The sequence below is a fragment of the Streptomyces sp. NPDC036813 genome, assembly GCF_055609245.1.
In genome coordinates, this window is sequence record NZ_JBVJPV010000005.1 from 350,934 (window position 1) to 408,604 (window position 57,671).

The 57,671-nt window shown below is 71.2% G+C and carries 47 protein-coding genes (2 of these 47 cut by a window edge); 10 read left to right on the forward strand and 37 right to left on the reverse strand.

From position 1 onward, the window contains the following. A protein-coding gene (locus ACZ67Q_RS14120; protein WP_471180915.1) for a serine/threonine-protein kinase crosses the window boundary here: on the forward strand, positions 1-894 show its 3' portion. The gene continues 489 nt to the left of window position 1, outside the view; only the last 894 of its 1,383 coding nucleotides appear in the window; its start codon lies off the left edge, out of view; its stop codon occupies positions 892-894. A 141-nt stretch (positions 895-1,035) separates the two neighbouring features. Here the strand turns inward: ACZ67Q_RS14120 and ACZ67Q_RS14125 are convergent, their stop codons facing one another. Genes ACZ67Q_RS14125 through ACZ67Q_RS14150 form a run of 6 tightly spaced genes read right to left on the reverse strand, consistent with a single transcriptional unit; the run spans position 1,036 to position 10,526 of the window. Further along, a complete protein-coding gene (locus ACZ67Q_RS14125; RefSeq protein ID WP_471180917.1) occupies positions 1,036-4,050 on the reverse strand; it encodes an alpha-mannosidase in 3,015 nt (1,004 codons plus the stop codon). A gap of 29 nt (positions 4,051-4,079) precedes the next feature. After that, positions 4,080-6,131 (reverse strand): endo-beta-N-acetylglucosaminidase, encoded by a 2,052-nt coding sequence (locus tag ACZ67Q_RS14130; protein WP_471180920.1) that lies wholly within the window; start codon positions 6,129-6,131, stop codon positions 4,080-4,082. Continuing rightward, positions 6,128-7,384, reverse strand: coding sequence for a glycoside hydrolase 5 family protein (locus tag ACZ67Q_RS14135; RefSeq protein ID WP_471180922.1), 1,257 nt, complete (start codon positions 7,382-7,384; stop codon positions 6,128-6,130). The genes ACZ67Q_RS14130 and ACZ67Q_RS14135 overlap by 4 nt, the downstream gene beginning before the upstream one ends. A 47-nt stretch (positions 7,385-7,431) precedes the next feature. Then, entirely contained in the window at positions 7,432-8,337 is a 906-nt protein-coding gene (locus tag ACZ67Q_RS14140) for a carbohydrate ABC transporter permease (RefSeq protein WP_471180925.1), read from the reverse strand. Then, positions 8,334-9,227 (reverse strand): carbohydrate ABC transporter permease, encoded by an 894-nt coding sequence (locus ACZ67Q_RS14145; protein WP_471180927.1) that lies wholly within the window; start codon positions 9,225-9,227, stop codon positions 8,334-8,336. The genes ACZ67Q_RS14140 and ACZ67Q_RS14145 overlap by 4 nt, the downstream gene beginning before the upstream one ends. A gap of 6 nt (positions 9,228-9,233) precedes the next feature. Next, a complete protein-coding gene (locus ACZ67Q_RS14150) occupies positions 9,234-10,526 on the reverse strand; it encodes an ABC transporter substrate-binding protein (protein WP_471180930.1) in 1,293 nt (430 codons plus the stop codon). A 281-nt stretch (positions 10,527-10,807) separates the two neighbouring features. Here ACZ67Q_RS14150 and ACZ67Q_RS14155 point away from each other — a divergent pair, with 281 nt between their 5' ends. Beyond that, complete coding sequence (locus ACZ67Q_RS14155; protein ID WP_471181098.1) at positions 10,808-11,818, forward strand: LacI family DNA-binding transcriptional regulator; 1,011 nt, start codon at positions 10,808-10,810, stop codon at positions 11,816-11,818. Between the two features lie 94 nt (positions 11,819-11,912). Continuing rightward, positions 11,913-13,268, forward strand: coding sequence for an amidase (locus ACZ67Q_RS14160; RefSeq protein WP_471180932.1), 1,356 nt, complete (start codon positions 11,913-11,915; stop codon positions 13,266-13,268). Positions 13,269-13,284: 16 nt separating this feature from the next. Here the strand turns inward: ACZ67Q_RS14160 and ACZ67Q_RS14165 are convergent, their stop codons facing one another. Beyond that, positions 13,285-14,271, reverse strand: a complete 987-nt coding sequence (locus tag ACZ67Q_RS14165) for a helix-turn-helix domain-containing protein (RefSeq protein ID WP_471180935.1) — start codon at positions 14,269-14,271, stop codon at positions 13,285-13,287. Between the two features lie 57 nt (positions 14,272-14,328). Here ACZ67Q_RS14165 and ACZ67Q_RS14170 point away from each other — a divergent pair, with 57 nt between their 5' ends. Continuing rightward, entirely contained in the window at positions 14,329-15,618 is a 1,290-nt protein-coding gene (locus tag ACZ67Q_RS14170; protein WP_471180938.1) for an MFS transporter, read from the forward strand. A 32-nt stretch (positions 15,619-15,650) separates the two neighbouring features. Here ACZ67Q_RS14170 and ACZ67Q_RS14175 read toward each other — a convergent pair whose 3' ends face one another. Both ACZ67Q_RS14175 and ACZ67Q_RS14180 read right to left on the reverse strand, forming a co-directional pair. Continuing rightward, positions 15,651-16,133: a GNAT family N-acetyltransferase gene (locus ACZ67Q_RS14175; RefSeq protein WP_471180940.1), complete on the reverse strand. Its 483-nt coding sequence runs from the start codon at positions 16,131-16,133 to the stop codon at positions 15,651-15,653. A 60-nt stretch (positions 16,134-16,193) separates the two neighbouring features. Further along, positions 16,194-16,367, reverse strand: coding sequence for a hypothetical protein (locus ACZ67Q_RS14180; protein WP_107082809.1), 174 nt, complete (start codon positions 16,365-16,367; stop codon positions 16,194-16,196). Between the two features lie 458 nt (positions 16,368-16,825). Between ACZ67Q_RS14180 and ACZ67Q_RS14185 the strand changes: the two genes are divergently transcribed. After that, complete coding sequence (locus ACZ67Q_RS14185; RefSeq protein ID WP_471180943.1) at positions 16,826-17,275, forward strand: hypothetical protein; 450 nt, start codon at positions 16,826-16,828, stop codon at positions 17,273-17,275. A 267-nt stretch (positions 17,276-17,542) separates the two neighbouring features. On the opposite strand, the gene ACZ67Q_RS14190 is transcribed toward ACZ67Q_RS14185, so the two are convergent. Both ACZ67Q_RS14190 and ACZ67Q_RS14195 read right to left on the reverse strand, forming a co-directional pair. Further along, positions 17,543-19,036 carry an SDR family NAD(P)-dependent oxidoreductase gene (locus ACZ67Q_RS14190; RefSeq protein ID WP_471180946.1) on the reverse strand — a complete coding sequence of 498 codons (1,494 nt, stop codon included), beginning with the start codon at positions 19,034-19,036 and terminating at the stop codon, positions 17,543-17,545. 104 nt (positions 19,037-19,140) lie between these two features. Next, entirely contained in the window at positions 19,141-20,490 is a 1,350-nt protein-coding gene (locus ACZ67Q_RS14195; protein ID WP_471180948.1) for a wax ester/triacylglycerol synthase family O-acyltransferase, read from the reverse strand. A 462-nt stretch (positions 20,491-20,952) separates the two neighbouring features. On the opposite strand from ACZ67Q_RS14195, the gene ACZ67Q_RS14200 reads away from it, so the two are divergent. Next, positions 20,953-21,339: a cupin domain-containing protein gene (locus tag ACZ67Q_RS14200; protein ID WP_471180951.1), complete on the forward strand. Its 387-nt coding sequence runs from the start codon at positions 20,953-20,955 to the stop codon at positions 21,337-21,339. A gap of 12 nt (positions 21,340-21,351) precedes the next feature. Here ACZ67Q_RS14200 and glgC read toward each other — a convergent pair whose 3' ends face one another. Genes glgC through ACZ67Q_RS14215 form a run of 3 tightly spaced genes read right to left on the reverse strand, consistent with a single transcriptional unit; the run spans position 21,352 to position 24,644 of the window. After that, a complete protein-coding gene (gene glgC / locus ACZ67Q_RS14205) occupies positions 21,352-22,572 on the reverse strand; it encodes a glucose-1-phosphate adenylyltransferase (RefSeq protein WP_361633540.1) in 1,221 nt (406 codons plus the stop codon). A gap of 50 nt (positions 22,573-22,622) precedes the next feature. Further along, positions 22,623-23,795, reverse strand: a complete 1,173-nt coding sequence (gene glgA / locus ACZ67Q_RS14210; protein WP_471180955.1) for a glycogen synthase — start codon at positions 23,793-23,795, stop codon at positions 22,623-22,625. 51 nt (positions 23,796-23,846) lie between these two features. After that, entirely contained in the window at positions 23,847-24,644 is a 798-nt protein-coding gene (locus ACZ67Q_RS14215; protein ID WP_471180958.1) for a (2Fe-2S)-binding protein, read from the reverse strand. Between the two features lie 227 nt (positions 24,645-24,871). Between ACZ67Q_RS14215 and ACZ67Q_RS14220 the strand changes: the two genes are divergently transcribed. After that, positions 24,872-26,158: a DMT family transporter gene (locus ACZ67Q_RS14220; protein WP_471180960.1), complete on the forward strand. Its 1,287-nt coding sequence runs from the start codon at positions 24,872-24,874 to the stop codon at positions 26,156-26,158. Here ACZ67Q_RS14220 and ACZ67Q_RS14225 read toward each other — a convergent pair. Continuing rightward, positions 26,148-27,368 (reverse strand): transglycosylase family protein, encoded by a 1,221-nt coding sequence (locus ACZ67Q_RS14225; protein ID WP_471180963.1) that lies wholly within the window; start codon positions 27,366-27,368, stop codon positions 26,148-26,150. The two genes, ACZ67Q_RS14220 and ACZ67Q_RS14225, sit on opposite strands and share 11 nt — an antisense overlap. A gap of 316 nt (positions 27,369-27,684) precedes the next feature. On the opposite strand from ACZ67Q_RS14225, the gene gndA reads away from it, so the two are divergent. After that, entirely contained in the window at positions 27,685-29,124 is a 1,440-nt protein-coding gene (gene gndA, locus ACZ67Q_RS14230; RefSeq protein WP_471180966.1) for an NADP-dependent phosphogluconate dehydrogenase, read from the forward strand. Between the two features lie 831 nt (positions 29,125-29,955). On the opposite strand, the gene ACZ67Q_RS14235 is transcribed toward gndA, so the two are convergent. The 18 genes from ACZ67Q_RS14235 to ACZ67Q_RS14320 form a co-directional block, all read right to left on the reverse strand. After that, complete coding sequence (locus ACZ67Q_RS14235) at positions 29,956-30,429, reverse strand: carboxymuconolactone decarboxylase family protein (RefSeq protein WP_471180969.1); 474 nt, start codon at positions 30,427-30,429, stop codon at positions 29,956-29,958. A gap of 133 nt (positions 30,430-30,562) precedes the next feature. Then, entirely contained in the window at positions 30,563-30,907 is a 345-nt protein-coding gene (locus ACZ67Q_RS14240; RefSeq protein ID WP_471180971.1) for a GNAT family N-acetyltransferase, read from the reverse strand. A gap of 34 nt (positions 30,908-30,941) precedes the next feature. Then, positions 30,942-31,361 (reverse strand): aspartate 1-decarboxylase, encoded by a 420-nt coding sequence (gene panD, locus ACZ67Q_RS14245; protein ID WP_471180974.1) that lies wholly within the window; start codon positions 31,359-31,361, stop codon positions 30,942-30,944. A 605-nt stretch (positions 31,362-31,966) separates the two neighbouring features. After that, positions 31,967-32,209 carry a hypothetical protein gene (locus ACZ67Q_RS14250; RefSeq protein ID WP_471180977.1) on the reverse strand — a complete coding sequence of 81 codons (243 nt, stop codon included), beginning with the start codon at positions 32,207-32,209 and terminating at the stop codon, positions 31,967-31,969. A gap of 339 nt (positions 32,210-32,548) precedes the next feature. Next, entirely contained in the window at positions 32,549-33,664 is a 1,116-nt protein-coding gene (locus ACZ67Q_RS14255; RefSeq protein WP_471180980.1) for a phosphotransferase family protein, read from the reverse strand. Further along, positions 33,664-34,902 (reverse strand): acyl-CoA dehydrogenase family protein, encoded by a 1,239-nt coding sequence (locus tag ACZ67Q_RS14260; RefSeq protein ID WP_471180983.1) that lies wholly within the window; start codon positions 34,900-34,902, stop codon positions 33,664-33,666. The genes ACZ67Q_RS14255 and ACZ67Q_RS14260 overlap by 1 nt, the downstream gene beginning before the upstream one ends. A 29-nt stretch (positions 34,903-34,931) precedes the next feature. Continuing rightward, positions 34,932-35,714 (reverse strand): SDR family oxidoreductase, encoded by a 783-nt coding sequence (locus ACZ67Q_RS14265; RefSeq protein WP_471180986.1) that lies wholly within the window; start codon positions 35,712-35,714, stop codon positions 34,932-34,934. A gap of 130 nt (positions 35,715-35,844) precedes the next feature. Beyond that, positions 35,845-37,521 carry a sodium:solute symporter family transporter gene (locus ACZ67Q_RS14270; protein WP_471180989.1) on the reverse strand — a complete coding sequence of 559 codons (1,677 nt, stop codon included), beginning with the start codon at positions 37,519-37,521 and terminating at the stop codon, positions 35,845-35,847. Continuing rightward, positions 37,521-37,742, reverse strand: coding sequence for a hypothetical protein (locus ACZ67Q_RS14275; RefSeq protein ID WP_471180991.1), 222 nt, complete (start codon positions 37,740-37,742; stop codon positions 37,521-37,523). Before ACZ67Q_RS14275 ends, ACZ67Q_RS14270 begins: the two co-directional genes overlap by 1 nt. A 370-nt stretch (positions 37,743-38,112) precedes the next feature. Beyond that, positions 38,113-39,399 carry an aspartate aminotransferase family protein gene (locus ACZ67Q_RS14280; protein ID WP_471180994.1) on the reverse strand — a complete coding sequence of 429 codons (1,287 nt, stop codon included), beginning with the start codon at positions 39,397-39,399 and terminating at the stop codon, positions 38,113-38,115. 107 nt (positions 39,400-39,506) lie between these two features. Next, on the reverse strand, positions 39,507-40,535 hold the full coding sequence (locus ACZ67Q_RS14285; RefSeq protein ID WP_471180997.1) for a dihydrodipicolinate reductase: 1,029 nt from the start codon (positions 40,533-40,535) through the stop codon (positions 39,507-39,509). Between the two features lie 182 nt (positions 40,536-40,717). Then, positions 40,718-41,584: a phytanoyl-CoA dioxygenase family protein gene (locus ACZ67Q_RS14290; protein WP_471180999.1), complete on the reverse strand. Its 867-nt coding sequence runs from the start codon at positions 41,582-41,584 to the stop codon at positions 40,718-40,720. 99 nt (positions 41,585-41,683) lie between these two features. Continuing rightward, positions 41,684-43,111 (reverse strand): aldehyde dehydrogenase family protein, encoded by a 1,428-nt coding sequence (locus tag ACZ67Q_RS14295; protein ID WP_471181101.1) that lies wholly within the window; start codon positions 43,109-43,111, stop codon positions 41,684-41,686. Between the two features lie 77 nt (positions 43,112-43,188). After that, a complete protein-coding gene (locus ACZ67Q_RS14300) occupies positions 43,189-43,965 on the reverse strand; it encodes a gamma-glutamyl-gamma-aminobutyrate hydrolase family protein (protein ID WP_471181002.1) in 777 nt (258 codons plus the stop codon). Between the two features lie 2 nt (positions 43,966-43,967). Next, positions 43,968-45,074: a zinc-binding dehydrogenase gene (locus ACZ67Q_RS14305; RefSeq protein ID WP_471181005.1), complete on the reverse strand. Its 1,107-nt coding sequence runs from the start codon at positions 45,072-45,074 to the stop codon at positions 43,968-43,970. Further along, the gene (locus ACZ67Q_RS14310) at positions 45,071-46,426 is read right to left on the reverse strand and encodes a glutamine synthetase family protein (RefSeq protein ID WP_471181006.1); all 1,356 of its coding nucleotides are present in this window, start codon (positions 46,424-46,426) and stop codon (positions 45,071-45,073) included. The genes ACZ67Q_RS14305 and ACZ67Q_RS14310 overlap by 4 nt, the downstream gene beginning before the upstream one ends. A gap of 1 nt (position 46,427) precedes the next feature. Continuing rightward, complete coding sequence (locus ACZ67Q_RS14315) at positions 46,428-47,033, reverse strand: hypothetical protein (protein WP_471181008.1); 606 nt, start codon at positions 47,031-47,033, stop codon at positions 46,428-46,430. 168 nt (positions 47,034-47,201) lie between these two features. Continuing rightward, on the reverse strand, positions 47,202-48,656 hold the full coding sequence (locus ACZ67Q_RS14320; protein ID WP_471181009.1) for a flavin-containing monooxygenase: 1,455 nt from the start codon (positions 48,654-48,656) through the stop codon (positions 47,202-47,204). 297 nt (positions 48,657-48,953) lie between these two features. On the opposite strand from ACZ67Q_RS14320, the gene ACZ67Q_RS14325 reads away from it, so the two are divergent. Next, entirely contained in the window at positions 48,954-50,597 is a 1,644-nt protein-coding gene (locus ACZ67Q_RS14325; protein WP_471181011.1) for a long-chain fatty acid--CoA ligase, read from the forward strand. A 99-nt stretch (positions 50,598-50,696) separates the two neighbouring features. Here the strand turns inward: ACZ67Q_RS14325 and ACZ67Q_RS14330 are convergent, their stop codons facing one another. The 4 genes from ACZ67Q_RS14330 to ACZ67Q_RS14345 form a co-directional block, all read right to left on the reverse strand. Beyond that, positions 50,697-51,317, reverse strand: a complete 621-nt coding sequence (locus ACZ67Q_RS14330; protein WP_471181013.1) for a TetR/AcrR family transcriptional regulator — start codon at positions 51,315-51,317, stop codon at positions 50,697-50,699. A 161-nt stretch (positions 51,318-51,478) separates the two neighbouring features. Beyond that, positions 51,479-52,174, reverse strand: a complete 696-nt coding sequence (locus ACZ67Q_RS14335) for a transporter (protein ID WP_471181015.1) — start codon at positions 52,172-52,174, stop codon at positions 51,479-51,481. 46 nt (positions 52,175-52,220) lie between these two features. Continuing rightward, positions 52,221-53,687 carry an MFS transporter gene (locus ACZ67Q_RS14340; RefSeq protein ID WP_471181018.1) on the reverse strand — a complete coding sequence of 489 codons (1,467 nt, stop codon included), beginning with the start codon at positions 53,685-53,687 and terminating at the stop codon, positions 52,221-52,223. Between the two features lie 462 nt (positions 53,688-54,149). Then, positions 54,150-56,639 (reverse strand): SpoIIE family protein phosphatase, encoded by a 2,490-nt coding sequence (locus tag ACZ67Q_RS14345; RefSeq protein ID WP_471181020.1) that lies wholly within the window; start codon positions 56,637-56,639, stop codon positions 54,150-54,152. A gap of 372 nt (positions 56,640-57,011) precedes the next feature. Between ACZ67Q_RS14345 and ACZ67Q_RS14350 the strand changes: the two genes are divergently transcribed. Beyond that, positions 57,012-57,671 carry the 5' portion of an alpha/beta hydrolase gene (locus ACZ67Q_RS14350; RefSeq protein WP_471181023.1) on the forward strand. 117 nt of this gene lie beyond the right edge of the window, so 660 of the gene's 777 nt are visible here — the first part of the coding sequence; it begins with the start codon at positions 57,012-57,014; the stop codon falls past the right edge of the window.

Here is a 57,671-nt window from a genome sequence, read left to right on the forward strand (position 1 = left end):
TCCCGGCTGCTCGACGCCACCACCCGCACCGCGCCCGGCTCACTCATCGGCACCGCCGCCTATCTGGCCCCCGAGCAGGTCCTCGGCCAGAACGTCGGCCCGGCCGCTGACGTCTACGCCCTCGGACTGGTGCTCCTCGAATGCCTCACGACCAGGCTGGAGTACGACGGCGCTCCGCTGGAGGCAGCGATCGCGCGACTGCACCGCGCTCCCGTGCTGCCCAAGTCCGTTCCGGAGGAACTCGCCGGGCTGCTGCGGGAGATGACCGCCCTGGACTCGGACGACCGCCCGTCGGCGCACGAGTGCGCCCGGACGCTGACCGCTCTGGCCGGCACCGACGGCCCCGGGTCCGCCCCGTCTCACACGGCCGTGACGAGCGTGGTGGCGGTGGCCGGCGGAGCAGCGGTCCGGGACCCCGACCCCACACGTCCCGGCCCGTCGCCGGCCGCGGGCGCGGCGAAGGGCCCGCGCGGACGCCGCCTGGTGGCCGGCGGAGCCGTCGCCCTCGCCACCGCCATGGCCGCCACCCTCGCGGTCGCCGACGGCACATCGCACGGGGGCAGCGGGGAGACGGCGACACGAGCCGTCAGCCGCCCCTCCCCGAAGGCGGCGAACACGTCCCACGCACGGCCCGAGGCGGCCCCCGCCGCTCCGGCCTCCCCCACCGGCGACGGAGCCCCGCGGCTCCGCGACGCCGCCCTGGAGGTGAGTTCCCGTCCCGCCCCGGCCGGTCCGAGCCGGGAGCCGGTCACGGCCGGTCCGGGCCGGGAACAGGGCAGCAGTGGCAGGACCGGCCACGGCAGCGCGGCCTCACCGCCGCGCTCCGGCCACGGCGAGACACCGAAGAAGGCCAAGCTGCCCCAGCACAAGGCCCGCAAGAAGGGCAAGCACTGACCGGCCACGCCCTCGAGGTCATCCGGCGCCGGACAGGGCGTGCCACGTAACCGCAGTGACCGCCTCGGCGGGACGGGGCGCACCACCCGGACAGGCGCCCCGCCCCCGCTCACGCCGCGGGGAAGCCCCCCGCCCCCCCACTCACCCCCTGCGCAGCCGCAGCGTGACCAGTTCGAACGGCCGCAGGCGTACGGCGATGCGGCCGCCGTCGACGGCAGGTGCCGGGGCGTCCGGCAGCGGGCGCTCCAGCAGGTCGGTGACCGTGACCTCGGCGAGCGGGAAGCCGGCGGTCAGGGTGGCGCGGGTGCGGCCGCCGTGGGCCTCGTGGAAGCGGACGACCACATCGCCGCTGCCGTCGTCGGCGAGCTTCACCGCCGTGATCACGACCGCGTCCCGGTCGGCGGTCACCAGCGGGGCGACCTCGCCCGCGCCCGTCAGCCGCCGCTCGGGCAGATTGATCCGCCAGCCCTCGCGCACCGCGTCGCCGATCCCGGCGCCGGGCACCAGCGCGTGCCGGAAGCGGTGCACGCCCTGGTCGGTCTCCGGGTCGGGGAAGCGCGGGGCGCGCAGCAGCGAGACGCGCACCGTCGTGGTCGTACCGCCGTCGGCGCGGACCGTGCGGGTGACGTCGTGGCCGTAGGTGGAGTCGTTGACGATCGCGGCGCCCCAGCCGGGCTCCTCCAGGTGGACGAAGCGGTGGTTGCACGCCTCGAACTTGGCCGCCTCCCAGGAGGTGTTGGTGTGGGTCGGGCGGTGGAAGTGCCCGAACTGCGTCTCGGACGCGTACCGTTCGGCATGCACGTCGAGCGGGAAGGCCAGCTTCAGGAACTTCTCCGTCTCGTGCCAGTCGACCTCCGTGTCGATCAGCAGCCGCCGCTCGCCCGGCGCCAGGGACAGCACCTGGGTGACCTTCGAGGAGCCGAAGGAGCGTGTCACCCGCACCGACCGCCCGTCCTCGCCCGCCGTGACCGCGTCGGCTTCGGTCAGGTCGGTGACCGTGTTGCGGTAGAACCTGTCGACGTCCCAGGCGTCCCACATGTTCGGGAAGTCCGGGTGCAGCTGGAGAAGGCCCGCCGCCTGCCCCGGCGCGAGGGCCTCCCGGTCGGCGTCGACGTCGTACACGGAGACGACCAGACCGCGTCCGTCGATCTCCACCCGCAGATGTCCGTTGCTCAGCACATGCCCGCCGCCGGTGCGGTCCTCCCGGGTTGTCTGGCCCTCGGTCGCCGGGGTCCCGGCCCCGCCGGCCGGGACACCCGAGCGGGTGTGCGGGGCCGCGTTGAAGACCAGTGGCACCTGCCCCTCACCGGCCAGGGCGCGCTGGGCGGCCTCGATGATGCCCGTCAGTTCGGCGGCGACGCGTTCGTAGGTGGCGCGGGCCTCGCGGTGCACCCAGGCGATCGACGAACCGGGCAGGATGTCGTGGAACTGGTGCAGCAGGACCGTCTTCCAGACCCGGTCCAACTCCTCGTACGGATACGGGAACCCGGTACGCACCGCCGCCGTCGCCGCCCACAGCTCGGCCTCCCGCAGCAGGTGCTCGCTGCGCCGGTTGCCCTGCTTGGTCTGGGCCTGGCTGGTCAGGGTCGCCCGGTGCAGTTCCAGATACAGCTCGCCGACCCAGACCGGGGGCTCGGGGTACTCGGCCTCGGCCTTGGTGAAGAAGTCGTGCGGCGCCTCCCACACCACCGACGGCGAGCCCTCGAGGTTCTTCAGCCGGGCCGCCTTCGCGATCATCTCGCGGGTGGTGCCGCCACCCCCGTCGCCCCAGCCGGTCGGGGCGAGGGAGTGCCGGGCGACGCCCTTGTCCTTGAAGTTGCGCTCGGCGTGGGCGAGTTCGCTGCCCTTCATGGAGCAGTTGTAGGTGTCGACGGGCGGGAAGTGGGTGAAGATCCGGGTGCCGTCGATGCCCTCCCAGCGGAAGGTGTGGTGCGGGAACCGGTTCGTCTGCGACCAGGAGATCTTCTGCGTCAGCAGGTACTTCGAGCCGGCCGCCTTGATGATCTGCGGCAGTCCGGCCGCGAAACCGAAGGTGTCCGGCAGCCACGCCTCGTCGTTCTCGATGCCGAACTCGTCGAGGAAGAACCGCTTTCCGTGCACGAACTGCCGGGCCATGGCCTCCGAACCGGGCATGTTGGTGTCCGACTCCACCCACATGCCGCCGGCCGGCACGAACCGCCCCTGAGCCACCGCCTTCTTCACCCGCGCCCACACCTCGGGCCGGTGCTCCTTCACCCACGCCCACTGCTGGGCCTGCGACATGGCGAAGACGAACTCCGGCTCGTCCTCGATCAGGGCGGTCATGTTGGAGGTGGTGCGGGCGACCTTGCGGACGGTCTCGCGCAGCGGCCACAGCCACGCCGAGTCGATGTGCGCGTGCCCCACCGCGCTGATCCGGTGCGCGGAGGGGACGGCCGGGGCGGCGAGGACGTCCGCCAGCTCGGCGCGGGCGCGGGCCGCGGTGCCGTTCACGTCCTGCAGGTCGACGGCGTCCAGGGCCCGCTCCACCGCGCGCAGCACGTCCCAGCGGCGCTGCGCGTCCACCGGCAGCTCGGCCATCAGCTCGCCGAGCACTTCCAGATCGAGCACCAGCTGCCACACCTCCTCGTCGAAGACGGCGAGGTCCATCCGGGTCAGCGTGTACTGCGGCTCGCTGCCGGCGGTCTCCTTGTCGCCGAGCTGGGTGGGCACGAAGGGGTGGTAGTCGAGGATGACGGGGTTGGAGGCGGCCTCGATGTGCAGCCGCACCTCCTCACCGCCCTCGACGGGCGCCCCGATGCGCACCCACTGGTTGCGCGGGTTGAGGCCCTTCACCGGGGTGCCGTCGGGCCGGTAGACCAGGCCCTCGCACTGGAAGCCGGGCATGTTCTCGTCGAAGCCGAGGTCGAGCAGGGCTTCCACGGTCCTCCCGGCCCACGCCTGCGGGACGGTGCCGGTGACCCGGAACCAGCTGGTGCCCCACGGAGCACCCCAACGGGCGCCGACCGCGATCGGCTCGGGCGTCGCGGCCAGGCCCTCCGCGACCGGTACCGGCTCGCCGGGCGCGTGCCACACCGCCACGTCCAGCGGCACGGACTCGGGGTGAACGGCGGGGCGGATGCGCTCGTCGAGGACGCGCTTGAGGCGGGCTTCGACCAGGTTGCGGTCGTCATGCATGCGGGTGCTCCGTAATCGTCCGCGGGTGGTTACCAGGGGTGGGTCAACGTCGCGGGGGCCGACGAGGTGTACAGCTCCCCCACCGCGCGCACTTCGAACCGTGCGGCGCGCTCGCCCTGCTCGGGCCGCAGGCCGGCGGCGTGGAAGGCGCACTGTCCGGTGGCGCCGAGGAAGCGGCGGGTGCCGTCGGGCAGGACGCGGCGCAGGGTGTACTGGCGTACGTCGCCGCCCGGCCGGTTCCACGCGAGGCGCACGTCGCCGCCGGCTGCCGCGGTGACACGGAAACCGGTGGGAGCGGCCGGTGTGGAGCGGGCGGTGCGGACGGCGAGCCGGCCGATCCGCCAGCGGACGGGTCCGCCGCCGGCGGGGGTGAGCCGGATCCCGAGGCCGCGCAGGGTCCCGCCGGTCAGTCCCGTGAGCGGCACGGTCACGGTCCGCCAGCCGTTGACCACCCTGCCACCGGAAGCCCTGTTGACGCCGCTCACAGACACAAAGGTGTACGGCGGTGGCGTGCCCGGCGTGCCCGGCTCCGCGGTGGCCACACCCAGCTCCACGTCCACCGCCCCGGCGTCGACCCGATGGGTCACCTCGACAACCGAGTTCACAGCCAGCGGCAGCCGTGTCGCGTACAGCTCGATCACCACCGCCTCGTCCAGTTCACCGCCCTCGCTGTCGACGAGAACGCTGCTCCCGCCCAGCCAGGCGTCCGTGAAGTCGAAGGAGACGGCGGGCCGCCGCCCCGCCGTGTGCACGGCCCACCGCCGCGACGGCAACCGGTCCTGGAGCCCGAGATGGTTCCAGGGTGCGTCGGCGGCGACCACCCCGTCCTCGTACCAGCGCAGCCCGTGCCCGGTGTTGAAGACGCTGGCGAACGGCAGGGACGTCACTGCCGAGCGGTCGGCCACAAAGGTCGCGGGCGCCCGCCACGGGTCGGCCGGATCGGGCCGCGTCGGGTCCAGCGCCCGCCCGGTCCAGAACCGGTCGTCGGCCGCGTGGAAGTCGCCGGGGCCGCGCCGGTCGCCGGGGAGGTGGTTGCGGGTCCACTCCGGCCGGTAGAAGCCGATCGAGGTGACGTGGTCCGGCCCGCTCGGCACGACCGCGTCCCAGTTCACGGGCGTGTTCCAGCCGTTCGCCTCCACGTCCACGCCCGCCCACAGGTCGTAGCGGCTGCGGCCGAGCCGCTCCGCGGTGGCCCCGGAGGAGGCGAGACCGGCCGTGCTCCAGCCGAAGTTGACGAACATGTCGTCGGCGGCCATGAAGAAGGGCTGGTTACGGCTGGTGAGCGCGTTCTGCCAGTCGACGCCGCCGTCGACGGTCATCGCGTCGTACCAGGTGACCCGCTGTCCGCGCGCCGCGCTCAGCGTCCTCAGTTCGCGCACGAAGCCGAGCATGTCCGCCCCGAGCCCGCTGTCGCCGCCGCCCGTCTCGGCGTTCAGGAACCACCCGTCGAAGCCGTACGCGGCGGCGACCGCGACGAGTCGCTCGGCGAGCGGGTAGTGGCCGGCGGGGTCCTTCTGCACCAGGTCGCGGGTCCAGCGCAGCTGTCCGCCGTAGGCGGCGGGCGGCAGGAAGACGTTGCCGAGGACGGGCACGCCGTGGCGGTGGGCGGCGTCCACGATCGGCGCGTTGGGCGCGAGGATGAGGCCCTCTCCCGCCGAGCCGCCCCAGAAGACCAGCTCGTCGATGTACGCCCAGTGGGTGAGGGCGTAGTAGTCGGCGGTGGCGGAGCCCTGGGAGGGGTTGCCCGACGTCGGCCCGAAGGAGACCAGCGCCTGGACGCGGGCCTGCCCGGGGCGGGCGGTGGTGTTGGCCGGTGCCGGGGTGAAGCGGGGTGCGAGCGGGACGGAGGCCGCGTTGAAGGCGAGGTCGGGATCGGTGGCCGGGCGCCAGGACTTCAGGCTGCGCCAGGTGATGCCGGGACCGGGGCTGCCGGCGGGCAGGGAGTCCGGATACCAGTAGGAGGCGTACGGCTGGAGCGACGCCGCGGCCCCGGGAGTGGCCCGGGCGGGCAGCGGCGGCAGGAGCGCGCCGGCGCCGGCGGCCCCGGCGGCGAGCAGGACGGTTCGTCTGGTGGGGTTCACGAGCGGGTGCCTCCTTGTGGGGTGGGGAGTACCTGTTCGGGAGCGACGACCTCGGTGATGCCCCGCGCGGCCAGATGGGCGGTGTCCTGGGTGCGGGTGTCGAGGACGGTGGTGGGGCGGGCGCCGTCGGCGACGAGCCGGAAGAAGGCGTCGAAGACGTGTCCGCCGGGAGCGCAGCGGGAGCGCAGTGCGGGGTCGGCCGGGACGACGAGGGCCGTGGTGCGCGGTGCGGGCGTGTCCCGGGGTGTGCGGGCGGCCCGGGCGAGGACGCGTGCGGTGTCCTTGGGCCGGCGGTCGTTGGTGAGCAGCCCGAGACCGTACTCGAGGTCGGGGAAGTCGGCGAGGGAGCGGGAGACGTCATGGGAGCACCACCAGGTGACGCCCCACAGGTCGGGGCAGTCCAGGGCGGCGGCGATGGTGGCCTCGGTGAACGCGGCGGCGTGCTCGGGCGGGATCAGGGGGGCGGGGGCGCCGACCTCCTGGAGCCACACCGGCCGCGCCGGATCGTCGGCCCAGGCCTTGCTCAGCTCGATCAGATAGGCGGCGTGGTGTTCGGTGGGGATGCCGGTGCGGCCGTGCCGCTGGGCGGTGCCGTTGAAGACCCAGGAGTGGACGGCGGTGACGGCGCCGTGGCGGGCGGCCTGGGCCGGGGTGAAGGGCTGGTCGTCCTGGTACCAGGTGGCGTCGTACTCGGCGTGCAGGTGCAGCCGACCGGGGGCGCCCTTCTCGCAGGCCGCGAGCATGCGCTCCAGCCAGGCGTCGATCTGGTCGGCACCGGCCCGGTCGGGGTCGGGGTGGGGGCCGGCGGAGAACTGGTTGACCTCGTTGCCGAGCGTCATGCCGAGGAAGGCGGGGCGGTCGGCGAGCGCGGAGGACAGGGCGTGCAGGTAGGCGGCCTGGCCGTCGAGCACCTCGGGGTCGGTGAAGAGGTTGCGCCGGTGCCAGGTGCGGGTCCAGGCGGGCAGGAAGTCGAAGCTGCTCAAGTGGCCCTGCAGACCGTCCACGTTGACGCCGAGGCCGCGTTCGGCGGCCGCGTCGACCAGGTCGAGGAGCTGCTCGATCGCACGGGGGCGGATCAGGGCGCGGTCGGGCTGGAAGTAGGGCCACAGCGGGAAGACGCGGACGTGGTCGACGCCGAGGGCGGCGATGGAGTCGAGGTCGGCGCGGACGGCGCCGGGGTCGTAGTCGAGCCAGTGGTGGAACCACCCTTCGCTGGGGGTGTAGTTGACGCCGAAGCGCGGGGCAGCGGGCATGTGCGAGGTCCTTGAGGGGGTCCTGGACGGCGGGCTTCGAGAAGGGTTCAGCCCTTCACCGCGCCCTCGCCGACCCCGCGGAAGAAGTACCGCTGGAGGCAGGCGAAGAGGACGATGAGCGGGGCGACGGCGATGACGGTGCCGGCGGCGACGAGACGCTCGTCGTTCGCGAACGTGCCGTGCAGGTAGTTCAGGCCGATGGTGAGGGTGAAGCGGGACGGGTCGCTGAGCACGATCAGCGGCCACAGGAAGTCGTCCCAGGCGCCCATGAAGGCGAAGATCGCGACGACGGCGAGGGTGCCCTTGACCGCGGGCAGCGCGATGCGGGTGAAGCGCTGCCAGACGTTGGCGCCGTCGACGAACGCGGCCTCCTCGATCTCGTACGGCAGGTTCAGGAAGGCGTTGCGCATCAGCAGCACGTTCATCGCACCGATCGAGCCGGGCAGGACGACGCCGACGAGGGTGTTGTTCAGACCGAGTTCGCGCATGGTCGTGAACTGGGCGATGACGATGCCCTCGACCGGGACCAGCATGGCCAGGATGAAGGCGAGGGTGGCGGCGCGCCGGCCCCGGTAGCGCAGCCGGGCGAGCGCGTAGCCCGCGAGGGCGGAGCCGACGCAGTTGGTGACGACGTTGGCGGTGGCGACCTTCAGCGAGTTCAGGGCGTAGTCCCAGACGGGGATGGTGTCCGCGACCCGCTCGTAGTTGTGCAGGGTGGGGTGCTCGGGCAGGAAACGGGGCGGGGAGCTGAAGATGTCCTCGGTCGGTCCCTTGAGGGAGGTCGACAGCTGCCACAGGAACGGGCCGACGGTCAGCGCCAGCACGGCGAGCAGCAGGACGTAACGCCAGGCCAGCTCCCACACCCGGATCCGGCGGCCGTGTTCGTCGGTGAGGCGGGGTTCGCGGGCCGCCTCGGCGGGCGGCGCGGGGGGTGCCTTGTCGAGGACGCTCACCGGTCCTCCTTCCGGTCGGCCCGCAGCACGAGCAGCATCAGGGCGACGGTGACGACGAAGACGACCAGGGAGATCGCGGAGGCGTAACCGACGCGGCCGGCCAGGCCGGTGCCGGTGCGCTGGACCAGCATGACGAGGGTGGTGTCCTCGCCGGCCGGGCCGCCGCTGGGGCCGGCCATCAGATACACCTCGGAGAACACCTTGAACGCGGCGACCGAGGACAGCGCGCCGACCAGCACCATCGTGGACCGCACGGCGGGCACGGTGACCGTGAAGAAGCGACGGACCGCGCCAGCCCCGTCCACGGCGGCGGCCTCGTGCAGCTCGCGCGGCACGTTCGCGAGCGCCGCCAGATAGATGATCATGTAGTAGCCGAGGCCCTTCCACACGGTGACGGCCATGGCGCTCAGCAACAGCAGCCACTGGTCGCTGAGGAAGCCGATCCGGCCGATGCCGACCGTCTCCAGCAGGGAGTTCGCCAGGCCGCGCTCGTCGAGCAGCCACACCCAGATCAGGCCGACGACGACGATCGAGGCGACCACCGGGGTGTAGAAGGCGGACCGGAAGAAGGCGATGCCGGGAATGTTCTTCTGCACCAGCAGGGCCAGCAGCAGCGGCAGCACGACGAGAGCGGGGACCACGCCGACGACGTAGAGGGCGCTGTTGCGCAGGCCGATCCAGAACATGTCGTCGTGGAGCAGCTCACGGAAGTTGGCGAGCCCGACGAACTGCCCGGGGACCAGGGTGCGGCGGTCGGTGAAGGCGTTGATCACCGTGGAGAGGAACGGCCACAGGATGAACGTGCCGATGATCAACAACCCGGGTGCGGCGAACAGCCAGGGACTGGTGGGCAGTTGGCGCCGCACCCGGGAGACGGTGGAGCCGGCCATGGTGGGTCAGCCCTGCTGCTTCAGCAGCGTGTCGCACTGCTTGACAGCGTTGTCGAGCGCGTCCTGGGGGCTCTGCTTGCCCTGGAGCGCCTTGGCGACCTCGTTGCGCAGCGCGGTCTTCATCTGCTCGCTGAACAGCACCGGCGTGTAGTTGACGGCGCTCTTCAGCGACTGGGCGGCGGCGATGCGCACCCGGGTGACGTCGGTGCCGTCCTGCTGGGTGAAGTACGGGTCGTCGAGCGAGCCGGCGGTCGAGGGGAAGATGGCGACCTTCTTGGCGAACGACATCTGGTGGGCGGCGTCGGTGACGAAGTGCGCGAAGGCGATCGCGGCGGGCTTCTTCCTGGTCTGCGCGTTCACCATCACGCCCATCACGTACATGTTGGCGTGCCCGGTGCTGGTGATCTGGTCGGTGATGCCGATGTTCTTGTACAGGTTCGGCGCGTTCTTCTTGAAGTTGTCGAGATCGAGGGCGCTGCCCGGGTTCATGGCGACGGCCCCGGTCAGGAACTTCTTGCCGGACGACTCCGGGGTGGCGGTCAGCGCCTGCGGGTCGAGCGCCTTCGCGTCGTACAACTCCTTGTACTTCGTGAGGAGTTCCGCACCCTTGGCGTCGTTGAAGGTGAAGGCGGTTCCTTCCTTGTTCATCAGCTCGACGCCGTACCGGCCGAAGTCCTCGATGGTGGGCACGTTGGCGAGGGTGGCGACCTTGCCGTCGGTCCTGTCGGCCATCTGCAGGGCGTCCGCGAAGAGTTCGGCGTACGTCTTCGGCGGCTTGTTCGGGTCGAGTCCGGCCTTGGTGAACAGGGACTTGTTGTAGAACAGCGGCCCGGTGTTGAGGTACCAGGGGAAGGCGTACGTTCCGCCGAGGCCCGGGACCCGGTGGCTCGCCCAGGCGCCGTCCAGGTACTCCTTCTTGTACTGTCCGGCCGCCTTGTCCAGGTCGAGCGCGAGGCCGGCCTTGGCGAGCGGGGCGACCAGGTCAGGGGAGACGTTCACGACGTCGGGCAGGGTGCCGCCGCCCGCGTCGGCGCTGATCTTGTCGGCGTAGCCCTCGGCGGGCTGGTCGATCCACTTGACGTGCGTGCCCGGGTACTTCTTCTCGAACTCGGCGACGACACCCTCGAAGTAGTCCTTGAAGTTGGCCTTCAGGTTCCAGGTCTGGAACGTGATGTCGCCCTGGACCTTGCCCGAGGCGTCGTCCGAGCCGCCGTCGTCGCCGCCGCTGCCACAGGCGCTCAGCGGCAACAGGACGACGGCGGCAGCGGCGGCGGCGAAGGTTCTGCGGGAGATGCGCACGACGGTGTGCTCCTTGTCGAGAACGGTGTGCGATGGGGTGGACGGCCGGCCGATGGCGCCGGGGCAGACCTTGCCCGCCGATTCCCGACGACGTCAATGGATTCACGCGAACTAATGTCTTTAGTTGGCCATTTGGCCAGGTCAGCGAGTTTGACAACGATCTCTTGCGGCAGATCGCTAATGCGCTTTAGCCTGTTCGCACTCAAGCGCATTAGTGGATCGGGAGTTTCCGAAGGGGGCAGGGGTTGTCGGGCAAGCGGGTGCCGGCGCGCCGGCCGACGATGAAGGACATCGCGCGGCGTGCCGGTGTCTCCGAGAGCGCGGTCTCCTTCGCGCTCAACGGCCGCCCCGGCGTCTCGGAGGTCACCCGGGACCGGGTGCGCCGGGTCGCCGAGCAGCTGGGCTGGCGGCCCAGCACGGCGGCGCGCGCCCTGTCCGGTGAGGGCGCGGCGACGGTCGGCTTCGTGCTGGCCCGCCCCGCCGACACCCTCGGTGTGGACTCCTTCTTCCTCCAGCTGGTCTCCGGCATCCAGGAGGTGCTGGCCGAACGCCATCTCGGGCTGCTGTTCCAGGTGGCGCAGGACGCCGGCGAGGAGTGCGCGGTCTACCGCCGCTGGTGGGCCGAGCACCGGGTGGACGGCGTGCTGGTGGTCGACCCGCGCAGCGACGATCCGCGGCCCGGTCTGCTGGACGAACTGGGGCTGCCCGCCGTGGTGATCGGCGGCGCGCCGGACGAACGGCACCCGGGGCTGTCCTCGGTGTGGGCGGACGACGCCGGGGCGATGGCGTCGCTGGTGGACCGGCTGTACGCGCTGGGCCACCGGCGGATCGTGCACATCGCCGGGCTGCCGGGACTCGCGCACACCGAGCGCCGGGTGCGCACGCTGCGCGCCGAGGCGCTGCGGCGGGGCCTGACCGGCGTGGAGTCGGTGACCACGGACTACTCCGACGCGGAGGGCGCCGCGGTGACCCGCCGGGTGCTGGAGCGCTCCCCCGCTCCGACCGCCCTGGTCTACGACAACGACGTGATGGCCGTCGCCGGGATCGCGGCCGCGACGGGCCTGGGCCGCACGGTGCCCGGGGACGTGTCGGTGGTGTCCTGGGAGGACTCGGCCCTGTGCCGGCTGGTCAAGCCGTGGCTGTCGGCGCTGTCCCGGGACAGCGTGGAGTTCGGCCGCACTGCGGCCCGCGAACTGCTCGCCCTGCTGGACGGGGGCCCGGCGCGGACCGTGCGGGTGCCGGTACCGCGGCTGATCGAACGGGACAGCACGGGGGCGGCGCGCGGGTGGTGAGGGCGACCCCCTCGACGCGGTGCCCACGGCAGGGCACAGTGGCGCCTGTACTACTCAGCGGTAATAGCCGCCGTCCGATGTCGAGGAGCTGCCCGTGACCAGCTGGGTCGGTCTGTCCGCCGCCGAGATCGCCGCCGCCGTCCGTGAGAAGCGGGCCACGCCGCGCGAGGTGGTGGCCGAGCATCTCGCCCGGATCGACCGGCTGGACGGGAGGATCGGCGCCTTCCGTACGGTGCGCGCGAAGGCGGCGCTCGCCGAGGCCGAGGCCGTCGGCGGCCGGGGCGACCTCGGGGACCTCCCGCTCGCCGGGGTGCCGGTGGCGGTCAAGGACAACCTCGCCGTGCGCGGCGAGTCGATGCGCGTCGGCTCGGCCGCGACCCCGGACACGCCCGCCGAGGACGACCATGTGACCGTGGCCCGCCTCCGCGCGGCGGGCGCGGTGGTCGTGGGCCTGACCAACGTGCCCGAGCTGTGCGTCTTCGGCACGACCGAGGGGGTGCACGGCACCTCCCGCAACCCGTGGGACACCTCCCGCACGGCGGGCGGCTCCTCGGGCGGCAGCGCGGCCGCGGTCGCCGCCGGCTTCGTGCCGCTGGCGCTGGGCAACGACGGCATGGGCTCGCTGCGCATCCCGGCGGCGAACTGCGGGCTGGTCACGATCAAGCCGGGGCGCGGCGTGGTCCCGGCCGGCATCGGCGAGGGCGACTGGTTCGGCATGGCGGAGAACGGCCCACTGGCCACGACGGTCGAGGACGTCCGCCTGGCCCTGTCCGTCCTGGCCGGCACCGACGCCGTACGTCCCGCGGCACCCGGCGCCCGCAGAATCGCCGTGTCCCTGCGCAGCCCGCTCGCCGGGGTCGCGGTGACCTCGCCGTACACGGCGGCGGTGCGTGCGGCGGCCGGGCTGCTGGCGCGCGCCGGGCACACGGTACGGCGGGCCGAGCCGCCGTATCCGCTCTCGCTCGGGGTGACGGCGCTGACGCACTGGACGGCGGGCACCGCCGTCGACGCGGCCGCCCTGGACCGGCGGCTGCTGACCCGCCGCACCCGCGTCCACGCGGCCGTCGGCCGCCGCTTTATGAACACCGCGCGCACCGGGCGGGCCCGGGAGCAGCTGGCCGAGCGGCTGGAGCCGTTCTTCGCGCACTACGACGTGCTGCTCACGCCCGCGCTGGCGCGCCGCTCCCCCGAGGCGGCACCCTGGCACGAGCGGGGCTGGCTGCGCAACATCGCCGCCAACACCGCCTACTCGCCGTTCACCCCACCGTGGAACCTCACCGGCTGGCCGGCCGCGACGGTCCCGCTCGGCACCCTGCCCTCGGGCGCCCCCACCGCCGTGCAGCTGGTGGGGCGGCCCGGGACGGAACCCGAACTCCTGCAGCTCGCCGAGCAGTTGGAGGGTCTGCTGCCGTGGCGGCGGGCGGCACCGCTGGAGGAGCCCGGAGCTTAGGAGCCCGCCCCCCGGCCTATCGGCACAGGTCGTCGCCGAGCGGGGTGCGGGCGTAGTGGACCATGCGGCCGGTGCGGGTGCGGGTGAGCAGGCCCGCGTCGTAGAGGACCGTGAGGTGCTGGCTGACCGCGCCCGGGGTGACGCCGAGGCGGTGGGCGAGTTCCGTGGTGGAGGCGGGTTCGGCGAGCAGGAGCAGCAGGCGGGCGCGGGGGCGGCCGAGGAGGCGGACGAGCGCGTCGTCGGTGACCGGCGGGGGCTGCTCCGAGAGGGTGGCGCGGCCGCGGGCCGGATAGGCGAGGACCGGCGGCCGGGACGGATCGATCGTGGGCTGGGCGCCTCGGGCGAACAGCGTGGGCAGCAGCACCATCCCGCGCCCGGCGATGCCGACGATGTCGGTCCACGGCGCCGGGACCGTGAAGTGCTGGGTGGACAGCCGCAGTCGGCCGTCGTCCCAGCTGAGCCGGTCGTCCAGCCCGGACAGCATCGCGCCCGGGCCCTGCTCGGCGAGCACCCTGCCCCGGTGGGCGAGATCCGCCTCCAGGATGGCCTGGACACGCGGCCACCAGTCGTCGGCGAGGCACGTGTGCCAGTAGTCCTCGAGGGCGTTCACGGAGCGCTCCAGCAGGGCCGGCGGGTCCGTCAGACCGCGCGCCACGACCTCGGGCAGCGCACCGGCGGTGCGGTAGGTGGCGCGGAAGTCGGCGGCGACGACATCGGGCGGGGTGCGGCGGAGCGTGGCGAGTTCGTCGGCGACGGAGGGGCGGGCGCGGGTGGGCCGCGGGGTGAGGAAGTCGGGCACCCACAGCCAGGGCGCGGACAGGGCGGTCAGCATCTCGTGGTCGAGGCCGCCCAGGCGCGGCCGGATCCGGCGCAGCCAGGGCCGGTGGTGCGGGTAGCGGGCCGGGTCGTGCAGGCAGCGCAGTGAGAACACCGCCTCCTGCAGCGGGGAGTACGCGAAGGAGGTCGTGGCGAGGTCGCCGATGCCGAACCGGAACTCGATCATTGAGCGTCACGCTAAATCAATGCCGGACCGGGCCGGCGACCGGGTTGCCTGATCCGCATGACCACGACACGACCCGCACCGGAGACCGGCCGCGCCACCCGGGCCGCGGGACTGCTGCCCAAAGATCCCGCGCTGCGTCTGGCCACGGTGCTGACGGCCGTCAACTCCCTGGGCAACGGACTGTACTTCCCCCTCGGCGTCCTGTACTTCACCCGCATCGTCGGCCTGGACGCGACCGCGGTCGGCGTCGGTATGACGGTCGCCGGACTGGTCGGTGTGGCGGCCGGGGTGCCCGCCGGGCGGGCGGCGGACCGGTGGGGCGCCCGGCGGGTCGGGGCGCTGCTGTGGGGCGGTACGGGCCTGGCGACGGCCGCGTACACGCTGGTGCACTCCTGTGCCGGCTTCCTCCTCGCGGTGGTCGTGGCGACGGGGCTGCAGATGGCGAGCCGAGGGGTGCAGGGCGCGCTGTACGCGGACGTGCTGCCGGCGGCGACCCGGGTGGAGGCGCGGGCGTATCTGCGGATGGTGACGAACGTCGGCATGGGGGCGGGCGGCGCGCTCGGCGCCGTTGCGCTGCAACTGGACTCGCGCGCCGCGTACATGACCGTGATCGTGCTGAACGCGCTGTCGTTCGCCGGTCCGGCCCTGCTGGTGCCGCGGCTGCCGCTGGCCGCGCACGTCGCCGGGCGCCGGGGACCGGACGGCGGTTCGCAGCCGGCCGGCCCCTGGCGGGCGGTGCGCGATCTGCCGTTCCTGGCGGTGACGGTGCTGAACGCGGTACTCGTCGTGCAGTACTCGCTGTCCGAGGTCGGGCTGCCGCTGTGGATCGTGGAGCGGACCGGGGCGCCGCGCTGGACGGCGGCGCTGCTGATGATCGTCAACTGTGTACTGGTGGCGCTGCTCCAGGTGCGGGTGGCCCGGCGCGCGGCGCGGGTGCCGGCCGCGGTCCGGGCGATGGCCTGGTCGGGCCTGCTGCTGGCCGCGGCCTGCGCGGTGTACGCCCTGTCCGCCGGCCTCTCGCCCCTGTGGGCGGTGCTCGCGCTGATCGCCGGCTCGGTGGTGCAGGTCTTCGCCGAGGTGCTGTCGGCGGCCGGCGGCTGGACCCTCGGCTACGAACTCGCCGACGCCCGCGCGCACGGCGTCTACCAGGGCGTCTTCGGTGCGGGCATGTCGGCGGGCATGATGGCGGGCCCGGCGTTGGTGACTGTCACCGCGATCGCCCACGGGGCGGTGGGCTGGGCGGTGTTGGGCGTTCTGTTCGCCCTGGCCGGGCTCGCGGTGACGCCCGCGGTGCGCTGGGCCCACCGGGACGGCGACTGGCGCGGGGAGACGGCCGAGGCCCGCTGAGGGCAGGCCGGGGCGCGCGCGGGCTGGGCCGGCTACAGCGCCTTGTACATGATGTGCAGTCCCACCAGCCCGTGCCGGGGGTGTTCGAAGGCCTGCGGAACGGTGCCCAGGATCGTGAAGCCGAGGGACTGCCACAGCCCGACGGCCGGGTTCGTCTCGACGACGGCGTTGAAGACCATGCCCCGGTAGCCGTGGGCCCTGGCCTCGGCCAGGATGTGCCCGGCGAGGGCGCGGCCGATGCCGCGGCCACCCCGGCCGGGGTCGACCATGAAGCCGGCGTTGGCGATGCGCGCGGCCGGGCCGCCGTAGTTGGGCGTCAGATACGCGGAGCCGATGACGGCACCGGTCTCGTCCTCGGCGACGTAGACGCGTTTGGCCGGGCTCATCCACAGGGCGCGGGCCGCTTCCTCGGTGGTGTCCGGGTCCCAGGCGTAGGTCTCGGCGGCGGCGACGATGCGGTGCCAGAACGGCCAGATCTGCGGCCAGTCCTCGGCCGCGGCTTCTCTGATCAGCATGGGCGTGAGTCTGACACGCCCATGCGGTCGGCGATCGCGATGGTCCTGCCCCGGAGCGGGTCAGTCCACGCTGGGCAGGATGTGCGGCTCGGCGAGGTCGTCCTCGTATCCGGCGAGGCGGATGGGGGCGGACCGGGCCCACACGTCGAGGCTGCCGATCTCTCCGGGCCGGCGGCCGGCGCGCTCCGTGCGTTCCTTGGGGCGCTGCTCGCGATTCGTCTTCTCTGGTGTCACCGCGCACTCCTTATGTGTCGGTCACCCGGGGGGCGTACGGGCCATACTCCGGCCTGTTCTTCGACGCCCGCTCGGGTCTGTCTCAAGGCGTTCGGACGCGGTGGCGTCGACAACTCACAGCGGATCAGGCCGTGGTGGACCGGCTTGCCCCATGACGGACGGTGGGTGTGGGTGGGACCCCGTTCTGCTGTCCGTCCGCTACAGATTAACCAAATGAGCGGGGCACCGCTCGATGGGGCTGAAAATTTGGGGTAACCATGGCAAGTCACGCACATGTCCCCACTAGGGAATTGAACCCTTTTGACCGGTTTGATGCCTTTTATCAGTCACTCGATCGGCCTATGTTCCCGCGCGGGTCTTCGACTTCGGCCCGCAGTTCAAGTGCCGTTGGCCGATCGATAAGCCGGCCGTGCTCTGCTGGTGCGCCGGCACCGGCTGTCTCGCGGGAGGACAGACGCATGGAACTGCGCAGCGTCGAGGAGCTGATGGATCTGCTGTACGCCTGCCGGGGCGTGCGGGACCTGCCGGCGGGCGCCGCCGCCCCGGCCGATCTGCACGACCGCGCCCTGCGCACCGCGGCGCTGCTGCGCCGGCGCCGGCCCGCCGACAAGGAGCTCCAGGTCGCCGGTCTGGTACTCGCCGTGGGACGCTTGCTGCGCCCCGGGGACGCCACCGGCGGCGCCGAACGCGCGGCCGGGGCCGTGCGCTCACTGCTCGGCGAGCGTGTCCACGAGCTGGTGCGCACGGCTCCGTGCGAGGCCGCCGCCACGGACGACGCGCTGCTCGCCCTGCGTCAGGCCGACGAGGAGGCGCGCACCGACGCCCTCGACGGCGGGGTCCTGGAGGACTGGCGCACGGTGCTGGAACTGCTCGCCGGACACCACGCCCGGACCGGCGCCGTCGACTGAGCGGCGAGCAGCGCGAGGGCGCAACCGAGCGAGAGACCGCGGGACGCGATCGCGAGAGACCGCGGAACGCGTCCCCCGGCGGGCCGAGGGGGGTGCCCCCTCGAAGTGGCCGGGGGGATGCCCCTCAATGTGGCCGAGGGGATGCCCCTCGATGGGGCCGAGGGGCGCCCGCTCGGACGTGGCCGAGGACCGCGCCCCCACAGCGGCCGGGGCCGCGGCCGCCGAAGGAGCCGCGCCGCGCCCCTTGAGAACCCGCGGGACGCGCCGTCACCACTTGCCCGGTGCGTAGTCCTTCAGGAAGACGCCGTACAGGTCCTCGCCCGCCTCGCCGCGCACGATCGGGTCGTAGACCCGGGCCGCGCCGTCGACCAGGTCGAGGGGCGCGTGGAAACCGGCCTCGGCCAGGCGCAGCTTGTCGTAGTGCGGGCGCTCGTCGGTGATCCAGCCGGTGTCGACGGAGCTCATGAGGATGCCGTCGCTGTCGAACATCTCCTGGGCGCTGGTCCGCGTGACCATGTTCATGGCGGCCTTCGCGGCGTTGGTGTTCGGGTGCCCGGCGCCCTTGTAACCGCGGTTGAAGACGCCCTCCATCGCGGAGACGTTGACGACGTACGCCCGGCCGCTGGCCGCCTTCTTCGCCGCGTCCGCCATCGCCGGGCGCAGCGCGCTGATCAGGATGAACGGGGAGGTGTAGTTGCACAGCTGGGTCTCGAGCAGCTCGACCGGGGAGATCTGGTCGATGGTCTGCACCCAGGTGTTGCTGTCGACGACGTCCGGGACGAGACCGCCGGCGTCGATGGCGGTGCCGTCCAGGTGCCGGGCGACGCTGGCGTTGCCCGCGACGAGGGCGAGGTCGGCGACCTTCTGCGCGTCCAGGCCGCTGGTACCGATGGGCAGCGCGGCGATGCCGTCGACCGCCCCGGAGTTGAAGGCGCCGATCACGTGGTGGGCGGGGAGCTCCCCGGCGGGCAGCGGGGCGCTCTCGCCCTCGACGAGCGCCGCGTAAGCGGAGGGCAGGCGGCGGACCGTCTGCGTCGCGTTGTTGATCAGGATGTCGAGCGGGCCGGCCTCGGCGACCTGCTCGGCCAGGGCCACGGCCTGCGCCGGGTCACGCAGGTCGATGCCGACGACCTCGAGGCGGTGCAGCCAGTCCGCCGAGTCCTCCATCGCCTTGAAGCGGCGGATGGCGTCCTTGGGGAAGCGCGTGGTGATCGTGGTGTGCGCGCCGTCGCGCAGCAGCCGCAGCGCGATGTACATGCCGATCTTGGCGCGGCCGCCGGTGAGCAGGGCCCGCTTGCCGGCGAGGTCGGCGCGGACGTCCCGCTTGGCGCGGTTCAGGGCGGCGCACTCCTGGCACAGCTGGTGGTAGAAGTAGTCGACCTCGACGTAGCGCTTCTTGCAGGTGTAGCAGGAGCGGGGGCGCTGGAGTATCCCCGCGATCCGGCCGGGCTCGACCTTGGAGGACGGCAGGATGCCCTCGGTCTCGTCGTCGATGCGCTCGGCGGAGCCGGTCGCGGTGGCCTCGGTGACCGCGCGGTCGTGAGCGGTCTTGGCGGCGCGGCGCTCCTGGCGGCGGCGCTGCTTGACCGTGCGGTAGATGTGCGAGGTCGCCCGGCGCACGGCGATCGCGTCGGGGTGGTCGACGTCGATCCGGTCGAGCTCCTCCAGCACGCTCAGGCACACGGCCAGGCGCTCGGGGTCGATGCCGGGCCCGTACACCACCTCGTCCGTGGTCGCCGAGCCGTCCTCTGTCACCGTCATCGCGCTGCCGATCCCTGGTCTGGTCCCGCGGCGCTCCGACCGCGCCCGCTTTCGAACGCGGAATTCTAACGGAGCGCCGTACCCGGGGACCAAACCGTTCGGGCTCAGTCGGCGCACGCTGTGAGCAGTGTCTCCACCTCCCGGGACAGGGCCGCCGCGAACCGGTCGAGATCGGGTACGGCCTCGGCGTCGGCGACGAGGCCGTAGTGGACCCGGCCCTGGTACGTCGAGACCGCGACCGCCAGGGACTGGCCTCGGGCCAGGGGCGCGAGCGGGTGGACCGCGGTGAGCGGGTTCCCGCCGAGCTTCAGGCTGAGGCTGGGCAGCGGCACGCTGGTGACCAGGATGTCGAACCACAGCCGGGCGGCCTGCGAGACCAGCGGCCCGCCGAGCCGGTGACCGAGCGCCGGGACGTGGTCGGCTAGCAGCGCCACCGCGCCGGCGCCCCGGCCCGGGCCGGCGTCCTTGTTGCGGTCCATGGCGACGCGGACCGCGGCGAGCCGGCCCAGCGGGTCGCTCTCGCCGACCGGGAGCCGTATCAGATACCCGGAGAGCCGGTTGCCCTGCGGGTGGGCGGTGCGCGGGCGGCGTTTGGACACCGGGATCAGGGCGCGGGGCGCGACACCCTCGCTGCCGTCGCCGCGCTCGTCGAGCCAGGTGCGCAGCGCCCCGGCGACGACTGCGATCAGCACGTCGTTGACGGTGCCGCCGACGGTCTTGCGGACGCGGTGCACGTCGTCCAGGTCGAGGATCACGCCGGCCGTGCGGCGAGTGCCCGACGGCTCGGCGGTCAGCGCGGGCGTGCTGCGCATGGCGAGCGTGGACGCGGCCACCGAGGCACCGATGTCGAGGGCGCGGCCGACGTCGGACAGCGCACCGGACACCGCGCCGCGCACCAGCGAGGGGAGCCGGCGCACGTCTGGCAGCAGTCCGCGCGGCGGCTGAGCGGGCCGGGGCCGGGGTTCGGGCATCTCGATCGGGTCGAGGATGGCGGCGGCCAGCCCGAGCGCCCGCAGTCCGTCGGCCAGGGCGTGGTGGAACTTGAACAGCACCGCGAACGACACCCCGTCGGCGCCGGGCAGCACATGCGCCTCCCACGGCGGCCGGTCGCGTTCCAGCGGGCGCTCCATGAGCCGGCCGGCCTCGGCGTGGAAGTCGGCGGTGGGTGCGTGCAGCCGGATGTGGTCGAGCGGGTCGAAGTCCGGCACGGGTTCGCGGACGGCCCCGCCGAAGGAGAACGGTGGGCGTGCCCGCAACGGTTGCCACACGTCGCGGATCCGCATGCGCAGCCCGGGCACGGCCGCGGCGCGCGCGGCGAGCAGGTCGGCCGCGTGCGCGCCCGCGGTCGGCGAGTGGGCGGAGAAGATGCCGAGGGCGCCCAGGTGCATGGGATGCTCGGGGGACTCGATGTTCCAGAACGCCAGATCGAGGGGTGCGAGCAGATCAGAAGTCAAGGGCTTGCCTCGCGTCGACGGACGGATGAACCAGCAGTCAAACCCCTGCACCCGATTACGGTCAAGTACGATCAGGCTACGCTCAGTTAACAGCAGATTAAGTCCCGCCCTTCGAGTGAGGGGTGGGACTCATGGGACAACTGAGGTCAGTTCGCCGCGGCAGGCCCCCCTCCTGCGCCACACCCCACCCGGACGGCCGCGGGCCGACCGGGGGCGGCGGTCAGGACCGGCAGCCCGTTCAGCTCCCTGCCGCACCGGCCAGGCGTGGCCGGGCACCGCCGTACTCACCACCGAGCGGGGCGCGTTCGCCGTCGGGAGGGACGGCAGGGTGGAGCCGAACAGCCGTCTGGAGTCCGCGGCGGGCGAGTGGCTCCCTCGTCACCGACGGCGAAGAATGGAGGCGTCCCCTGTGTCGCAGCGAGTCCGCTGCGACGGCACTCTCTGCAGAAAGGGGCGAGGGAGATGTCGAAGGTATCCAGGGAGACGGCCTCCCAGGGCGGCGACTTCGGAATCGTTCTCGACCGGTCCGAGGAGTTGGACGACTACACGGTCGACTTCATCACCTTCCGGGAGAACGTCGATCACACGCCGCTGCTGCGGGGGCTGCCCGACGACCGGTGCCAGTGCCCGCACTGGGGCTACGTCTTCAAGGGGCAGCTGATCTTCCACTACGCGGACCACGACGAGGTCTACGAGGAGGGCGACGCATACTACGCACCGCCCGGGCACGTCCCCGTACGCACCGCGCCGGGCACCGAGGCCCTGCAGTTCAGCCCGACCCGGGAGGTGCGCCCCACCAGCGAGGCCATCATGAAGAACTTCCGGGCGATGCAGGAGGCCAAGGGCTGACCGGTCCGCAGGCTACGACACCCGCTGGCCCTTCCCGAGGGCGATCACCCCGCTCTTGGAGACGGTGTACAGCTCCGCGTCCCGGCTCGGGTTGACGCCGATCGTTGCGCCCGGGGGAACCTCCACGTTCTTGTCGAGGATCGCGCCGCGCACGATCGCGCCCCGGCCGACGTGCACGTTGTCGTGCAGCACCGAACCCTGCACCACCGCACCCGGGTCGACCACCACCCCCGGGGACAGCACGGACCGGGTGACCTGGCCGCGGATCAGGCACCCCGCACTGATGATCGACTCGCCGGCTATGCCGCCGGCGTTGAAGCGGGCCGGCGACAGGTCGGTGGAGTGGGTGTAGATGGGCCAGTGCCGGTTGTAGAGGTTGAACGCCGGACGCTCGGCGATGAGGTCCATGTGCGCCTCGTAGTACGCGTCCAGGGTGCCCACGTCCCGCCAGTAGCCCTGGTCGCGGCTGGTCTCGCCGGGAACGTGGTTGGCGCTGAAGTCGTACAGCTGCGCCTCGCCGCGCTCGGTGAGCTGGGGCAGGATCGAACCGCCCATGTCGTGCACGGAACGTTCGTCCTCGGCGTCCCGGTGCAGGGCCTCGATCAGCGCCTTGGTGGTGAAGATGTAGTTGCCCATCGACGCGAACACGCACGCCGGGTCGTCCGCCAGGCCCGGCGGGTCGGCCGGCTTCTCCAGGAAGCGCTGCACCGTCCGGCCGTCCGAACCGGGTGTGATCACGCCGAACGACGAGGACTCGCTGCGCGGCACCCTGATCCCGGCCACCGTGACGCCCGCGCCGCCCTCGATGTGCTGGGCCAGCATCTGGCGGGGGTCCATCCGGTAGACGTGGTCGGCGCCGAACACGGCGACGTACTCCGGCTGCTCGTCGTGGATCAGGTTCAGCGACTGCAGGATCGCGTCGGCGCTGCCCAGGTACCAGCGCGGGCCGAGGCGCTGCTGGGCGGGGACCGGTGTGACGTAGTTGCCGAGCAGGCTGGACATCCGCCAGGTCGTGGTGATGTGCCGGTCCAGCGAGTGCGACTTGTACTGCGTCAGCACGCAGATGCGCAGGATGTCGCCGTTGACGAGGTTGGACAGCACGAAGTCGACGAGGCGGTACGTCCCGCCGAAGGTGACCGCCGGTTTGGCGCGATCGGCGGTCAGGGGCATCAGTCGCTTGCCCTCTCCGCCCGCGAGCACGATGCCGAGCACCGAAGGACCACCACGACGCATGGCCGCTCCCCTCACCTGGTTGACCGATGCCTGCCCCTGGTCAGGGCGCGTTACGCCTGTTTGGTGCCGCCGAGAATCTCCTCGTAGAGCCGTACCGTGCGCCGCGCGACCGCGTCCCAGCCGAACCGGGTGACCGCCCGCTCGCGTCCCGCCTCACCCATCCGCCGGGCGGCCGCCGGATCCGCGAGGACGCCGTCCAGCGCGCGGGCGAGACGCGACTCGAAGTGTTCGTCCACGTCGACGAGTACCCCGCTCTCGCCGTCCTCGACGACCTCGGGGATGCCGCCGACCCGGGAGGCGACCACCGGGGTGCCGCAGGCCATCGCCTCCAGGTTCACGATGCCGAGGGGCTCGTACACCGACGGGCAGACGAAGGCCGCCGCGTGGGTGAGCAGCTGGATCACCTCGGGGCGCGGCAGCATGCGCGGGATCCAGTGCACCCCGTCGCGTACGGCGCTCAGCTCCTCGTACAGCGTGCGGAACTCGCGGTCGATCTCCGGCGTGTCGGGCGCGCCCGCGCACAGCACGACCTGCGCGCCCCGGTCGATGTCCCGCACGGCCCGCAGCAGGTGCGGGACGCCCTTCTGCCGGGTGATGCGGCCGACGAACAGGACGTACGGGCGCCGCGGGTCGACACCGGCTCTGACCAGGGCGTCGGTGCCGGGGTCGGGCCGGTACAGCGCGGTGTCGATGCCGTTGTGGACGATGTGCACCCGGGCCGGATCGAGCGCCGGATAACAGGCGAGGATGTCCTCGCGCATGGCGCCGGAGACGGCGATCACCGCGTCGGCGGCCTCGATGGCGGTGCGCTCGGCCCAGCCGGACAGCGCATAGCCGCCGCCGAGCTGCTCTGCCTTCCAGGGGCGCAGCGGCTCCAGCGAATGCGCGGTCACCACGTGCGGGACGCCGTAAAGCAGCTTCGCGAGGTGGCCGCCGAGGTTGGCGTACCAGGTGTGCGAGTGGACCAGGTCGCGGCCCTGCAGGGCGGCGGCCATCGACAGGTCCACGGAGAAGGTGCGCAGCGCGTCGTTGGCGTCGTCGAGGCGGGACCAGGAGCGGTGGCGCTGGATGCCGGCCGCTTTGTCCGCGCTCGAGCCCTCGCCCCAGCAGTGCACGTCGAGATCGACCAGGGGGGCGAGTTCGCGGGCCAGGAACTCCACATGGACGCCCGCGCCGCCGTACACGTCCGGGGGGTACTCCCGGGTCAGCAGTCCCACTCGCACCCGTCGACCCCCTGTGCTCGGCGGTAGTTGCCCAACGGTCTCCTTTCATGGTCACCCAGACGGGGCGCGTGGGGAAGAGCGCGGGGGCCTCAAGAAGCAACAGTCGCCGCACACGCCTCCGCCGGGCACCCGGTAGTACAGGCAGCAGCTGCGGCGGCGGAATGTCTGGGGGCCGGCCGGAGTGCCGGTCGCGGGAGCCGTCAGGGTGCCGGCTTCGGCGAGGTCCGGGTGGGCGAGCAGGGCGGCGGTCAGGGTGCGGGCGCGGGACGCGGCGTCGGGACGGCCGTGGGCGAGCGCCCATCCCTCCAGTTGGCGGCCGGCTCCGGCCAGCGCGGAGGCGGCGTTGCCGCGCAGCAGACCGGGGGCGAGGCGGTGACGGGCGCGCAGGGCAGTGGCGAGCGGGTGCAGATGGCCGTCCAGGACGGCGCGGGCCACATCCTGCGCGGCAGCCCGGGGGTGGTCCCCCGGCGCGTCCCCGGCGTGCGGGTCCGGGCGCAGCTCCGTCAGCCACAGGTCGTCGGGGGCGCTGCCCCGCGGATCCCAGCGCAGCAGCCCCGGGGCGAGGTCGGGGAGCGTGCGGTACAGCACGGCACAGCCGAGGGCCACGGACCACAGCCGGGCCGCCAGCCCCTGGTGGGCGATGGACGCCGCGACCCGGGCCTCGGGCGCGCGGATACCGACGGCGACCCTGCGCACACGGGTGTCGAGCGGATCCGGTCGGACCCGCGCGCGTGCGCCGCCGTAGGCGTCCGCGAGGGTGGGCAGCGCACCGTGCGCGGCTGCGGCCGTGCGCAGGAGGAAGAACCCGCCGAGCGGACGCAGGGCAGCGAGGTCGGGGTCGAGGTCCACGAGCAGCAGTAGTACCAAGGGCGTTCGGGGCCGTGATCACCGGGTCGTCACCCCTGTCACCCCTCTGAGGGATGACGGGACACGAGTCGTACTCCATCGGCAGTAGGAAGCATTGCGTGCTCAGGGACGACGACGGGAAGAGGGCGAAGCGGCATGGTGTTGCCCATGCAAGCCGACCGTTCGTCGCGCCGGGCCCGGAGCCCCCGCCTCCCGCGAAGGAGACGCTCATGAGCGCCCTCGCGTTGTCCGTCCTGCTCTCGCTCGTCTCCGCCGTCGCCTACGCGGCCGGGGCGATCGTGCAGGAGCGGGTCGCCGCGACCGGCGCCGGCGAGAGCTACGCACCGCTGCGCAGGCCCGCCTGGTGGGGTGCGCTGGCGCTGAACGGCCTCGGCGGTCTGCTGCACGTGGTGGCGCTCGCCTGCGGCCCGCTCAGCCTGGTGCAGCCGCTCGGCGCGCTCACGATCGTGCTGGCGCTGCCCATGGCGGCCCTGTTCGTCGGCCGCCGGGCCGGGGCGACCGCCTGGCGGGGCGCGATCATGGCCACGGTGGGCCTGGCGGGCCTGCTGGCCCTGGTCGGGATGTCGGCGGCGCAGTCGCTGGACACGCCGCAGCGCGTGGCGAGCGCGCTGGTCGCCGGTGCCGCGGTCGCGGCGCTGATGGTGGCGGGCCGGGCCGCGCACCGGCATCCGGCGGTGCGCGGCGTGCTGCTGGCGACCGCTGCGGGCGTGGCGTTCGGCATGTCCTCGGTGTTCACCAAGACCGTCGCCGTGGACCTCACCGGCGGCCCGGCGGTGTCCGACGTGCCGTCGCTGGCGGTCATCGGCGTGTTCGCCTGTGCCGGGGTCCTGCTGTCCCAGGCCTCCTACCGCGGCGCCGGTCTGACGGCGCCGCTGGCCACCCTGACGGTGGTGAACCCGGTGGTCGCGGCGGCGGTGGGCATCACGATGTTCGGCGAAACCTTCCGCCACGGCACGACCGGCACGGTGCTGGCGCTGGGGTGCGGGGTCCTCGCGGCGGGCGGGCTGATCCTGCTGACGACGGAGCGGCTGGCGGAGACGGCGGGGGCGGCCGGGGCCGAGATGGCGGGGGTGCCCGCGGTGGAGACGGCGGGGCTGTCGTACCGGGCCGACGCGGGTTCCGTGGACGCAGCGGTGAACGTACCGGTGGATGTGCCGCTGCACGCGCCGGTTGGGGGACGGGAGTCGGCGGAGGCGTCGCCGGAGGTGCCGGCGCCGGACCCGGCATCGGTGGAGGGGTCGCCGGAGGTGCCGGTGCCGGCGTCCGTCGAGGTGCCGGTCGTGGCGGCCGTGCCCGCGCAGGGAGGGGTACGGCCCGTTCCCGCGGCCTCGGCGGGTTCCGGCTCGGCGGCGCACCGGAGCGGGGAGGCGGCGAGCGGGACCGACGAGGTGCTCCACGTCTGTGCCCCGCTCTTTGTCAGTGCCTGTGTCCCGGTGCTCGTGCCGGGCGTGCCGGTCCTGGTGCCGGACCGGCATCGCGCCCGGGTCAGATCCTGACGCCGCCGGCCCGCAGATACGCCAGCGGGTCCACGTCCGTCCCGAAGCCGGGTCCGGTCCGGACCTCGAAGTGCAGGTGCGGGCCCGTGCTGTTGCCGGTGGAGCCGGTACGGCCGATGCGCTGACCGCCGCCCACGGACTGCCCCGCCCGCACCGAGATCGCCGACAGGTGCGCGTACTGGGTGTAGCGGCCGTCGGCGTGCCGGATCACCACCTGGTAGCCGAACGACCCGCCCCACCCCGCGTCCACGACCTCGCCCGAACCGACGGCCCGCACGGACGTACCGGTCGGCACGGGGAAGTCGACGCCGGTGTGGTAGCCCTTCGACCAGGAGGAGCCCGCCACGTGGTACGGCGTGCCGATGCCGCCGCCGACGGGCGCGACGAGGGCGTGACCGCCGGCCTTCCGGCTCGGCTCCGGCGTGGCCTTCCTGGTCTTCTCCCCCGCCCTCTTCTTCGCCGGCTCCTTCGCCGTCCTCTTCGCCGGCGCCGTAGTGCCTGCGTGGCCGTGGCTCTTCGGGGCGGCCTTCGTCGCACCTCCGCCGTGCACCCGCAGCCGCTGGCCGGGCAGGATGAGGTCGGGGTCGGCGCCGATGGTGGTGCGGTTCGCCTCGTAGAGCCGCTGCCAGCCCCCGGCCACGTGCTGTGTCTCGGCGATGCCGGAGAGGGTGTCACCGTGGAGCACGGTGTACATCTCGGTCCGGCCCGCCCGGGACTGGGGCGTGGTCTGCGGCTGGACGTCGCGCACCGACGACCGCCCGGCGGACCGCTCCACGGGCCGGGATGCGGTGCGGGCGCTGTCCGGGTGGACGTCGGGTGCCGGGCCGCCCCTGGTCAGCCCGGCCTGCACCGAGCACACCGGCCAGGCGCCGGGGCCCTGTCCGTCGAGCACCTTCTCCGCGACGGCGATCTGCTGCTGCCGCGTGGCGAGGTCGGCGCGCGCGGCGTACTTGGTGCCGCCGTACGCCGCCCAGGTGGACTGGGTGAACTGCAGGCCGCCGTAGTAGCCGTTGCCGGTGTTGACACTCCAGTGGCCGCTGGACTCGCAGGCGGCGACCTTGTTCCAGGTGCTCGCGTCGGCGGCGTGCGCGGCACCGGCACCGGCACCGATGAGCGGCAGGGCGATGCCCGCACCGCCCGCCGTGACGGTGAGTGAGGCGCGGTTGATCCTGTTCGGCTGGTACCGGCGGTGCCGGCCGCGTACGGCCATGCTGGGAGCCCCCCTCGACACGCGTGAGCGTCAGGAGCGGCACAGTAGGCGCCGGGAACAGACCATGACAAGACAGCGATTCGGCCTCCCGGCGGTGTCAAGTGGCCGGGAATAGCCGTCCGTTGAGCCGAAAGCTGAGGCGCCTGGCGCCTTCCGTGCGTACTGAGGGTGCGGCGCCGCCTGATGTGCGGCCGGCGTACCGGCACGTCAGCATGGTCGAGAGGCGATACTGGCGGGCAGGAACGGCACGATCTTTCCCCCACCCTTCCCATGTCTTGCAGTCCCCATGTCTTCTAGGTCTTCGGGAGCAGGCGGTATGAGCACTTCAGCGCAGATCGGCGTCACTGGACTCGCGGTGATGGGCCGCAATCTCGCCCGTAATTTCGCGCGCAACGGCTATGCGGTGGCGTTGCACAACCGGACGGCTGCGCGCACGCACGCGCTGGTGGAGGAGTTCGGGCACGAGGGCGACTTCGTCGCGACGGAGACCGCCAAGGAGTTCGTGGACGCGCTGGAGCGGCCGCGCCGCCTGGTGATCATGGTGAAGGCCGGCGATCCGACGGACGCGGTGATCCAGGAGTTCGCCCCGCTGCTGGAGCCCGGCGACATGATCATCGACGGTGGCAACGCGCACTTCGCGGACACCCGGCGCCGGGAGCGGGAGCTGCGTGAGCGGGGCATCCACTTCGTCGGCACGGGCATCTCCGGCGGCGAGGAGGGCGCGCTCAACGGCCCGAGCATCATGCCGGGCGGCTCGACGGAGTCGTACGACTCTCTCGGTCCGATGCTGGAGAAGATCTCCGCGAAGGCGGCGGACGGGGCGCCGTGCGTGACGCACGTCGGTCCCGACGGCGCCGGGCACTTCGTGAAGATGGTGCACAACGGCATCGAGTACGCCGACATGCAGCTGATCGGCGAGGCGTATCAGCTGCTGCGCGAGGTCGCCGGGTACACGCCGGCCGAGATCGCGGAGATCTTCCGCACCTGGAACACCGGCCGGCTCGACTCGTATCTGATCGAGATCACGGCGGAGGTGCTGGCGCACGTCGACGCGGCCACGGGCAAGCCGTTCGTGGACGTGGTGGTGGACCAGGCCGAGCAGAAGGGCACCGGCCGCTGGACGGTGCAGATCGCCCTCGACCTCGGCGTGCCGGTGTCGGGCATCGCGGAGGCGGTCTTCGCACGGTCGCTGTCGGGCCACGCGGCGCTGCGGGCCGCGTCCCGCGAGCTGGCGGGTCCCAAGGCGGCGCCGCTGTCCAAGGCGGACGCGGCGACCTTCGCCGACCGGGTGGAGCAGGCGCTGTACGCCTCGAAGATCGTGTCGTACACGCAGGGCTTCCACGAGATCGCCGCGGGCAGCGAGGAGTACGGCTGGGAGATCGACCTCGGCGCGGTGTCGTCGATCTGGCGCGGCGGCTGCATCATCCGGGCCGCGTTCCTCGACCGCATCCGCGCCGCGTACGACGCACGGCCGGACCTGCCGAGCCTGCTGAGCGACGAGACGTTCGCCCGGGAGATCGCGGCGGCGCAGGACAGCTGGCGCGAGGTGCTGGTCGCCGCGACCCTCCAGGGCGTGCCGACCCCCGGCTTCGCCGCGGCCCTCGCCTACTACGACGCCCTGCGCGCCGAACGCCTCCCGGCCGCGCTCACGCAAGGCCAGCGCGACTTCTTCGGCGCGCACACCTACCGGCGCGTCGACCGCGAGGGTTCCTTCCACACGCTGTGGGGCGGGGACCGGTCGGAGGTCACGGCGTAGGAGGGCGGGGCTCGGTGAGGGGAGGCGTGACCGCCCTGCTCCTCGCAGCCACCCTCGACGTGCCCTAGGTCAGCGGCGGACCCGGTTCCGGGTTCGGGACCGGTTCGGGGCCGGGCGGGATCGGTGACGGGTCCGGCTCCGGGAGCGGGGTCGGGCCCGGGGGCTGCGGGTTCGGGCCGGGCCCGGGCGGCGGGATCGGCCCGGGCCCCGGGGGTGGCGGCGTGGGCTGCGGCCCCGGACCAGGGGGCTGGGGGACGGGTGGCGGCCCCGGCGGCTGGGGCGTGGGGTCAGGCCCCGGCCCCGGCGGCTGCGGAGTCGGCTCGGGGCCCGGCCCCGGCGGCTGCGGAGTCGGCTCGGGGCCCGGCCCCGGCGGTGGGGGGGCCGGCGAGGGATCCGGCGGCGACACCGGCTCCGGGTAGGGCTGCTGGGGGTGGGGGCCGGGTGTCGGGCCCGGGTGCACCGGGTCGTGGTACGGGTCGGTCATGGCGTCCTCCGGCCAGTCGGTCGACGGTGGCTCCTGGACTACTCCCCCGCGTACCCGGCGCCCGCGCGGCCAGTCACCCGGTGGAGCCGCGACGCACCCTCCGCATGGCCCAACGCCGGTACGGGGTCCGGGGACCGGGCCGGCGGGGGCGAGGGCTCACGGTGGACGGCGCGGGGGCGAGGGCTCACGGTGGACAGCGCGGGGGCGAGGGCTCACGGTGGACGGCGCGGGGGCGACGCCGGCCGGCGCCGCGCCCCTCCCCCGCCTCACGCCCTCCTTGCCCCCACCGGTCGATCCCCTTGCCCCGCCGGATGGCCCGGTGCCCCGCGCCCCGACCGGACGCCCCGTCAGCCGAACATGCCCGGCTCGTAGCCGCCCGCCGGCTGTCGGACGAGGACGTTCGCGCGGTTGTAGGCGTTGATGAGGGCGATGAGCCCGACCAGCGCCCCGAGCTGTTCCTCGTCGTAGTGCTTGGCGGCGTTCGCCCACACCTGCTCCGAGACGCCGCCCGCCGCGTCCGCGATCCGTGTGCCCTCCTCGGCCAGTTCCAGGGCAGCCCGCTCGGCCTCGGTGAAGACCGTCGCCTCCCGCCAGGCGGCGACGAGGTTGAGCCGGACCGATGTCTCCCCCGCGGCCGCCGCGTCCTTGGTGTGCATGTCGGTGCAGAAGCCACAGCCGTTGATCTGGCTGGCCCGGATCTTCACCAACTCCTGCGTCGCGGCGGGCAGCGAGGAGTCCGCGATCGCCTTCCCGGCGGAGTTGAAGTGCCGGATGAGCTTGCCCGCCACCGGGTTCTCGAAGAGGTTCAGCCGAGCGTCCATCATGGGCTCCCTGTGCGTCGTGGTCGGTTGCACCCATACGACGGGTCGGCCCACCCCGATGTGACAGCTTCTGATGTGACCTGCGTCACCCCGGACGCACGCCGACGGAAAGAGCCCTTTCGGGAGCCGGTGGCTAGAACCGCCCAGGATGGGCGGCCAGCCATTCCTTCGCCGCGGTGCGCAGCTCGGGGTCGGCGGCCGGAGCCTCGTCGGGATGCTTGGCGGCCCACTTCACGACGTACGGGCACAGGGGGGCGACGGGAACACCCTCGCGCCCGGCGATGGCGTACAGCTCGCGCGCGAGGGAGGACGCGATGCCCTTCCCCTCGTGCGCGGGCTCGACGATGGTGTGGACCGGGACCAGGGCGGTGCGCGGGGAGTCGAGCACGAAGTACTCGATGTGCCCGACGACCTCGCCGTCGCCGAGGGCCTCCAGCCGGCCGGCGGCCCGGTCGTCGCGGATGTCGATGTCGCTCATGGCCACGCTCCTGATCATCGGTCCCGGGTCGGCGTCAGGCCGTGACGGCCTGCGGGCTGCGCTCCTGGTCCGAGCCCGGCACCGGCTCCGACGGGTCGGCACCCAGGGCCACGATCCGGTTGCCCTGGTCCACGTGCACCACCCGCGGCGTCAGCGCCCGCGCCTCGGCGTCGGTGACCTGAGCGTAGCTGATGATGATCACCAGGTCGCCGGGGTGCACGAGATGGGCGGCGGCTCCGTTGATGCCGATCACCCCGGACCCGCGCTCCCCCTCGATGACGTACGTCTCGAGCCGCGCGCCGTTGGTGATGTCGACGATGTGCACCAGCTCACCGGGCAGCAGATCGGCGGCGTCGAGCAGATCGGCGTCGATGGTCACGGATCCCACGTAGTGCAGGTCGGCCTGGGTGACGGTGGCGCGGTGGATCTTGGACTTGAACAGAGTACGCAGCACTTTGGACTCCTGAAAGACGGCTCCCTGCCTGCTTTGTACAGGTCAAGGGCGGTCTTCACTCTACACGGGGACGGGTCGAAGTCGATGATTGTGAGGAACATCGCTTCTCTTAGGAGGAAAGCCTTCCTACCTGGGCTTCCGCGCCGACCAGGCTGTTGTGACGCCATCAACGGGGTACCTGTTCGGTCACCGTTTCGGGATGTCCGGAACTGACGCTGACCAGATGCTGACCTACCTGACGTCACATCAGGTGCAGGCGGGGCAGCGCCATTCGCCACAGCTGCTCCAGATCGGGGCGCGCAGCCGCTCGATCGCGTCGTCCTGTCTGCCGTCGCCGGCCTCTTCACGCTACTTGCCGAGGACGTCCCGCAACCGAATCGCGTACGGGCAGTGGCCGCACGTGCGCCTCGTCACCGAAGAAGCCAAGGAGCTGTGCGAGGAGCGGCCTGGCGGCGTCGGCGTCCTCGGCGGCCTGGTAGCGGGCGGCCAGGCGCACGGCCTCGACGACCATCCGCACATCTCACGGGCCGCACCGATGAGCAGTCTTCTTGGTCATGTGCGCTGCTCCGTTTTCCCGCCGTGCAGCCGTGCCTGCCGTTCGGTGCTCATCCGTGGGTCGACCGGTCGGCGGCCTGCCGATCGTTCTCCTCCAGGACCTGTCGCTCCTTCGCCCAGCCGATCGTCATCACGGCGGCCATGACCGACCGGCGAACCCAGCGCCGTCCGCGCTTCGGCGGGCGAGGGCGCCCGTGGTGATGAACGCCGGCCAAGGACATGACGTTGTCCCGTCGCTCCACGGCGAGTTCGGACGCCGCGCAGAACGCGCGTCCGTCGTTGCGGAGGTTCACCCAGTGCCGCACCCCGACGCCGAGCAGGGCGACGGCCAGAGCCGCGAGGTCACCGCTCGGCTCGTGGCGGCGCAGGGCACTCGGCTACATCGACGTCTGGCGCACCGAGCAGCCGGAGCCCTTGGGCCAGCAGGACGCGGACCTGCCGGCCGCTTCATCGCAGACCTGCCCAAGCCCGGACCCGGCCCGCTGAACGCACGTGTCGGCTGACACGCCGGCCCATCGGAGAACTGGGGGCCGAGACGCACGTGTGATGGAATGCCCAAGGAGGAGCGAGCATGGCCCAGTTGGCGTCCCGCTCCTCAGTTCGTGGGCGGGTCCCTGCGGCCGGACCGGTGCTTAAAGAGAGGTGTGACGGCGGTGACCGGTCGCCGTCAGGCTGGCGTATTGCCCGGCCCGTTCCAGCAGGCGGGGAACACCCGTTTCGAGCGCGGGCCCGAAGGTCGTGTCGTTCGGGCGCTCGCCGCGCTGCCAACGGGTGTAGATGGCCTCGCAGAAGATCGCTGCCTTCCACAGCGCGAGGGTCTGATACCAGGGCAGCGACGTCAGATCGACGCCCGTGCGGCGCTGGTAGCGCTCTGCCAGCTGGCGCTGGGTGAGGTAGCCGGGCAACCGGGTCACCCGGGTGAGTTCGAGCGGGGTGGTGGGGCGGCCTGCCTCGGAATACGTGGCGGTCAGGTACCCCAGATCCGCCAGCGGGTCCCCGAGCGTCGCCATCTCCCAGTCCAGGATCGCGAGGACCCTGGCGGGGGCCTGGGGAGCGAACATGAGATTGCCCATGCGGTAGTCACCGTGCACCACCGAGGCCGCCCGGCTCGCCGGCAGGTTGCGCGCGAGCCAGTCCGAGATCCGCTCCACCGCGGGCAGGCTGCGTGTGGTGTTGACCTCCCAGAGCCCGCGGAACCTGTCGACCTGGCGGCGGAGATACCCCTCGGGGGAGCCCAGGGTGGCGAGCTCCCCTCCGGTCACGTCGATGCCGTGCAGAGCCACGAGGGTGTCGACGACGGCCTCGCTGGTGGCCTGACGCTGTTCGGCGGGAGAGAGGTGGGCCGGGATGGTGTCGGTGACGACCGTCCCGTCGAGCCGGGACATGAGGTAGAACGGCACACCCAGAAGCGACTCGTCCTCGCAGACGGCGAGGATCTCCGGCACCGGTACCCCGTGTCCGCCGAGGATCTTCTGGATGCGGGCCTCGCGCACCATGTCGTGTGTCGACTTCGGCAGCGGCGGCCGCGGGCCACGGCGCAGGACCACGCAATCACCACCCCGCTCGATCAGATAGGTGATATTGGAGTGGCCGTCGCCGATGCGCTGCCAGGCGAGCGGGCCGCTGCCGATGCCGTGGGCGTCGAGGAAGCCGGTGACCGCGTCGAGGACCAGGAGTGGCGGGCTGTCGAGGTGACGGGCCTTCTCCCAGCTCGCGACGACCTCCACGCCGTCAGGGACGGTGTGCATCACGCGCCCCCGTCCCGGCCGACGACGGCATCGCCCCGGTACGGCTCACCGGCGCGGACCGCGGCGCCGCGGCCGGCCGAGGCCCGGCGAGCGATGGCCCACCGGTGGGTCTCGTTGGAGCCGTCGTAGATGCGGAACGGGCGGACCTCGTTGAGGTACTGCGCCAGCGGGAGCCCGTCGGAGACTCCGTCCCCGCCGCAGATCTGGATGGCGCGGTCGATCACCCGGAAGATCGCCTCGGAGCAGTGGACCTTCGCGACCGACGACATCGCGGACCCCGCCTTCGGATCACCGTGCAGCAGCGCCGCCGTCTTGGTGATGATCGCGTCGGAGGTCTCGATGTCGATCACGGACTCGGCGATCAGGTGCTGTGCCAGGCCGAGCGAGTCGATCGGACCGCCGAACAGCTCCCTCTTCCCCGCCCGGTCCAGCGCGATGTCGAGCGCGCGCCGTGCCAGCCCCAGCCATCGCATGCAGTGGGTGAGACGTGCGGGTCCGAGCCGCACCTGGGCGTAGCGGAAGCCGAGTCCGACCTCACCGAGTACCGCCTCGTCGGGGACGAAGGAGTCGTCGATGTACAGGTGAGGGTGGCCGCCGTCGATGGAACGGTCGACGGTGTGGATCGCCTCGCCGATCCGGACGCCGGGGTTGGTCATGTCGACGAGGAACATGGTGGCCCCTTCGGGGGAGCCGTCCAGTGCCGGGGTCCGTGCCATCACGATGCAGAACGCCGCGCCCACGGCGCCGCTGGTGAACCGCTTGTGGCCGTCTATGATCCAGCCGCCCGCGGTGCGCACGGCCTTGGTCCGAAGCGCCGCCGGGTCGGACCCGGCTCCCGGGTGAGGTTCCGTCATGCCGAAGCACGACCGTACGTCCCCCGCGGCCAGAGGCGCGAGATAGCGCTTCTTCTGCTCTTCGGTCGCGATCAGGTGGAGCATGTGCATGTTCCCCTCGTCGGGGGCCATGCAGTTGAGCACGCTGGGGCCGATCGGCGAGTACCCGGCCTCCTGAAGGATCGGCGACCAGTGCTCGATGGGCAGGCCCTGCCCGCCGTACTCCTTCGGCACGTGGGGCGCGAAGACGCCGGCATCCTTCGCCGCCGCCTGCAGCCGGTCACGGGTGTTCTGGTCGAGACGTCCGCCCGGTGCGGGTTCGGAGTCGATGACGACCTCGCGGATGAACCGGCGGGTGCGCTCACGCAGCCGCGCCACTTCGGGGGGAAGGTGGGTGAAAGTCATGACAGTCCTTTCGGGGGTCGGCAGGGCCGTTAGGCGGTGCCGCCGGCGACCGTGAGGCCGCCGTCGACGGTGAGAACGTGGCCGGTGACCCAGGAGGAGTCCGTCGAGGCCAGGTAGGCGACGGCGGAGGCGATGTCCGAAGGCAGGCCCAGGCGCCGCAGGGGATAGTCCTTGGCCACCTCGGCCTCCTTGCCCTCGTACAGGGCTTCGGCGAACCGCGTCTTCACCACGGCGGGAGCCACGGCGTTGACCCGGATCTCCGGGCCGAGTTCGACGGCCAGGGTCCTGGTCAGGTGGGACACCGCCGCCTTGCTCACTCCGTACAGGCCGATGCCGGGTGCGGGGGTGTCGCCGGTCACCGAGGAGAGGTTCACGACGGTGCCGTGGCGCTCGGTGAAACCCAGCTTTTGGTGTGCCACCGCGTCCTGGACCCAGGCGAGGGTGGCGAGAACGTTGACCTCCAGCACCTTGCGGGCGACATCGAGGTCCAGGCCGACGACGGGGCCGTACGCCGGGTTGATGCCCGCGTTGTTCACGAGGACATCGAGCCCGCCGAACTCGCGCGCGACGGTGTCGAGGACCTCGCGGCGGTGTTCGGCGTCGTCGGCCTTCCCGGCGACAGTGATGACGCTGCCTCGGGGCAGTGCGGCCGCGGCCTCTTCGAGCGGTCCGGCCTTGCGCGCGGTGAGACACACGCGCGCTCCTTCGGCGACGAGTCGCTCGGCGACGGCAAGACCGATACCCCGGCTCGCGCCGGTCACGATGGCGGTGCGGCCCGAGAAGCGGCCCTGGTTGGTGCGGTTGTCGCTCATGGATCAGTCCTTCGAGGGGCAGTGGGGCCGGTGCCGTCGGTGCCGTGAATTTCGGCGCGCCGGAACTTGCCGGCCGGAGCAGCCCTGTGGTTTCTCGGGGTCGTGTCCCCTGTCGCAGCCGGCAGTGGATTCATCCGCTGACACCGTCCCGGCCAGAGCCGATGCCCGCCTGAGGGGCGCCGTAGCGGGAAGCCATGGCGTGTCCCTCATCTCTCGTTTCCCTTCCCGCGGTCCGCCGGATCCGGGAGGTCCGCCTCCACGGAGGCGCGCTGCCGAGCCATCCCAGGAGGAAGGCTGCCGGGACGGAGACCACCCCGGGGGTGTCGAACGGGAACAGGTCGAAGTCCTTCTGGGGCAGGAGCGCGTAGACCGTCCCGGAAATACCGGGAGAGAAAACGGTCAGGAGTATGCAGAGGGACAGTCCTCCGTACACCTGCCACAGAAGCCCCTGCCGGTTGAAGCCGGTCCAGAGGAAGGAGTAGACGAGCGCGGGGAACACGCACGAGGCAGCGATGCTCATGGAGAACGCGAGGAGGAACTCGATCGGGTAGCGGTGTGCGGCGACGGTGAGGACCAGACTCACCGCGCAGAGCACGACGACGGAGAGCCGCAGGACTCCCAGCTCTCCGATGACGCTCCTGGAACGGTCGTTCCCTCCGAACAGGTCGCGGGCCACGGACACGCCGGCGGCGAAGGTCACGGCGGCCACGGCTGTGAGCACGGCGAGGAAGGCGACGCAGGCCACGAGCGTGATGAGTACGACGCGGCCCGTGGAGTGGTGGGGCAGGACGCTCGATGCCAGCAGGATCAGGGCTCCCTGTCCCTTCGCGTCGACCGCCCCGATCCGTTCGCTGCCCACCACCGCGGCCCCCGCGAAGCCCGTCGTGATCAGGAGCAGGAAGAAGAGACCGCTCAGTCCTACGGCGATGCTCATGGAGCGCCGGGCGGCCGGCACGTCCCGGCCGGCGCTCACGCGCAGGATCAGGTGGGGCATCATCGCGGTGCCGAGGATGACGACGATGTGGTCGCTGATCGCGCTGAGCGGTCCGCGACCTGTCGTGTGTGCCCACAAGCCCGGACCGAGGTACGCGTGCGGGGACGTGCTCTTGTCCACGGCGGCCGAGAGCAGTTCTCCTGGACTCCAGGCGAAGACACGGAGCGCCAGCAGGGTCACCACGGCGAGCGTCGCCAGGGTCACCGGCACCTTGACGACCTGCATGAAGCTGGTCCCGCGCAGATCGGCCACGCCGGCGAAACATGCGATGAGGCATCCCATCATGACCGTGCACACCACCTGGACCGTCTCGGTCGGCATGCCGATCAGGAGAGCCGTCGTGACGGCGCCGGCTCGCAGCTGGACCATCAGCAGAGGGATGGCGATGCACAGGGTGACCACCGCGCCCGCAATCCGTACCCCTACCCCCTCGGCACGCAGAGAGAACAGCTGGCCGAGGGTGTAGCGGCCGGTGCTGCGGATCCTCGGGGCGAGGAGCAGGAAGACGCCTAGGGCGATGGCGCTGTCGACGGCGATCGAGACCCCGTCGTAGCCGAAGAGGGAGATCGATCCCGGCAGGGTGACCAGGATGACGACCGTGATCTGTTCGCCGGCCATGGCGACGCCGTTGAAGACGGGCGGGAGGGACCGGTCGGCGACGTAGAGACCTTCCAGGTCGTCGCCCTGGGTGGCGAGGGTGAAGACCCACAGGAGGCAGACGCCGATGAAGCCGAGGAACGCGCTGATCACGGCGCCCCTCGCATCGGAACCGATCGGGTCGAGCGAGCCGGCGCTCAGGAGGCAGGCGGTCATCACGCGCCCCCGGCCGTACGAGAGGCGACGGTCGTCGCGGACGCCGATGCCCGGGGGGACGCGGCCCGGTGCTCGTACACGCATGTCCCGCCGATGAGGACGGCGAGTTGCAGGAATGCCCATCCCAGGCCGAGTGTGAGGCGGCCGTACACGGCGGTCGCTCCAAGGGTCGTGGAGCAGGAGAGCAGGACGCCGACGGCAAGCGGCAGCGCGTTGATCATGACCAGCACCCGCGTGTCACCAGGGGACGAATGGGGCGGTGGCGCCGGAACCCGCCGTGGTGAGACGGATGGCCGGGAGGAAACGGAGGGCACGGGACCTCTCTCCGGAAGAAGGAGCACGGCCGCGGCGCACGGGATCGTGAGGGCGGTCGCAGCCGTGCAGACGGGCGGGGCGAGTCGGTCGGCTGCGGCCCACACCGATCGGGAGAGGGGCGGACTGATGCCGAGGCGCCGGTCCGGCGCCGCAACGGCAGTTGCCGAGGGTTGGGCGCCTTGCGGCGCGGCACAGGAGACCGGGTGCAGGCCTGTGAGGCGCAAGGCGCGCGGGGTGTCGATCAGGACGTCGACGACATCGGGCAGCGGGCGGCGGTCAGCCTTCTGCGGGCCCCTGCAACTGACGCAGAACCTTCTCGAGGGCGTCGGCGGTGGCGTCGATGTCCGTCCGGCTGTGCGCAGTGCTGAGGAAGATCTTGCCCGAAGGCATGAACGCCACGCCGTGGGCGAGCATCCCCCCCAGAATCTGCGGCCAGGGACCGCCGGTGCCGTGCAGGCCGGTGGCATCGAGGTCCGGGACGAACTGGAGCAGAGAACCGACGCGGTTGAGACGGGCGGGTTGGGGCGCGGAGGCCAGCAGGTCCCCGATCACGAGCTCGAACCGAGCGGAGACGCTTTCCAGCGTTTCATAGACGGAAGGGTCCTCGAGTGCTCCCATGGTCGCCTGTACGGCGGCCAGCGCGACGGGATTTCCGTTGAACGTCCCGGCGTGGACCACGCCGTCGGTCACCTGGTCGATCAGGTCCGCTCGGCCGACGACGGCGCTCTGGGTGAAGCCGCCGGCCATGGCCTTGCCGAAGACGGAGAGGTCGGGGTGCACCCCGAAGAATTCGGCCGCACCACCCCGGGCGATCCTGAAGCCGGCGATCACCTCGTCGTAGACGAGCACCACCCCGTGCTGGTCGCAACGGGACCGCAGGGTCTGCAGGAATTCCTGCGCGGGCGCTTCGACGCCGGCGTTGCTCATGATCGGGTCGATGAGCACGGCGGCGATGTCCCGTTCGACGGCGTCCGCGAGGATGCGTTCGATCATCTCCACGTCGTTGAACCGCGCCACCACGAGGTCGTCGAGCACGCTGGGGCTCTGGCCTCGACTTGCCGGCATCGCGACCTCGTCCTTGTTGGTGTCGGGGTCCGTTTCGGTCAAGCCGGCGTACACGGTGTCGTGCCATCCGTGGTAGCTCTTGGCGAACTTCACCACCCGCCGGCGCCCCGTGGCCGCCCGCGCCAGGCGCAGTGCGACCTGAACCGCTTCGGTCCCGGTGTTGCTCCAGAGCAGGCGTTCGCCGTGCGGGACGGATTGGAGAACCGCCTCCGCCGCCGCGTACTCGAGGACGTGGCCGGTGCCGACGACCTGCATCCGCGAGACGACGTCGAGTACCGCGTCCACGATGCGGGGGTCGCCGTGTCCGAGGACGAGGGGACCCCACGCCATGACGTAGTCGATGTAACGGTCGCCGTCCAGGTCCCAGACGTGGGCTCCTCGCGCCTCGCTCACGAAGAGCGGATGGGGCTGCATGGCCGCGCGGAGGCCGGAGCCCACCCCTGCTCCCACACTGCGCCGGGCTCGCTCGAAGGCGATGCGCGATGACTCCAGGCCCATTCGATGTTCCTTCCTTCTCGGTCACCGGGGAACCGGCCGCCCAGGAAGGCGGCCGGTTCCCCGGTGTCTGTCTGACGCCCGGTACCGGGCGAGGTGTCGCGGGTGCCTCAGGGCGCGACGCGGGCGCCCTTGCTGGCCAGGGCGCCCACCGGCAGGTCCTCGACGGTGCGGAAGCCCGGTTCCGCCTCGACGACCGCGGTCACGGCGTTCGATGCCATGGCCACAGTGGAAAGGAAGCTCTCGAACCCGCCGGGCACGACGACTTCGATCGTCTGCTCGTGACCGACGAGCAGGAGTCCGTCACCGCGTTCGACGGCGTCCTTCGGGTCGAAGATGCCGAACCGGGTGGCCAGTTCGATGACGGCCTTCCCCTGCACCAGTCCACGAGCCCGGTGCAGGACGCTCGTCACGGTTCCCGCGGGGATGACGGCGTGCTGCCCCTTGCGTTCCGTCTCCGCGATCAGGTCTCGCTCGACGGTGTCGACCTCGATCGAGTCGAGATCCCATTCCAGTCCACGGGCCAGGGCGCTGATGCTCTGCGCGAAGCCGACGTGCCCCATGACGCGGCCGGTATCGCGCTCGGCGTCGAACTCGGCCGGCGTGAGACCCAGCCCGAACTTCCTCAGGATCGCGCCGTAGCGGCTCATGTCCGCCGTACGCCGCACGGACACGCGATCCACCCCGAGTGTGAGGCCGCTCAGCACCAGCGGAAGCGTGTCCATCAGCATCCCCGGATTGCAACCGGTACCGAGTACGGAGACGCCGTGTTCGCGCGCGAGCCGATCCAGGCGGGCCACAGCCTGCGCGTGGCTCCGGGTCGGATCCCTCAGCTCCTCGCAGATCGACACGACGTTCGTCCCCCGTTCGATGAGGGCGGTGAGCGTCGGTTCTATCGCGTCCACCCAGGACGACGTGGCGACGACGGCCACGTCGGCAGGCGGGAGCTCCGCGACGGAGGCGACCACGGGGACACGCGGCGCGCCGGCGACGAAGTCGGAGAGGGTCACTCCGGCCTTGTCCACCCCGATGTCCAGCGCACCCAGGAGTGCGCAGTCGCGTCGGCTCACCAGCGACTCGGCGATGGCGATGCCCGTGGCTCCGAGTCCGACGAGAACGACGCCGGTCGGCTTGGTCATGTTCGAGTGCCTCCTTCAGCACAGGCGGGACGGCGGCACCGAATCCGGCGTCCGTGGATCGATGAGCGGGAACGAGGGCCAGACCTGGACGACGTCCCACAGAAGGCCCGTGGAGGGCTCTCTGCGGGACGTCTCGCTCACGGGGCGCCGACGACGAGGCCGCGCGAGCTGGTCAGGTCGGCTCAGAGGCCGAGGTGGTCGCCCAGGTCGGCGTAGTCGACCTGCCACAGGCCGGGAGAGCCCGTCGGGTACTGGGAGCGGAAGCCGAGCACGCGCTGGACACGCGGGGAGAGCGTCTTGGCGAGCTCCTTGTCGACCAGGAAGGGGTACGCCTCCTCGCCGGTGAGGAAGCCCGCGTTGAAGGCGAAGGCCAGGCCCCGCCGGTACTCGTCGCCGGTCCGGTTCGCCCCACCGCCGTGCGCGACCTTGCCGCTGATCAGCAGGACGTCTCCGGCGTTCATGACCGCGGGAATCGTCTGCTCGGGAGTCCCCCGGTCCTCGAAGTCGCTCCAGTGGTTGCTTCCGGGGATGACGCGGGTGGCGCCGTTCTCCTCCGTGAAGTCGGTCAGGGCGACCAGGAAGTTGATGGTGACCTCCGGGCCGCCGGGTCCCATCCCGATGAACGGGAACCAGTTCTCCAGGTCGCGGTGCAGCATCTGCGCCTGGCTGTCGGGGCCGATCTCGATGACCTGTGCGGTGGTCATCCAGTACGTGCCCGACTCCTGGAGGAAGACCAGGTCGCTGATCTCGTGGACCAGGGGGTGGTCGATGACCTCGCTGCGGAACGTGGCGCTGTGCGTCACCAGGTTCGTGAGTCGCTTGGTGTTGTGGCCGTGGAACGCGGCCACGATCTCGTTCTCGTGAGTCGAACCCGGGTTGATCGCCTGCAGCGGCGACTCGATCTCGGAGTTGAAGCGGGTGATCTGCTCCTGCGTCAGGAAGCCCTTGATGATGACGCCGCCGTCCCGGGTCACGATCTTGAGGATCTCCTCCGCCGGCGTGTCGTTCGCCACCGATGTCAGCGCCTGAGCCTTCTTCTGTGTGGTCATGCGAATTCTCTCTCTATCCGAATCACGGTTGATCGACCGCGCGATCAGCCGCGGGCATTACGGCTTCCCTGGTCTCCTGCGCGTCGTCTTCGCGACGGGTCAGGCGAGTTCGATCCAGGTCGTCTTCAGGGTCGTGAACTTGTCGAGGCCGTGGAGGCTCCGGTCCGACCCGTGACCGGAGAGCTTCTGACCGCCGAAGGGCACCGAGGTGTCGCCCTCCTCGTAGCAGTTGACCCAGACCAGGCCGGCCTGGATCTCCCGCGACAGGCGGTGGGCCCGGGCAAGGTCGCCGGTCCAGATGGCGGACCCGAGTCCGTAGTCGGAGTTGTTGGCGATCGCGATCGCCTCGGCGTCGTCGCGGAACGTCGTGACCGACAGGACGGGGCCGAAGATCTCGTGCTGGGCCAGGCGGCTGTGCTGGTCCACGTTCACGAAGACCACCGGGTCCACGTACAGTCCGTCGGTCCTCTTCCGGTCCGATCCGAGGACGAGCCGGGCTCCCTCCGCGATCCCCTTGCGCACCTCGTCCAGCACGTCGTCGCGATGCTGCTCGTACGCCAGAGGCCCCATCGTGGTCTCCGGGTCCAGCGGATCGCCGATCCGGTGACGGCCGAGATGATCCACGACCTTGGCGACCAGCTCGTCGCGGATGTCCTCGTGCACGAGGAGCCTCGACCCCGCCGTGCACATCTGCCCGCTGTTGAAGGAGATCGCCCAGGCGGCCATCCGCGCGGCCTCGTCCAGGTCCGGTGCGTCGGGGAAGACGAGGTTGGGGGACTTACCTCCCAGTTCCAGCCAGACCGGCTTCGCGTTGGACTGTCCGGCGTAGGTCAGCAGTTGCTTGCCGACCTCCGTCGAGCCGGTGAAGGTCACCGTGGCGACGTCGTTGTGCAGCGCCAGGGCCGAGCCGACTGTCGCACCGCTGCCGGTGAGCACCTGGAGCACCCCGGCCGGCAGGCCTGCCTCGGCGGAGAGTTCCGCCGCGCGCAGGAGGGAGAGGGGCGTTTGCGTCGCGGGTTTGACGACGACGCTGTTTCCCGACACCAGAGCTGCGGGAATCTTGAACATCGACAGTGTCATCGGGAAGTTCCACGGCGTGATCACGCCCACGACCCCCAGTGGCTCCCGCGTCACCAGGGCGACGGAGTCGTTGCGGCCGCGCGGCGACTCGTCCATCAGTTTGTCCGCGACTTCGCCGTACCAGCGGATCGTGTTGATGGCGGTGCGCAGTTCGACGGACCAGGCCACCGTGACCGGCTTGCCCATCTCGAGCGCGACCAGCAGGGCCAGTTCGTCGCGGTGCTGGTCGAGCAGGTCCGCCCAGCGGATCAGCACGGCCCCGCGCTCACGTGGCTCCAGGCCCGCCCAGACCCGGGACGAGAACGCCTGCCTGGCACCTCGGACGGCCCGGTCCACGTCGTCGCGGTCCGCGCTGGGGACGTCCGCGAAGGGCAGTCCGTCGCGCGGGCTGACGAGGGTGGCCGTCCGACCGGTCCTCGATTCGGCCCATTCGCCGTTGATCCACATTCCGCGCGACAGACTCAGCCGGCTCTTGAGAGCGAGCCAGTCGTCCAGTGAACGCGCGGTGCCCGATCGGTCCGTGTTCACCACGTCGCGCCTCCTGTCACGGCGGATCCGAGAGCGTTCGCCGCGGATTGGTCGACAAGCCAGTCGAAGACGGGGTCGGGGGAGGCCATCCACTCGGGATGCCACTGCAGCCCCACCACCGGTCTGTCGGCCAGCCCGATGGCTTCGACGACTCCGTCGGCGGTCGTGCCCATGACGGTGAGTCCTCGGCCGAGGCGGTCGACCGCCTGGTGATGCCAGGAGTTGACGACGCGCCGGGGTCCGTACAGCGTGTGGGCGAGGCTTCCCGGCGTGAAGCTGACGGTGTGTGCGTCATCGCCGTCGTCCGGCGCGAAGTTCGGGGACACGTGGACGATCGGGCCCTCTTCTATGTGGTCGACGAGAGTGCCGCCGAGGACGACGTTGAGCAGCTGGTGACCGCGGCACACGCCCAGGAGCGGAATGTTCGCCTGGAGTGCCGCCACGATCAGGGCCGCCTCGTACTCGTCTCGTCCGAGGTCCGGCGCATCGAAGTCCCACCTCGGGTCGACCGTGGGGTCGACCCGAGCGCTGCCGCCCCATCGGGAAGGGTGAATGTCCTGACCGCCGGTGACGATGAGTCCGTCGAGGCGGTCGACGACGCCTTCCGCGTCGGCATGGAACGGCAGGTTGACCGGGATTCCGCCCGCAGCCGCCACGTTGTCGCCGAACGCACTGAAGTACGAGTCAGTGAACTGGAATTGGAAACGGCGGGACGTCCTGGCCACCATGCCCAGACTCAGCCGGCGGCCGGTGATTCCGATCAGCGGCTTCATGTTCACACCTCCCCGACCCGGGCGACGACGCGAATCTCCCGTCCGGACGCCAGGGCCTTGAATCCGTCGTTGATGGACGTCAGGTCGCACCGGGCGGTCACGAGGTCGTCGAGCTGGAGCAGGCCCATACGGTTGAAGTGCACGTACAGCGGGACGTCGACCTTGAAGTGGTTGGAGCCCATGAACGAGCCCTGGATGCGCTTCTCCTCCAGGAACAGCTCCGCCCCTCGGATGGGGATCGGCTGCGAGTGGGGGATCATGCCCATCACGGTGGCGGTACCGCCCGGCCGGAGCATGGCGAACGCCTGTCCGGCCGTGGTGGCCGAGCCGACCGCCTCGAACGCATGGTGCACGCCGGTGCCGGTGATCGCCCGCACCCCCGCGACCGGGTCTGTCTCCCTCGCGTTGACGACATGCGTCGCACCGAATCGGACGGCCCGCTCCAGCTTGCCCGGTACGACGTCGATCCCGATGATCTGCGCCGCGCCCGCCAGTTGTGCGGCCTGAAGGGCGGCGAAACCGACTCCGCCCAGTCCGACGACGGCGACGCTGTGCCCGGGTTGCACCGAGGCGCTGTGCAGGACCGCGCCCATGCCTGTCGTGACGGCGCAGCCGAGCACGCTCGCCGTCTCCGGACGGATGTCGTCCGGGATGGTGACGAGGCTGTTCTTGTGGACGAGGATCATCTCCGCGAAGGCGCCGATGCCGGCGGTCGGCCGCACCGGCCGGCCGTCGGGCTTGGTCAGCCGCGGACGGAATCGCTCCTGCTGCAGTCGTGCGCGGTGCAGGCACAGGGTCTGCCTGCCGGTCACGCAGTACTCGCAGGTGCCGCAGTACACGGACAGACAGGTCACGACCGTGTCCCCCGACGCGAACTCCGACACGCCCGGGCCGGCGGCCACCACCCGGCCGACCGCCTCATGGCCGAGGACGATCGGCGGCTGGGTCTCGAAGGTGCCGTCGATCTCGTGGAGGTCCGAGTGACACAGACCGGCGTACGCCACCTTCACCAGGACCTCGTCCGGTCCCGGGTCGTCGATCACGAGCTCCTCGAGTTCGAGGTGTCCCGGCGCCGTGTTCAGGACGGCGGCTGCTATCCGGGTGCTCATGCCAGCTCGAAGTATCGGCTGCGCTCCCACGGGGTGATCCCGCAGTCGGGTTCGCCCCCACCGGTGTGGAACGACAGCCACTCCGACAGGCGCGTGCCGATCCAGTAGCCGACGAACTCAACTCCGAGCGCCTCGGGCAGGATCTTGTCCGCCTCCAGTGCCGCGGTCGCCTGGCTGATGCTCGCCGGAATCGGTTCCCCGTCGGGGCGGAACCAGGCCATGCCGGTCAAGGCGGTGGGCGGCTCGAGTTCGTTGCGGATTCCGAAGAGGCCTGCGCCGAGTACGGCCGCGGTGACCAGGTACATGTTCGCGTCCGAACCGGGCACGCGGTACTCGATGCGGGACTGCTTCGGGTGGTCCACGACGGCGCGCACCGCCGTCGTCTTGTTGCCGACTCCCCAACTGATGGTCGTGGGCGGGCCCTCGGCGGGGATGAGCCGGCGATAGGAGGTGATGAAGGGAAGGGAGATCGACGTCGTACCCGCCATCGCCGGCATCACGCCGCCGATGAACCGGCTCATCACGTCGGACAGGCCGTCGGGGCTGTAGAAGGCGTTCCCGCCCGGCGTCGCCAGCGAGAGGTTCAGGTGCGACGCCTGGCCCCAGGCGTCCGACCACTTCGCCATGAACGTCACGGTCCGGCCGAGTTCGTGGCCCACCTCGCGCATCACCTGGCGACATCGGGCCCACCGGTCGGCGACCTCGACGGCACTGCCGATCGCGACATTGACTTCGATCTGACCTGCGGCGGCTTCATCGTTCCAGGCCTCCCAGTCGATGCCGATGGCCCGCAGCCGCTCCTCCACCCGCTCCAGGTACGCACGCCAGTCCGCGTCCTTGGCGAGCACGTAGGCACCTCCGCTGGTGCCGCCGAGCGGAGTGAGGTTCTCGTAGCCCTTGGCGCGGGCTTCGCGAACCGACTCCTCGAAAATGGTCGCTTCGATCTCGATGGCGGTGCTGACCGTGAAACCGAGCTGCTGGGCGTCGGCCTCGACGCGGCGCAGCAGGTTGCGCGGACAGACGGAGACCGGGGTGCCGTCCTGGGTCCAGAAGTCGCCGATGACGGCCGCCTTGCCCGGCTTCCACACGACCAGCGTGCTGAGGTCGGGGCGAAGGAAGATGTCCGCGAGTTCGCCGCGCCAGGAAGGGAAGGGGATACCGAGGATCGGGGTGCTGCTCAGGTCGTTGCCGAACACGACATCCGCGAAGGCGAATCCCTGCTCGACGCCGCCCAGGAACTTCGCCGGTGACAGGGTCTTTCCGATGAACGTGCCGTCGAGGTTGGTCGCCTGGATCTCGACGGACGTGATGCCGTGCTCATCCAGCCAACGGTCAAGCTCATCAATGGTCATCTCAGACACCGAATCTCACCTTCCAGTGCGCGCCACACATTGCCGACAGGTGCGCCACGCTGCCGACGACGGTGACGCCGGCCGCGAGAGCGAACAGAAAAGTCTCACCGCGGCCGCTGAACGCCGCCGCCAGCGCGTCCGCGGGGCCGTGCACCTCGTACGCCAGTGCGTCCTCGCCGAAGCGGATTTCCTGCTCCTCGGTCTGGCAGACCACGCGGAGCCCCTCGGGGAATCCGTACGAGCCTTGGTTCGCCGCCCAGAAGGACGCTGCGGCATCACGCCAGGCGGGCATCGGCGGGTTCAGCAGTGTCTCGACCGCCGAGGCGAGCGCATCGGGCGTCGCGGCGAGCGCGTAATCGGAATAGGGCACGAGGGGGATCGCCTCGACGCCCTCGTCCACGCCGTGGTGGATGTCCACGCCGCCCTCGGCGAAGAGCAGGGTCGCGGTCTGGGCGTCCAGCCCCGAGCGCAGCGCCACGGTGCCGGTCAGCCCCGTCAGGAGGTCACGCAGCTCGGGAACCTCCGCGCTCTCGCGCAAGGCCCTCGCCAGCGAGAGCACGAGCGGAGTCGGATCCGGCTCGACCTCGATTCTCACAGCGCCACTCATGGGCACTCACCTCAATCATTGGTGGCCGAACACGGGGTGCCGGCGCCCTACATATAATCTCGATCAAATGACTTGTTCATTTGACTGAGTCGTTTGACTCGAACCTAATCCCGGTGACGGCTGGGTGTCAATCACATGGCGGCAAAAGAAATCGCCCCTTGCCGGGCGCTATGCGAAGCGCAGGACACCGTCCTCGAGGGGTGCGCTCAGGAGGTCCCTCATCCGCTCGTGGACCTGGGGATTGATCCACGGCTCACGGTCGCCCTGGGCCGGCATGTCGTCCATGTGGCGCACGAGGTAGCCCGAGGAGACGTCCTTGATCCAGGGCTCCCTCGGCATGCCCTGGTCCTCGTCACGCAGCACAGGGGTCACGACCGCCGCGCCCAGCTCATCCATCCTGGTGAGCAGCGAACTCCAGAACCGGTTGACCAGTTCGAGGCGCAGAGTCCAGGAGGAGTTGAGATAGCCGAAGGCCATGAGGAGGTTCGGAACCCCGCTGAACGCGACCCCCTTGTAGGTGAAGGTCCGCGAGAAGTCGATCGGCTCACCGCCCATGCTGAACCGGACCTTCCCGAGCGTGACGAGTTCCAGGCCGGTCGCGGTCACGATCACGTCGGCCGGAACCTCCTCGCCGGAGGTCAGCCGCAGACCCCCCTCCGTGAAGGTCTCGATGTGGCCCGTCACCACGTCGGCCTTGCCCTGCCGGATGGCGTGGAAGAGGTCCCCGTTGGGCACCAGGCACAGGCGCTGGTCCCAGGGCTCGTAGGCCGGGGTGAAGTGCCTCTCCCGGCAGTCGCGGCCGACGATCTTCTCGATCTCGTCGAAGAGGGGCTTCTTGAAGGCCTGGGGATCGGTGCGGGCGAAGTGGTACCTCGCCTGCTGGTCGCGGACGTTGCGCAGCCGGATCCGCCTGAACGCCTCCTGCTCCCCCACCTCGGCGCGCAGCCGGTTGGCCTCCTCGTCGACATCGGAGTCGATGGCCACATAGGTGGGCGACCGCTGCACCATCGTGACCTTCGACGCGGTCTCGGCGAGGGCCGGGACCAGGGTGATCGCGGTGGCACCGGATCCGATGACGACGACCCGCTTCCCGGTGCAGTCGAGGTCGGCCGGCCACTGCTGGGGGTGGACGATCGATCCGCGGAATGCCGTCCGGCCGGGGAACTGCGGCTTGTGGCCGCTGTCGTGGTCGTAGTAGCCCGCGGCCATGTAGAGGTAGGAGCAGGCGACGCGTTCGCGACCGGCGGGGCCCGCGACGTCCAGGATCCAGCAGCGGTCGTCCTGCGACCAGTCGGCAGCGACGACCCGGCGCCCGAGGCGGATGTGCTCCCCGAGCCCGTGCTCGTCGACGGTCTCCTTCAGGTAGTCGAGGATGGCCTCACCCGAGGCGATCGACTTCTCGGCGGTCCACGGCTTGAAGCCGTACCCCAGCGTGAACATGTCACTGTCGGACCGGATGCCGGGGTACCGGAACAGGTCCCACGTGCCCCCGACGTCGCCGCGCGCCTCGAGCATGAGGAACGACCGCCCCGGGTGCGTTGCCCTCAGTTCGACCGCCGCCGCGATGCCTGAGAGGCCGGCGCCGACGATCACCACGTCGACACGCTCAATGGTCTGATCCATAAAGGTCACTTCCCGCCTTGTTCGCACGATGCGTTCGACACGTCGGACCGGCCCGGCACCACGTGCTCGGGGTTCCCGGTCGCCCCGCGACAGGGCATTGCGACGGCCTCGCGGAGTTGAGTACAGTCATCTGACTAGATCGGACGTCTAGATCAATCGTCCCACTCGATGGTAGCCAGGCCCTCCGGCCCGGCGTCAACCCCCGGCGACGTCGATCGCGTCCTTTGCGGCCAGGCACTGCCACTGCCGCGCACCCGCACGCCGACACGGCGACCGCCCGACCCAAGGAGCCATGAATTGCTGAGCACGATGCAGGACGGGCCACTGTCGCTCGCCAATCTGCTGCGCTACGCGACCTCCGTGCACGCCGACGCCACCGTCACCACCTGGACGGGCCGGGAGGGGCGCCGGCGCACGTTCGGTGAACTGGGCACGCGGGCCGCCCGGCTGGCGAACGCCCTGCGCGACCTGGGCGTCGGGCCGTCCGATCGCGTGGCGACGTTCATGTGGAACAACACCGAGCACATGGAGGTCTACGCCACGGTGCCCGCCATGGGCGCGGTTCTCCACGCCCTGAACATCCGCCTCTTCCCCGACCAGCTCGTGTTCACGGCCAACCACGCCGAGGACCGCGTGGTGTTCGTGGACGGGTCGCTCGCCCCCGCTTTCGAAGAGGTCCTCCCCCGCCTTCACACCGTGCGTCATGTGGTCGTCGTGAACGGCGACGCGGCCGGATTCCGTGCGCCCCGGGGGGTCGAAGTCCTCGACTACGAGCGCCTCCTGGAGGCGCAACCCGCCGTGTACGACTTCCCCGTGCTGGACGAGCGCTCGGCCGCGGCGATGTGCTACACCTCGGGCACCACGGGCGATCCCAAGGGCGTGGTGTACTCCCACCGTTCGCTCTTCCTGCACGCGATGCACGTGACCACTCCGGCCGCGATGGGGCTGGCGACGAGCGACACGTGTCTGGCGATCGTGCCGATGTTCCACGTCAACGCCTGGAGTCTGCCGTTCGCGTCCATGCTCTCCGGCGCGTCACTCCTCATGCCCGACCGCTTCCTGCAGCCCGAGCCGCTGCTGGCCATGATGGAAGCGGAGCGACCGACGTCCGCCGCTGCCGTACCGACCATCTGGACGGGACTCGCCGCGAGGCTCGCGACCCACCCCCAGGACATCAGCCACCTTCGCGAAGTCGTCGTGGGAGGCTCGGCCATGCCGCCCACGCTGATGAAGACCTTCGAGGAGCAGCACGGGGTCCGGGTCGTCCACGGTTGGGGGATGACCGAGACCTCCTCCGTGGGTACAGTGGCCCACCCGCCGGCCCGGGCGGCCGGTGAGGACCGGTGGCGCTACAGGATGAGCCAAGGACGGTTCGCGCCACTGGTCGAGTTCAGGCTCAAGGGCGACGACGGTATCCCCGTGCCTCACGACGGCGAGTCACTCGGCGAGTTGGAGGTGAGAGGGCCCTGGATCACGGGCTCCTACTACAGCCCGGACGACGAGCCGGTCGAAGCCGGCGCCTTCGACGACGGTTGGCTGCGGACCGGCGACGTCGGCCGGATCAGCGCCGACGGATTCCTCACTCTCGTCGACCGGGCGAAGGACGTCATCAAGTCCGGGGGCGAGTGGATCTCCTCCATCGACATGGAGAACGACATCATGGCGCACCCCGCCGTCGCCGAGGCGGCCGTCTTCGGCGTCCCCGACGAGCGCTGGGACGAACGGCCCTGCGTGGCCGTCGTCCTGAGGAACGGCGCGGGTGAACCGGCCGACGCCGTGGCACTGAGGGAACACCTGGCCGAGAGCTGGGCCAAGTGGCAGCTCCCGGAACGCTGGGCCTTCGTCGCCGAGATCCCCAAGACCAGTGTGGGCAAGTTCGACAAGAAGGTCCTGCGTCGCGAGTACGCCGACCGCCGACTCGCCTTCATCCGCCTGGATTAGGGGCCGGCCGCGCCGGTGGGCCGTCGAAAACGACGGGCCGCCGGCGCTTCGCGGAGTGGAGAAGAGCCCAGCTCGCGCAGCTTCCACCTGCGCCGATGGTCACGCGCTCGCGGAACCGCCCACCACGTCGGCCTCTCGCGCCCTTTCGGTCAGGAATGCCTTCAGCATCGCGCAGGCGGTCGCCGTGTCGCGCAGCGTGCGCTCCGTGTCGCCGTTCGTGAGCATCTGCAGCGAGAGCCCGTCGACCAGAGATATCGCGACCCGCAGGACCGAGTGAAGCTCCTCGTCCGGGATCGGTACGTCGACCTGGCGCAGGACGGCCTCCGACGACTTGAGGAAGGCGTCGTAGAAGCTGACGGAAAGCTCGGGGTCGTAGCGCTCGGCCCACAGAGTGACCTCGATCATGGCCCGCATCCGTACGGGGTTCTGCACACTCCACTGCATGGCGCGCGTCAGGCACTGCTCGACGACGAGTCCCAGACTCATGTCCTCGTGCTCCGGCAGATCGACGTCGACGGGCAACTCGTCGGAGAGCTGCGCGAAGACGGCGAGGAGGAGGTTCTCCTTGTTCTGGAAGCAGTAATGGAGGGAGGCCAGAGGCGCCTTCGCCTCATCGGCGATCTTCCTGGTCGTCGCTCCGTCGGCGCCCTCCCGAGCGATCACCCGCACAGCCGCCTCGATCAACTGCTCCCGGCGCGCCTCCGCCGACACGTACGCCATCCCGCACTCCCCGAAGAACTGACTCAGTCATTTGAACCACTTCAACGTATCATGGTCCAGACATCTCTTCAGGGCGAAGAGAACGGCCGGCGCCGCACGCCCCCCGGCCGTCTCATGGCGATGGAGGGCCCGACACGAGTGTCGGGCCCTCGGTGAGTCGGTCAGGCTGGGGCAACGCTCCTGCCGTCCGAGGCCGGCTCCGCGCCCGTCGCCACGTTGTGGTCGTGCAGAGCCCGGTACGAGAGGAAGTACACGAAGAGCTGAGTCCCCCAGGTGGTGAGAGCCAAGATGTAGAAGATGGTGCCGTACTCGTCGTCGCCGGGAATCGGGAAGAAGTCGTACGTGACTGCGATCGCGGTGGCCGCAGCGGTGGTGAGCGCGGCACCGATGGCCAGACCCCTGGCACGGATCTTCCAGAGCCGCCACGAGAGATAGGCGAGGAACAGGGTCGTGAGCCCGTTGACGACGACGTAGAACGTCGCCGGGACGACGTGAAGCCCATTGCCGTGGAACTGCCGGAGATACAACCCGGCTACGACGCCCAGCCCAAACACCCCGATGTCGACCGCCAACGTGGGCTTGTACCGGTGCGTCACTCGCATCAGGCCCATGACGACGATCAGGGTGGCGCCCACCGATCGCGAGAAGGCATCGAAGAAGTACGTGATGGAGTACAGGGGACTGCCCTGGTCGCCGCCGAGGATGGACCAGACGAGGAAGTTCGAGCCGGACGTGGCGACGATGAACCACTCCAGGCCGAGCAGGTGGTTTCCGTACCGCCGGATGAGTTTCCATCCGTAGAAGAAGCCGGCGAAGATCATCCAGCTGTCGGCCAGCAGAAGCAGCAGTTCTTTCATGACTTGGGGTTCCTTTGGTCGGGCCTGTCCGAGCGAGGAGGCTGGTTCAGGACGCGGCGGCTTCGGCCCGCCGGCCGGACCGGGCACGCGAGGTCAGCACAGTCACCACGATGAGCAGGGCGAGAACGCCCGAGATCCCATAGCCGATGCCGTAAAGGCCCTTTGCGGCGACCGCGAGTCCGGTTCCGGGCACCGGGACCACGGAGGCACTCAGGTCGCCGCTGACCAGCGCCGTGCCGAGGGCGAAACCCACGGCCATGAAAGTCCCGGCGGCACCGGCGGCCATGCCGGCCTTCTCCTCGGGCACCGCCATCTGCACCAGGGTGAAGCTTGCGGTGTAGCCGATCCTGCATCCGAGACCCATCACGGCGGCGCCCACGAGGTAGTGCCACGGCCGGTCGTGCGCCACGGCGAGCCAGGCAAGTCCCACCGCGCTGATGAGTGCTCCGAGGACGAAGACGGGCACACCGCGCCCGTTGAACAAGGCGCGGTCGAGCACCGAACCGCGGAGCAGGAACGCGGCCGCGAAGGGCGCCATGAGCCACGCGGTGTCCAGCGCGCTGAGCCCGAGGCCGTAGGCGTCCGCCGGCCGGAGAGCCCCGGGAGCGATCTGGGCGTAGGTGCTGAGCAGGAGCAGGAAGGCCGAGTTCACCGCCGCGAACAACGCGATGCACAGACACGAAGCGGTGACCAGGGGCGCCTTCATCAGCGCCACGTCGAACACCGCCGAGGACGACCTGCGCTCCACGCGCACCCAGGCGATGCCCCCGATGACGCCGGCCGTCAGCGGAATGAGCGCTGCGCTCCCCCACACGAGCCCCTGGGTCAGGGTCAGCAGGATGGCTGCCACCCAAGCGATCATCCACACCGTGCCGAGGACGCCGATGCGGCGCGCGCGCTCGGCGGGCGGGGCGTGCGGGATCGCGGCGTAGGACGCAACGGTCGTGACCGCGCAGGCGGCGGTGAGGATGACGAAGAAGCTTCGCAGGGACAGGTGCTCGACGATGAAGCCGCCGCCGAGCATGCCGACGACGATGCCCGCACCGGTGGCGATGACCAGAACCGCGACGCCCACCGATATGCCGCTCTCGCCGAGATTGCGGCGCAGGAAACCGAGCGGGAGCAGCTGTGCCGCGCCACCGAAGCCCATCAGAGTACAGCCGGCCAGAAGGGTCGGATACGAGTCACCGATGGCCGGAATGAGCGCGCCGACCGTGAGGAAGGCGGAGGCCGCCACGGAGGCGTTCCGGTCGCCGTACACATCGGCGAGACGCGGCAACAGGATGAAACCAGCTCCGCCGCCCAGGGTCAGCACCGAGTAGACCCACGTCGTGTCGGCCACTGTGGCGAGGTGGTACTGCGCCTCGATGATCGGCAGAAGGGGCGGCAGAACGAAGACGACTGCGTTGGTCAGGACGACCAGCAGCGCGGCTACGCCGATGAGCACCCCCTTGTTCGGCGGTCGAGAAGCCACCTCGCGGGCGTGTGCGTCAGGCTGATGGATTTCTGTCATGGATTTCTCCGGTTCCTGATCAGATGGGGCCCGGGAGCCCGGCACCGATGGGGATGGTGAGGGCGAAGGAGCCTTCACGGCCGAGCAGGTCATGGGCGGGAGGGGGTTCCCCGGGGCACAGGAAAGCGAGGTCGTCGCCCGTCGAGAGCCCTCGGTGATCACGCCACGGTCTCTCGTGATCACCTCGATCGCGGCGCCCGCGGGGGCGTCGGCAGGGAGGCAGGGCAAGCTTGTTCTTGCCATGACAGGGCCGCCCCACCCGCAGGGGCGGTGCGCGGGAGCGGCGCCGCCCCGTACGCTAAGACCAAGTTAGTCATCCGTTCAAGACGTATGACTAAGAAAATGCCTGGCTCAGTCAGGCGGTGCGGGGAGCTTCGACAGACAGGGGCCGGGGCCGGACGAGCGCTCCGCTCCGCAGGCAGAGGTCAGATCTTCACCGGATCGAAGATGTCGACCAGCCGGTCACAGCCCGAACGCCAGGGGTGTGAGCTCAACGGGATCCAACGCCAGTTCGGTCCAGATCGTCTTGCCGGTCGGCGTGTAGCGGGTTCCCCAGCGTTGCGTCATCTGCGCGACGAGGAAGAGGCCGCGGCCCCCCTCGTCCTCCGTCGCGGCTCGCCGCAGGTGCGGGGAGGTGTGCCCCCCGTCGGAGACTTCGACGATGAGTCCCCGTTCCCGGATCAGTCTCAGGCCGATCGGGGCGCGGCCGTAGCGGATCGCGTTGGTGACCAGTTCGCTGACGACGAGTTCCACCGTGAAGGAGACGGCCTCGCCGACTTCCCACCGTTCGAGCCGTTCCGAGACCAACGACCGCGCGCGGGCCACCTCGCCAGGGTCGGCGGGTATGTCCCAGGTGGACACCTGATCCTCCGCGAGGGCGTGCATCCGGACCAGGAGCAGGGCGGCGTCGTCGTCCGGCGGCCGCGGCAGCAGCGCGGCGGTGACACTGTCGCAGAGGTGTTCCAACGGGTCGTGGTCAGGACGGGAAACCGCCTCGCACAGGGCACGAATGCCCACGTCGATGTCCCGGTCCCGGCTCTCCACCAGCCCGTCGGTGTACAGGGCGAGCACCGCGCCTTCCGGAACCTCGATCTCGACACTCTCGAAGGGAAGGCCCCCCAAGCCCAGCGGAGGCCCGGCGGGAAGGTCGGGGGGTTCGGCCCGTCCACAGGGGGCGACCAGAACAGGAGGGGGGTGACCCGCTCGCGCCATGACGCAGCGCCGCGAGACCGGGTCGTAGATCGCGTACAGGCAGGTGACGCCGAACGCCTGGTCCTCCGCCTCGGCCGCGGTCCGGATGGCACCGGACTGGACCACCAGGTCGTCCAAGCGAGCGAGAAGTTCCTCCGGCGCGAGATCAAGGGCGGCAAGAGCGGCCACGGTGGTACGCAGGCGCCCCATCGTGGCAGCCGCGTGCATTCCGCGCCCCGCCACGTCCCCGACCACGCACCCGACACGTGCCCCGGACAGCGGGATGACGTCGTACCAGTCCCCACCGACACCCACCGGCCCGGCTGCCGGCAGGTAGCGGTGGGCTAGCTCCACCCCGGCCGGCCGGGGCAGCGCGCGCGGCAGTAGGTCTTGCTGCAACATCAGCGCGGTCGCGCGCTCCCGGGCGTAGCGACGGGCGTTGTCCACACACACCGCGGTGCGGGACGCCAGTTCCTCGGCCAGCGCGACTTCCTCGGCATCGAAGGGGTCGCGCGGCGCGGATCGCACGAAGGCCACCACCCCCATCGCCACGTTCCGGGACTCCAACGGCACCACCAGAGCGCCGGACGCCGGGGCGGAGACGGGCGCGGAGTCCGCAAGACACCTCGGACCTGCCGCGTCCAGGGCCGCAGCCGCGATGTCACCGACCGCCGCGGCACGAGCGTCACGCGCCACCTCGCACAGCTCGGAACCGGCCTTGCCGCCGTTCACCGGCACCGGCGGTTCCTGCCCGCTCAGCACCGACGCGAACAGGTCGACCACGACCGCGTCCGCGAACTCCGGAACCACCAGATCACCCAGCTCACCCGCCGTGCGCCGCATGTCCAAAGTCGCACCGATCCTGCTCCCCGCCCTGCTCAGCAAGGCCAGGCGCTGCTGGGCCACGTAACGCTCGCTGATGTCCACACCGGTCTCGCAGACCCCGACCGGCACCCCTTCCGCGTCGTTGAGCACGAAGTACGAGGCGGTCCAGACGTGCTCACGCAGAGGCTCGAGTGGAGTGACGCTCCGGTAGCGCATGTCGATCACTGGTTCGCCGGTCCGCGCGACGCCTCGGATGATGTCCTCGACGTCCTGCACCTCACGGCCATCTCCGTCGTACAGGAGCGTCCCCTCCGGGAGGAGGCTCGTCTGGAACTTCCCGGCGCATTCCTCCACGGAGACACCGAACTGAGCCTCGACCGCATGGTTGAACCAGCGGATCCGGCCGTCCGTCTCATAGATGGTCAGCAGGACGGGCGACTGGTGGTAGAGGCCGGACAGCACGGCCCGATCGACGGCCTGCTCGCCCAGTTGTCTCGCGGGCATCGCCTGGACGAGCCAGGCACCGGATGTACCGTCGGGCAGGCGCCGGCAGTTCACGGCCACGTCGACGCGATGCCCGTCACGGTGACGTACCGGTCGGATGTCCGGCGTCCGCCCACGACGCCCCCTGTCGGCGAACACACTGGTGCCGGTGTCCGCGTCAGCCAGGATCGCGTCGGCGGGACGACCCATCACCTCGTGCGGGCGATACCCGAACAACGTCTCGGCCTCTTGGCTCCACCCCACGAGCCGCAGCTCGTCGTCCAGCACCATGATCGCGACATCGGCGGCAGACGCACCCCCGAAAGGACCACCTCGCGAGGATCCCGCGTCCTTGGGGCTGCTGGGCTCAGTCATGGGCGTTCCGAGTGTCCCGTAGTACGGAGCAGGCGCGTCCAATCTATCGCCGGATCCCACACCTGGCTCATTCCCCATGTTGGTCGTATGATCTAGTCGATTGACTCTGTCCAATCGGCTGGATCTTGTCAAGATCACTGAGTGCGGAGCACCCCTGTGGCCAATCCCCCCATCCCTCCCGTCGAGCAACCCACACCGACTCCCGGCCCGGACGGCAGCCCGACCGCGACCGCGGTGGAACCTGTGCCCACGTGGCGCGGACTCCTGGATCCCGAGTCCCGCCTCGCCGCCGACTTTCTGGCGGAGGTGCTCCCGCAGCCTCTGCACACCCTCGGCCTGGAGGGAGTGCGGCGGTTCGCGGCCCCGCAACCTCCGCCCCGGCGGACCCGAGTCGCGTCCGTAGGGGAAGAGAACGCGACCTGGACCGATCCGTTCGGGATGGTCCGCTCCGTGCCGGTTCGGATCTATCGTCCGCACGTGCCGCGCACGGATATGGCCGGCCTGCCGAGCCTGCTTTATCTCCACGGCGGGGGCTTCACGGTCGGCAGCCTGGACGGCGTCGACGAAGTGTGCCGCCTCTTCAGCCAACACGCCGAGTGCGTCGTGGTCTCGGTCGACTACCGGCTGGCACCCGAGCATCCGTTCCCCGCCGCCATCAACGACACCAGGACGGCCCATGCCTGGCTCGTCGAGAACGCGGGCCGCCTTTCGATCGACAGCCGCCGCATCGCGGTCGGCGGAGACTCGGCCGGTGGAGGTCTGGCGGCGTCGCTCTGCCTCGACCTGCGCGGCCGCGGGCTGCCCCAGCCCGCGCTCCAGATCCTCGTCTACCCAGCCGTGGACGACTCCTTCGCACGCCCGTCCTGGACGGAGTTCGCGGACGCCCCCCTGATGGGAACCGCCGACGCGCAATGGTTCTGGCGTCAGTACGTGGGCGACGCCGGCGTCGCTCTCACCCCACTCGCGGTGCCCTTCAAGGCCGCGACTCTCGCCGGCCTCGCCCCCGCCCACATCATCACCGCGGAAGTGGACTGCTTGCGCGACGACGCCGAGGCGTATGCGCGACGGCTCGAGGCAGAGGGCGTCCCGGTGCGGCACCGCCGGTATCGA

Bases quoted from the DNA above. Each gene is read 5' to 3' on its own strand.
- ACZ67Q_RS14125 (WP_471180917.1), bottom strand. From the start codon at position 4,050: ATGCATGACGACCGCAACCTGGTCGAAGCCCGCCTCAAGCGCGTCCTC.
- ACZ67Q_RS14135 (WP_471180922.1), bottom strand. From the start codon at position 7,384: ATGCCCGCTGCCCCGCGCTTCGGCGTCAACTACACCCCCAGCGAAGGG.
- ACZ67Q_RS14145 (WP_471180927.1), bottom strand. From the start codon at position 9,227: ATGGCCGGCTCCACCGTCTCCCGGGTGCGGCGCCAACTGCCCACCAGT.
- ACZ67Q_RS14155 (WP_471181098.1), top strand. From the start codon at position 10,808: ATGAAGGACATCGCGCGGCGTGCCGGTGTCTCCGAGAGCGCGGTCTCC.
- ACZ67Q_RS14165 (WP_471180935.1), bottom strand. From the start codon at position 14,271: ATGATCGAGTTCCGGTTCGGCATCGGCGACCTCGCCACGACCTCCTTC.
- ACZ67Q_RS14170 (WP_471180938.1), top strand. From the start codon at position 14,329: ATGACCACGACACGACCCGCACCGGAGACCGGCCGCGCCACCCGGGCC.
- ACZ67Q_RS14175 (WP_471180940.1), bottom strand. From the start codon at position 16,133: ATGCTGATCAGAGAAGCCGCGGCCGAGGACTGGCCGCAGATCTGGCCG.
- ACZ67Q_RS14185 (WP_471180943.1), top strand. From the start codon at position 16,826: ATGGAACTGCGCAGCGTCGAGGAGCTGATGGATCTGCTGTACGCCTGC.
- ACZ67Q_RS14190 (WP_471180946.1), bottom strand. From the start codon at position 19,036: ATGACGGTGACAGAGGACGGCTCGGCGACCACGGACGAGGTGGTGTAC.
- ACZ67Q_RS14200 (WP_471180951.1), top strand. From the start codon at position 20,953: ATGTCGAAGGTATCCAGGGAGACGGCCTCCCAGGGCGGCGACTTCGGA.
- glgC (WP_361633540.1), bottom strand. From the start codon at position 22,572: ATGCGTCGTGGTGGTCCTTCGGTGCTCGGCATCGTGCTCGCGGGCGGA.
- ACZ67Q_RS14220 (WP_471180960.1), top strand. From the start codon at position 24,872: ATGAGCGCCCTCGCGTTGTCCGTCCTGCTCTCGCTCGTCTCCGCCGTC.
- ACZ67Q_RS14225 (WP_471180963.1), bottom strand. From the start codon at position 27,368: ATGGCCGTACGCGGCCGGCACCGCCGGTACCAGCCGAACAGGATCAAC.
- gndA (WP_471180966.1), top strand. From the start codon at position 27,685: ATGAGCACTTCAGCGCAGATCGGCGTCACTGGACTCGCGGTGATGGGC.
- ACZ67Q_RS14235 (WP_471180969.1), bottom strand. From the start codon at position 30,429: ATGGACGCTCGGCTGAACCTCTTCGAGAACCCGGTGGCGGGCAAGCTC.
- ACZ67Q_RS14240 (WP_471180971.1), bottom strand. From the start codon at position 30,907: ATGAGCGACATCGACATCCGCGACGACCGGGCCGCCGGCCGGCTGGAG.
- ACZ67Q_RS14255 (WP_471180980.1), bottom strand. From the start codon at position 33,664: ATGCACACCGTCCCTGACGGCGTGGAGGTCGTCGCGAGCTGGGAGAAG.
- ACZ67Q_RS14260 (WP_471180983.1), bottom strand. From the start codon at position 34,902: ATGACTTTCACCCACCTTCCCCCCGAAGTGGCGCGGCTGCGTGAGCGC.
- ACZ67Q_RS14265 (WP_471180986.1), bottom strand. From the start codon at position 35,714: ATGAGCGACAACCGCACCAACCAGGGCCGCTTCTCGGGCCGCACCGCC.
- ACZ67Q_RS14270 (WP_471180989.1), bottom strand. From the start codon at position 37,521: ATGACCGCCTGCCTCCTGAGCGCCGGCTCGCTCGACCCGATCGGTTCC.
- ACZ67Q_RS14275 (WP_471180991.1), bottom strand. From the start codon at position 37,742: ATGATCAACGCGCTGCCGCTTGCCGTCGGCGTCCTGCTCTCCTGCTCC.
- ACZ67Q_RS14280 (WP_471180994.1), bottom strand. From the start codon at position 39,399: ATGGGCCTGGAGTCATCGCGCATCGCCTTCGAGCGAGCCCGGCGCAGT.
- ACZ67Q_RS14285 (WP_471180997.1), bottom strand. From the start codon at position 40,535: ATGACCAAGCCGACCGGCGTCGTTCTCGTCGGACTCGGAGCCACGGGC.
- ACZ67Q_RS14290 (WP_471180999.1), bottom strand. From the start codon at position 41,584: ATGACCACACAGAAGAAGGCTCAGGCGCTGACATCGGTGGCGAACGAC.
- ACZ67Q_RS14295 (WP_471181101.1), bottom strand. From the start codon at position 43,111: ATGTGGATCAACGGCGAATGGGCCGAATCGAGGACCGGTCGGACGGCC.
- ACZ67Q_RS14300 (WP_471181002.1), bottom strand. From the start codon at position 43,965: ATGAAGCCGCTGATCGGAATCACCGGCCGCCGGCTGAGTCTGGGCATG.
- ACZ67Q_RS14305 (WP_471181005.1), bottom strand. From the start codon at position 45,074: ATGAGCACCCGGATAGCAGCCGCCGTCCTGAACACGGCGCCGGGACAC.
- ACZ67Q_RS14310 (WP_471181006.1), bottom strand. From the start codon at position 46,426: ATGACCATTGATGAGCTTGACCGTTGGCTGGATGAGCACGGCATCACG.
- ACZ67Q_RS14315 (WP_471181008.1), bottom strand. From the start codon at position 47,033: ATGAGTGGCGCTGTGAGAATCGAGGTCGAGCCGGATCCGACTCCGCTC.
- ACZ67Q_RS14320 (WP_471181009.1), bottom strand. From the start codon at position 48,656: ATGGATCAGACCATTGAGCGTGTCGACGTGGTGATCGTCGGCGCCGGC.
- ACZ67Q_RS14330 (WP_471181013.1), bottom strand. From the start codon at position 51,317: ATGGCGTACGTGTCGGCGGAGGCGCGCCGGGAGCAGTTGATCGAGGCG.
- ACZ67Q_RS14335 (WP_471181015.1), bottom strand. From the start codon at position 52,174: ATGAAAGAACTGCTGCTTCTGCTGGCCGACAGCTGGATGATCTTCGCC.
- ACZ67Q_RS14340 (WP_471181018.1), bottom strand. From the start codon at position 53,687: ATGACAGAAATCCATCAGCCTGACGCACACGCCCGCGAGGTGGCTTCT.
- ACZ67Q_RS14345 (WP_471181020.1), bottom strand. From the start codon at position 56,639: ATGGGGAATGAGCCAGGTGTGGGATCCGGCGATAGATTGGACGCGCCT.